At 37.3% G+C, this 56,801-nt stretch carries 62 protein-coding genes (2 of these 62 only partly in view); 31 read left to right on the top strand and 31 right to left on the bottom strand.

The annotated features are described in order from the left end of the window. On the top strand, positions 1-1,376 hold the final stretch of the coding sequence (locus tag ACMA47_RS08495) for an RHS repeat domain-containing protein (RefSeq protein WP_413929451.1). 2,200 nt of this gene lie to the left of the window's left edge; the window shows 1,376 of its 3,576 coding nt (coding positions 2,201-3,576); its start codon lies off the left edge, out of view; its stop codon occupies positions 1,374-1,376. A 1-nt stretch (position 1,377) separates the two neighbouring features. Then, positions 1,378-2,055 (top strand): hypothetical protein, encoded by a 678-nt coding sequence (locus tag ACMA47_RS08490; RefSeq protein WP_413929450.1) that lies wholly within the window; start codon positions 1,378-1,380, stop codon positions 2,053-2,055. Positions 2,056-2,414: 359 nt separating this feature from the next. Here ACMA47_RS08490 and ACMA47_RS08485 read toward each other — a convergent pair whose 3' ends face one another. Then, positions 2,415-2,642, bottom strand: a complete 228-nt coding sequence (locus tag ACMA47_RS08485; protein ID WP_413929449.1) for a hypothetical protein — start codon at positions 2,640-2,642, stop codon at positions 2,415-2,417. 457 nt (positions 2,643-3,099) lie between these two features. Here ACMA47_RS08485 and ACMA47_RS08480 point away from each other — a divergent pair, with 457 nt between their 5' ends. Next, positions 3,100-4,242 (top strand): 1-acyl-sn-glycerol-3-phosphate acyltransferase, encoded by a 1,143-nt coding sequence (locus ACMA47_RS08480; protein WP_413929448.1) that lies wholly within the window; start codon positions 3,100-3,102, stop codon positions 4,240-4,242. Between the two features lie 69 nt (positions 4,243-4,311). Here ACMA47_RS08480 and ACMA47_RS08475 read toward each other — a convergent pair whose 3' ends face one another. Beyond that, positions 4,312-5,361 carry an alpha/beta fold hydrolase gene (locus ACMA47_RS08475; protein WP_413929447.1) on the bottom strand — a complete coding sequence of 350 codons (1,050 nt, stop codon included), beginning with the start codon at positions 5,359-5,361 and terminating at the stop codon, positions 4,312-4,314. 323 nt (positions 5,362-5,684) lie between these two features. On the opposite strand from ACMA47_RS08475, the gene ACMA47_RS08470 reads away from it, so the two are divergent. The 5 genes from ACMA47_RS08470 to ACMA47_RS08450 all read left to right on the top strand — a co-directional run bounded on the left by ACMA47_RS08470 (position 5,685) and on the right by ACMA47_RS08450 (position 11,031). Continuing rightward, positions 5,685-6,668, top strand: a complete 984-nt coding sequence (locus tag ACMA47_RS08470) for an L-histidine N(alpha)-methyltransferase (RefSeq protein WP_413929446.1) — start codon at positions 5,685-5,687, stop codon at positions 6,666-6,668. A gap of 89 nt (positions 6,669-6,757) precedes the next feature. Next, positions 6,758-7,930: an ergothioneine biosynthesis protein EgtB gene (egtB, locus tag ACMA47_RS08465; protein ID WP_413929445.1), complete on the top strand. Its 1,173-nt coding sequence runs from the start codon at positions 6,758-6,760 to the stop codon at positions 7,928-7,930. Between the two features lie 10 nt (positions 7,931-7,940). Beyond that, positions 7,941-8,861, top strand: coding sequence for an ABC transporter ATP-binding protein (locus ACMA47_RS08460; protein ID WP_413929444.1), 921 nt, complete (start codon positions 7,941-7,943; stop codon positions 8,859-8,861). Beyond that, entirely contained in the window at positions 8,858-10,423 is a 1,566-nt protein-coding gene (locus tag ACMA47_RS08455) for an ABC transporter permease/substrate-binding protein (protein ID WP_413929443.1), read from the top strand. The genes ACMA47_RS08460 and ACMA47_RS08455 overlap by 4 nt, the downstream gene beginning before the upstream one ends. Positions 10,424-10,485: 62 nt before the next feature. Beyond that, positions 10,486-11,031: a hypothetical protein gene (locus ACMA47_RS08450; protein WP_413929442.1), complete on the top strand. Its 546-nt coding sequence runs from the start codon at positions 10,486-10,488 to the stop codon at positions 11,029-11,031. Positions 11,032-11,048: 17 nt separating this feature from the next. Here the strand turns inward: ACMA47_RS08450 and ACMA47_RS08445 are convergent, their stop codons facing one another. The 3 genes from ACMA47_RS08445 to ACMA47_RS08435 all read right to left on the bottom strand — a co-directional run bounded on the left by ACMA47_RS08445 (position 11,049) and on the right by ACMA47_RS08435 (position 13,717). Beyond that, on the bottom strand, positions 11,049-11,480 hold the full coding sequence (locus ACMA47_RS08445) for a DUF3592 domain-containing protein (protein WP_413929441.1): 432 nt from the start codon (positions 11,478-11,480) through the stop codon (positions 11,049-11,051). Positions 11,481-11,569: 89 nt separating this feature from the next. Continuing rightward, on the bottom strand, positions 11,570-13,057 hold the full coding sequence (locus tag ACMA47_RS08440; RefSeq protein ID WP_413929440.1) for a serine hydrolase: 1,488 nt from the start codon (positions 13,055-13,057) through the stop codon (positions 11,570-11,572). 87 nt (positions 13,058-13,144) lie between these two features. Continuing rightward, on the bottom strand, positions 13,145-13,717 hold the full coding sequence (locus ACMA47_RS08435) for a helix-turn-helix domain-containing protein (protein ID WP_413929439.1): 573 nt from the start codon (positions 13,715-13,717) through the stop codon (positions 13,145-13,147). A gap of 175 nt (positions 13,718-13,892) precedes the next feature. Here ACMA47_RS08435 and ACMA47_RS08430 point away from each other — a divergent pair, with 175 nt between their 5' ends. Further along, positions 13,893-14,774, top strand: coding sequence for a CPBP family intramembrane glutamic endopeptidase (locus ACMA47_RS08430; protein ID WP_413929438.1), 882 nt, complete (start codon positions 13,893-13,895; stop codon positions 14,772-14,774). 70 nt (positions 14,775-14,844) lie between these two features. Here the strand turns inward: ACMA47_RS08430 and ACMA47_RS08425 are convergent, their stop codons facing one another. Next, positions 14,845-15,915: a hypothetical protein gene (locus ACMA47_RS08425; protein ID WP_413929437.1), complete on the bottom strand. Its 1,071-nt coding sequence runs from the start codon at positions 15,913-15,915 to the stop codon at positions 14,845-14,847. Between the two features lie 360 nt (positions 15,916-16,275). Here ACMA47_RS08425 and ACMA47_RS08420 point away from each other — a divergent pair, with 360 nt between their 5' ends. The 11 genes from ACMA47_RS08420 (at position 16,276) to ACMA47_RS08370 (ending at position 20,824) form a co-directional block, all read left to right on the top strand. Further along, positions 16,276-16,491 carry a RebB family R body protein gene (locus tag ACMA47_RS08420; RefSeq protein WP_034697211.1) on the top strand — a complete coding sequence of 72 codons (216 nt, stop codon included), beginning with the start codon at positions 16,276-16,278 and terminating at the stop codon, positions 16,489-16,491. Positions 16,492-16,508: 17 nt separating this feature from the next. Beyond that, positions 16,509-17,024 (top strand): hypothetical protein, encoded by a 516-nt coding sequence (locus tag ACMA47_RS08415; RefSeq protein WP_413929436.1) that lies wholly within the window; start codon positions 16,509-16,511, stop codon positions 17,022-17,024. A gap of 38 nt (positions 17,025-17,062) precedes the next feature. Next, on the top strand, positions 17,063-17,251 hold the full coding sequence (locus ACMA47_RS08410; protein ID WP_034697214.1) for a hypothetical protein: 189 nt from the start codon (positions 17,063-17,065) through the stop codon (positions 17,249-17,251). After that, entirely contained in the window at positions 17,248-18,078 is an 831-nt protein-coding gene (locus ACMA47_RS08405; RefSeq protein WP_413929435.1) for a hypothetical protein, read from the top strand. The genes ACMA47_RS08410 and ACMA47_RS08405 overlap by 4 nt, the downstream gene beginning before the upstream one ends. Before the next feature lie 35 nt (positions 18,079-18,113). Further along, positions 18,114-18,497, top strand: coding sequence for a hypothetical protein (locus ACMA47_RS08400; protein ID WP_413929434.1), 384 nt, complete (start codon positions 18,114-18,116; stop codon positions 18,495-18,497). 20 nt (positions 18,498-18,517) lie between these two features. After that, the gene (locus tag ACMA47_RS08395; RefSeq protein WP_413929433.1) at positions 18,518-18,745 is read left to right on the top strand and encodes a hypothetical protein; all 228 of its coding nucleotides are present in this window, start codon (positions 18,518-18,520) and stop codon (positions 18,743-18,745) included. Positions 18,746-19,206: 461 nt separating this feature from the next. Next, on the top strand, positions 19,207-19,464 hold the full coding sequence (locus ACMA47_RS08390) for a RebB family R body protein (RefSeq protein WP_034697220.1): 258 nt from the start codon (positions 19,207-19,209) through the stop codon (positions 19,462-19,464). 77 nt (positions 19,465-19,541) lie between these two features. Next, on the top strand, positions 19,542-19,799 hold the full coding sequence (locus tag ACMA47_RS08385) for a RebB family R body protein (RefSeq protein WP_034697223.1): 258 nt from the start codon (positions 19,542-19,544) through the stop codon (positions 19,797-19,799). Between the two features lie 76 nt (positions 19,800-19,875). Then, a complete protein-coding gene (locus ACMA47_RS08380) occupies positions 19,876-20,133 on the top strand; it encodes a RebB family R body protein (RefSeq protein ID WP_034697225.1) in 258 nt (85 codons plus the stop codon). Between the two features lie 84 nt (positions 20,134-20,217). Next, complete coding sequence (locus tag ACMA47_RS08375; protein ID WP_034697227.1) at positions 20,218-20,475, top strand: RebB family R body protein; 258 nt, start codon at positions 20,218-20,220, stop codon at positions 20,473-20,475. Between the two features lie 85 nt (positions 20,476-20,560). Continuing rightward, positions 20,561-20,824 (top strand): RebB family R body protein, encoded by a 264-nt coding sequence (locus ACMA47_RS08370; RefSeq protein WP_034697228.1) that lies wholly within the window; start codon positions 20,561-20,563, stop codon positions 20,822-20,824. A 64-nt stretch (positions 20,825-20,888) separates the two neighbouring features. Here the strand turns inward: ACMA47_RS08370 and ACMA47_RS08365 are convergent, their stop codons facing one another. From ACMA47_RS08365 to ACMA47_RS08350, 4 genes are read right to left on the bottom strand one after another with little or no spacing between them, the layout of a single operon-like run. Continuing rightward, positions 20,889-21,569 (bottom strand): response regulator, encoded by a 681-nt coding sequence (locus ACMA47_RS08365; RefSeq protein ID WP_413929432.1) that lies wholly within the window; start codon positions 21,567-21,569, stop codon positions 20,889-20,891. 9 nt (positions 21,570-21,578) lie between these two features. Further along, complete coding sequence (locus ACMA47_RS08360; protein ID WP_413929431.1) at positions 21,579-22,328, bottom strand: sensor histidine kinase; 750 nt, start codon at positions 22,326-22,328, stop codon at positions 21,579-21,581. After that, positions 22,298-22,903 (bottom strand): hypothetical protein, encoded by a 606-nt coding sequence (locus ACMA47_RS08355; RefSeq protein WP_413929430.1) that lies wholly within the window; start codon positions 22,901-22,903, stop codon positions 22,298-22,300. The genes ACMA47_RS08360 and ACMA47_RS08355 overlap by 31 nt, the downstream gene beginning before the upstream one ends. A 25-nt stretch (positions 22,904-22,928) precedes the next feature. Then, complete coding sequence (locus ACMA47_RS08350) at positions 22,929-23,642, bottom strand: hypothetical protein (protein WP_413929429.1); 714 nt, start codon at positions 23,640-23,642, stop codon at positions 22,929-22,931. A gap of 205 nt (positions 23,643-23,847) precedes the next feature. Between ACMA47_RS08350 and ACMA47_RS08345 the strand changes: the two genes are divergently transcribed. The 3 genes from ACMA47_RS08345 (at position 23,848) to ACMA47_RS08335 (ending at position 26,334) form a co-directional block, all read left to right on the top strand. Further along, the gene (locus ACMA47_RS08345) at positions 23,848-24,483 is read left to right on the top strand and encodes a LysE family translocator (protein ID WP_413929428.1); all 636 of its coding nucleotides are present in this window, start codon (positions 23,848-23,850) and stop codon (positions 24,481-24,483) included. A gap of 175 nt (positions 24,484-24,658) precedes the next feature. Continuing rightward, positions 24,659-25,522: a helix-turn-helix domain-containing protein gene (locus ACMA47_RS08340; RefSeq protein WP_413929427.1), complete on the top strand. Its 864-nt coding sequence runs from the start codon at positions 24,659-24,661 to the stop codon at positions 25,520-25,522. Between the two features lie 89 nt (positions 25,523-25,611). Beyond that, the gene (locus ACMA47_RS08335; protein WP_413929426.1) at positions 25,612-26,334 is read left to right on the top strand and encodes a siderophore-interacting protein; all 723 of its coding nucleotides are present in this window, start codon (positions 25,612-25,614) and stop codon (positions 26,332-26,334) included. A 294-nt stretch (positions 26,335-26,628) separates the two neighbouring features. Here the strand turns inward: ACMA47_RS08335 and ACMA47_RS08330 are convergent, their stop codons facing one another. From ACMA47_RS08330 to ACMA47_RS08315, 4 genes are all read right to left on the bottom strand, one after another. Then, positions 26,629-27,207 carry an NAD(P)H-dependent oxidoreductase gene (locus ACMA47_RS08330; protein WP_413929425.1) on the bottom strand — a complete coding sequence of 193 codons (579 nt, stop codon included), beginning with the start codon at positions 27,205-27,207 and terminating at the stop codon, positions 26,629-26,631. Next, positions 27,204-28,226, bottom strand: a complete 1,023-nt coding sequence (locus ACMA47_RS08325) for a saccharopine dehydrogenase (RefSeq protein ID WP_413929424.1) — start codon at positions 28,224-28,226, stop codon at positions 27,204-27,206. The genes ACMA47_RS08330 and ACMA47_RS08325 overlap by 4 nt, the downstream gene beginning before the upstream one ends. A 53-nt stretch (positions 28,227-28,279) precedes the next feature. After that, positions 28,280-28,846 (bottom strand): Crp/Fnr family transcriptional regulator, encoded by a 567-nt coding sequence (locus tag ACMA47_RS08320; RefSeq protein WP_413929423.1) that lies wholly within the window; start codon positions 28,844-28,846, stop codon positions 28,280-28,282. Between the two features lie 583 nt (positions 28,847-29,429). Beyond that, the gene (locus ACMA47_RS08315; RefSeq protein WP_413929422.1) at positions 29,430-31,199 is read right to left on the bottom strand and encodes an aminopeptidase P family protein; all 1,770 of its coding nucleotides are present in this window, start codon (positions 31,197-31,199) and stop codon (positions 29,430-29,432) included. A gap of 218 nt (positions 31,200-31,417) precedes the next feature. Between ACMA47_RS08315 and ACMA47_RS08310 the strand changes: the two genes are divergently transcribed. Continuing rightward, complete coding sequence (locus ACMA47_RS08310; RefSeq protein WP_413929421.1) at positions 31,418-31,855, top strand: DUF6526 family protein; 438 nt, start codon at positions 31,418-31,420, stop codon at positions 31,853-31,855. A 200-nt stretch (positions 31,856-32,055) separates the two neighbouring features. Then, positions 32,056-33,162, top strand: coding sequence for a DNA topoisomerase IB (locus tag ACMA47_RS08305; RefSeq protein ID WP_413929420.1), 1,107 nt, complete (start codon positions 32,056-32,058; stop codon positions 33,160-33,162). A gap of 128 nt (positions 33,163-33,290) precedes the next feature. Here ACMA47_RS08305 and ACMA47_RS08300 read toward each other — a convergent pair whose 3' ends face one another. The 13 genes from ACMA47_RS08300 to ACMA47_RS08240 form a co-directional block, all read right to left on the bottom strand. Next, on the bottom strand, positions 33,291-34,181 hold the full coding sequence (locus ACMA47_RS08300; RefSeq protein WP_411413974.1) for a helix-turn-helix domain-containing protein: 891 nt from the start codon (positions 34,179-34,181) through the stop codon (positions 33,291-33,293). A 192-nt stretch (positions 34,182-34,373) separates the two neighbouring features. Next, positions 34,374-36,620: a TonB-dependent receptor gene (locus ACMA47_RS08295; RefSeq protein ID WP_413929419.1), complete on the bottom strand. Its 2,247-nt coding sequence runs from the start codon at positions 36,618-36,620 to the stop codon at positions 34,374-34,376. Between the two features lie 193 nt (positions 36,621-36,813). Next, positions 36,814-37,701, bottom strand: coding sequence for an urea transporter (locus tag ACMA47_RS08290; RefSeq protein WP_413929418.1), 888 nt, complete (start codon positions 37,699-37,701; stop codon positions 36,814-36,816). 194 nt (positions 37,702-37,895) lie between these two features. Further along, positions 37,896-38,597, bottom strand: coding sequence for a hypothetical protein (locus tag ACMA47_RS08285; RefSeq protein WP_413929417.1), 702 nt, complete (start codon positions 38,595-38,597; stop codon positions 37,896-37,898). Positions 38,598-38,717: 120 nt separating this feature from the next. Then, on the bottom strand, positions 38,718-39,506 hold the full coding sequence (locus tag ACMA47_RS08280) for an urease accessory protein UreD (RefSeq protein ID WP_413929416.1): 789 nt from the start codon (positions 39,504-39,506) through the stop codon (positions 38,718-38,720). Continuing rightward, positions 39,507-40,145, bottom strand: a complete 639-nt coding sequence (ureG, locus tag ACMA47_RS08275) for an urease accessory protein UreG (protein WP_413929415.1) — start codon at positions 40,143-40,145, stop codon at positions 39,507-39,509. It abuts the gene before it with no gap. A gap of 272 nt (positions 40,146-40,417) precedes the next feature. Beyond that, complete coding sequence (locus tag ACMA47_RS08270; protein ID WP_413929414.1) at positions 40,418-41,110, bottom strand: urease accessory protein UreF; 693 nt, start codon at positions 41,108-41,110, stop codon at positions 40,418-40,420. After that, entirely contained in the window at positions 41,103-41,612 is a 510-nt protein-coding gene (gene ureE, locus ACMA47_RS08265; RefSeq protein ID WP_413929413.1) for an urease accessory protein UreE, read from the bottom strand. The genes ACMA47_RS08270 and ureE overlap by 8 nt, the downstream gene beginning before the upstream one ends. After that, positions 41,602-42,249, bottom strand: a complete 648-nt coding sequence (locus tag ACMA47_RS08260; RefSeq protein WP_413929412.1) for a hypothetical protein — start codon at positions 42,247-42,249, stop codon at positions 41,602-41,604. The genes ureE and ACMA47_RS08260 overlap by 11 nt, the downstream gene beginning before the upstream one ends. A gap of 109 nt (positions 42,250-42,358) precedes the next feature. Then, positions 42,359-44,080, bottom strand: coding sequence for an urease subunit alpha (gene ureC, locus ACMA47_RS08255; protein ID WP_413929411.1), 1,722 nt, complete (start codon positions 44,078-44,080; stop codon positions 42,359-42,361). Position 44,081: 1 nt separating this feature from the next. Further along, entirely contained in the window at positions 44,082-44,450 is a 369-nt protein-coding gene (ureB, locus tag ACMA47_RS08250) for an urease subunit beta (RefSeq protein ID WP_034697259.1), read from the bottom strand. Positions 44,451-44,461: 11 nt separating this feature from the next. Continuing rightward, positions 44,462-44,764, bottom strand: a complete 303-nt coding sequence (gene ureA / locus ACMA47_RS08245) for an urease subunit gamma (RefSeq protein WP_047387758.1) — start codon at positions 44,762-44,764, stop codon at positions 44,462-44,464. A 153-nt stretch (positions 44,765-44,917) separates the two neighbouring features. After that, positions 44,918-45,283 carry a hypothetical protein gene (locus ACMA47_RS08240; protein ID WP_413929410.1) on the bottom strand — a complete coding sequence of 122 codons (366 nt, stop codon included), beginning with the start codon at positions 45,281-45,283 and terminating at the stop codon, positions 44,918-44,920. 406 nt (positions 45,284-45,689) lie between these two features. Here ACMA47_RS08240 and pruA point away from each other — a divergent pair, with 406 nt between their 5' ends. From pruA to ACMA47_RS08225, 3 genes are all read left to right on the top strand, one after another. After that, entirely contained in the window at positions 45,690-47,315 is a 1,626-nt protein-coding gene (pruA, locus tag ACMA47_RS08235; RefSeq protein ID WP_413929409.1) for an L-glutamate gamma-semialdehyde dehydrogenase, read from the top strand. A gap of 464 nt (positions 47,316-47,779) precedes the next feature. Further along, on the top strand, positions 47,780-47,929 hold the full coding sequence (locus tag ACMA47_RS08230; RefSeq protein WP_253318144.1) for a hypothetical protein: 150 nt from the start codon (positions 47,780-47,782) through the stop codon (positions 47,927-47,929). Between the two features lie 305 nt (positions 47,930-48,234). Then, the gene (locus ACMA47_RS08225) at positions 48,235-48,444 is read left to right on the top strand and encodes a hypothetical protein (protein WP_413929408.1); all 210 of its coding nucleotides are present in this window, start codon (positions 48,235-48,237) and stop codon (positions 48,442-48,444) included. A gap of 316 nt (positions 48,445-48,760) precedes the next feature. On the opposite strand, the gene ACMA47_RS08220 is transcribed toward ACMA47_RS08225, so the two are convergent. Then, positions 48,761-50,389: a tetratricopeptide repeat protein gene (locus ACMA47_RS08220; protein WP_413929407.1), complete on the bottom strand. Its 1,629-nt coding sequence runs from the start codon at positions 50,387-50,389 to the stop codon at positions 48,761-48,763. Positions 50,390-50,690: 301 nt separating this feature from the next. Here ACMA47_RS08220 and ACMA47_RS08215 point away from each other — a divergent pair, with 301 nt between their 5' ends. Then, positions 50,691-51,851, top strand: coding sequence for a thioredoxin family protein (locus tag ACMA47_RS08215; protein ID WP_413929406.1), 1,161 nt, complete (start codon positions 50,691-50,693; stop codon positions 51,849-51,851). A gap of 69 nt (positions 51,852-51,920) precedes the next feature. Here the strand turns inward: ACMA47_RS08215 and ACMA47_RS08210 are convergent, their stop codons facing one another. The 3 genes from ACMA47_RS08210 to ACMA47_RS08200 all read right to left on the bottom strand — a co-directional run bounded on the left by ACMA47_RS08210 (position 51,921) and on the right by ACMA47_RS08200 (position 54,750). Further along, positions 51,921-52,616, bottom strand: coding sequence for a hypothetical protein (locus tag ACMA47_RS08210; RefSeq protein WP_413929405.1), 696 nt, complete (start codon positions 52,614-52,616; stop codon positions 51,921-51,923). A gap of 276 nt (positions 52,617-52,892) precedes the next feature. Then, a complete protein-coding gene (locus ACMA47_RS08205; protein WP_413929404.1) occupies positions 52,893-53,588 on the bottom strand; it encodes a hypothetical protein in 696 nt (231 codons plus the stop codon). A gap of 139 nt (positions 53,589-53,727) precedes the next feature. Continuing rightward, on the bottom strand, positions 53,728-54,750 hold the full coding sequence (locus ACMA47_RS08200; RefSeq protein WP_413929403.1) for a 3-oxoacyl-ACP synthase III family protein: 1,023 nt from the start codon (positions 54,748-54,750) through the stop codon (positions 53,728-53,730). Between the two features lie 73 nt (positions 54,751-54,823). Between ACMA47_RS08200 and ACMA47_RS08195 the strand changes: the two genes are divergently transcribed. Together ACMA47_RS08195 and ACMA47_RS08190 are read left to right on the top strand one after the other, a co-directional pair. Continuing rightward, a complete protein-coding gene (locus tag ACMA47_RS08195; RefSeq protein ID WP_034699967.1) occupies positions 54,824-55,723 on the top strand; it encodes a CorA family divalent cation transporter in 900 nt (299 codons plus the stop codon). 100 nt (positions 55,724-55,823) lie between these two features. Next, positions 55,824-56,801: the 5' portion of a patatin-like phospholipase family protein gene (locus ACMA47_RS08190; RefSeq protein ID WP_413929402.1), read on the top strand. 609 nt of this gene lie beyond the right edge of the window; the window shows 978 of its 1,587 coding nt (coding positions 1-978); its start codon is at positions 55,824-55,826; its stop codon lies beyond the right edge, outside the window.

Here is a 56,801-nt window from a genome sequence, read left to right as displayed (position 1 = left end):
CAGTTCTTTACAATGTCAACACGAGATATACCTACCGCGCAGATGGTACCAAAATAAGGAAAGTATATACGTATGGATCAGGAAGGGGGCAGTTTGAAGCTGCTAATATTGTAGATTATCTTGATGGGTTTCAGTATGAAGGAGATGATATCGTAAGCAGTTCTCTGCCGGCTATGACATTAAAATTTGTTCCTACTTCAGAAGGCTATTATAACTTTGAAAATAATAGGTATATTTACAGCTATACAGACCATTTGGGAAATGTACGCCTCAGCTATTTTAAAAATACCAATGGCAGCGCAGAAGCTCTTGAAGAAAACAACTATTATCCTTTTGGATTAAAACATTTAGGATATAATAATGTGGGAGGTAACCCATCATACAATTACCAGTATAACAGTAAAGAATTACAAAAGGAAACCGGATGGAATGATTACGGGGCAAGGATGTATATGGCTGATATCGGTAGATGGGGCGTTATTGATCCGTTGGCTGAAACATCAAGAAGGTTTACCCCCTACAACTATGCCTTAAATAACCCTGTCAACTTTATCGATCCAGATGGAAGAAAAGCTGTCCCTGTCCCTTACGAAGGAATGGAAAACCATCTGGTAGAAGGTTCGTATATGTGGCAGATGTTAGGAGGCAGCTTTAATCCTCACCAGAAGGTTCCTAATGGAAGCGGTGGTTCTTCTGCTGATTTTGGTGGGTTTGGGTATACCGACAGTGAACCATCCTCCGGAGGATTATCGTTTACAAGTCTGGAGGCAATTACCTTTGCCCAATCATATTTTGGTGGTGGAGGAAATATTGGAGCCTTGTTCTCTATGGTTGAGCAATTAAAAGCAGCAGGCTTTAAAGATCCTGCCAATATGAAAGCTAGTTTTAGTGATTGGTATAAGCTAGTTAATTCTGACAAAATACCTTCATTAAATGATTTATATAAAGTTACACTAGCTGAATTTATCGATAACACAGGTGGGAGTTGCCCCAATAAAACTGAATATCAAAGAATTTGGATTAATATGAATAATGTCGAAAATATATTAAAATTCGCTTTTACGCTTGGACATGAAATGAATCATTCATTTGCAGATCAGTTTTTTAAAGATCAATTTAGTGAAATAACCAGACAATCTAAAAATTCCATTCCTTTTCATGGTTCGTTTGGTTTTTTCCAGGAAGTAATGGGATTGTCATGGGAAATAAAATTTGGATCTGAAAGATATGGGGATCGTTCAGGGTTTGAAGCAGCTAAATTTTATTATGGTCCAAATGGTTTAGGTTACGGTCAAAGAAGTATTGATACTGTGAATCGATATTTATATGATCTGAAAAATGCCTGGGATCTTATTTATCAATCAAAATTAAAATAATATGAAAAATTTAATAATTCCATTTTTTTTATTTTATAGCTTTTGTAATTCTCAAATTAAAATTACATGGGAATATTCTAGAAACAATGGAACAGCAGAGGTTTACCTTTATAATGATAGTACTGAAAATATTATCTTACCATTAGATCCAAAATCTCTCAAACCCTATTTTGAGAATCAATGTTCTATGGATGATTATGAATTTCCTTACCCCATTTTAGGATTGACATTATTAATTGAAAATAAAAACGAGAAATTAGTTGGAAATATTCATAATATAGAAATTCCTAATGACCAAAGTTTTAATGAAATTATAAAAGAAAGGCAAAATATTAATAATAAATATTTGGCTTCTCTTAAAGAATGGAGTGATAAGAATGAATTTTCGGATTTAGATTATGCAAAAAAAAATTATTACTTATATAATAATTTAATGATTATAAAATCTAAGCAAAAGCTTAAGTTTAAAATTGATGTTAACTTTGAAAATATAACCAATCAAAAATACATTTATTATTATTATCCCATAGACTGGGCTGAAAAAAGCGAAGCAAGGCTTTCTATTTGTATTGATTCGAGTATTTATAATTATCTTACAAAAAAGCAAAAGCAAAAGTTAAAAAAATATAAATTCTTTACGGGTAATGTTGAGAGTAATGTTGTTGAATTAAAACCCTAGTCCCATAGTTTGCTTGTTCTAGTTTCTAGCTAGTTACGAATATAAATAAAAAAAATCTTGCATTTTGCAAGATTTTTTTATGTTGTAAAATGTAACTATAGATAAAAAATATGAAGTTCCTTACTACCGCACGAATCCCTTCGTGTGGAACTTATATATCTGTCATGTGTAATATTAATTCATAATAATAAAGAGCTTCTTTTAAAAATATAAGATCATTAAAAACAAAAGTTTTTAGGAATTCAATCTGATGCTCTGATCTATAGTTTTAAAATAAATTACACGAAAGGATTCGTGCGGTAGCAAGGGAATTCAGACATAGAAAGCTTTCTGATGATAAGTGATAATAATATAAGAGTTTAGATTCCTGCGGAATGACAAAGTGCACGCTTACTTGTGCGTGTATAGTCTCTTATTTGCTCCGGACATAATACAAACTGTTCACTTAGCCTATCCACACTGTTTGTCATTCCGTAGGAATCCAGTGCCAGAAAGCATTCTGATGATAAATGATGACAATCTAAGAGTCGAGATTCCTGCGGAATGACAAGGTGAGCGCTTATTTGTGCGTGTGTGTACGTGTACATAGTTACTTACTTCAGACATAGTACAAACTACTCGCTTTGTCTATCCGCAACGTTTGTCATTCCGTAGGAATCCAGGCACAGAAAGTTTGTGATAATGAATGAGGATAAAATAAGAACTTAGATTCCTTCGGAATGACAAAGTGGATGTTTCTATGTGCGTGCATAGCCTCTTACTTGCTCCAGACATACAAACTATTCACTTAGACCATCCACTCTGTTTGTCATTCCGCAGGAATCTCAATATAACACGTTTAAGTTCAGGCTAAAGCCAAAGGAATGTTTTCTTATTAAAATGGGCTAAAGCCCATTTCTATTGAATTTCTGCTACAGACTAAGATAGAAGAGTGCTGCCGAACCCAAACTCCTACGCCCTTCATAATACTTTAACACCCTTTATACCCTCTCCCCCAATAAATTTTCGTTCTTTTGCAAAAAGTTTTAATTTTTACCTAACCGCATGTCTAAGTTTGATGAAATCCGGTATTTCTATGATCAGGAAGTGAATGAGAGATTACAGAGCATAGCCCGTGATCCCATGATGAAAGCCTTTATGAATTTTACTTTTCCTGATACAGATGAGCAGGTTTGGCTGGAACAGTTTAAGAATGTTCATTCCATCAGTGATTTTCAGCATCAGTTTGTAGCCTTTGCCGTTCGCCAGATCCTTGCAAAAAGTTCTGACGGTTTAACGACTTCAGGCTTTGATAAGCTGGATAAAAACACCTCTTACCTTTTCATCTCTAACCACAGGGATATCGTTCTGGATACTTCACTGCTTAATCTGGTATTGCTGGAAGGCGGTTATGTAATGACAGCTTCAGCTATCGGTGATAATCTTGTGCGTAAGAATTTCTTAAACGTACTGGCTAAACTGAACCGTAACTTCCTGGTACAAAGAGGTCTGCCACTTCGTGAACAACTTACCAGTTCACAAACAATGTCTGAGTATATTAAAGAGTTACTTCTTCAGGAAAACCGCTCTGTATGGATTGCCCAGCGTGAAGGCCGTACCAAAAACGGTAACGATTCTACCCAGCAAGGTGTTTTGAAAATGCTTGCCATGGCAGCCGGAGATCAATCATTGATAGATTATTTTAAAACATTAAAGATTGTTCCGATCTCTATCTCCTATGAGTATGATCCTACAGATTCGTTAAAGATGCCTCAATTGCTGGCACAGCACAGGGATGAGGAATACATTAAAGGGAAAAATGAAGATTTCACCAACATTATCAGCGGAATTCTGGGCCAAAAGAAACGCATTCACCTTCATGCCGGTGATGTACTGGATAAAGAACTGGACGAAATTGCAGCCACTATTGATAATAAAAACAAACAGCTGCAGGCCATTGCACAGGTGATTGACCGTTCTATCATCAGTAATTATAAGCTTTGGCCAACCAAGTACATTGCTTACGATCTGCTTCATAATACGAATACGTACGCTTCCGAATATACGGAACAGGAAAAACAGTTATTTGCCCGCAGACTTGAAATGCGCATTGATCCTTCAGATCCTGTTTCCAGAGAGTATTTCTTAGCAATGTATGCTAATCCTTTGGTGAATAAACTGAAGGTTGAAGAAGAATCTAAAAACTAGTTTAGAATACTATAAAGATAAAAAACCACTGTTATTGAGCAGTGGTTTTGTTTTTATTCTTTCAGATTTTTATTTGGATTTCGACATGGAGTCTACTTCTATAATTGCATCTGTAAACGCTTTTGGAGCTTCCTGTGGTAAATTGTGTCCAATTCCTCCCGTTAAGGTATGGTGCACATATTGGCCTGTAAATCTAGATGCATAACTTTCCGGTGCAGGAAATGCGGCTCCGTTGGCATCACCTTCCAGAGTAACGGTTGGAACTGTAATCGATGGAGATTTTGCCAGTTGGGCTTCAAGCGCATCGTATTGTTTTTCTCCTTTAGCTAATCCCAGACGCCAGCGGTAATTGTGAATTACAATATCAACGTGGTCAGGATTATCAAATGCTTTCGCAGAACGCTCGTAGGTCTGGTCATCAAAAGTCCATTTTGGGGAAGCCGTTTTCCATATCAATTTGTTAAATGATGTAGTATTCGCTTTGTAACCTTTATACCCTCTTTCTGTTGAAAAATAATACTGATACCACCATAAAAATTCAGCATTGGGTGGCAAAGGTTTTTCGTTTGCCTTAGGGCTTCCTATTAAATATCCGCTTACAGCCACCAAACCTGTACAGCGTTCAGGCCACAGTGCTGCCATAATATCTGCTGTTCTTGCCCCCCAGTCAAAACCGCCAATGATTGCTTTATCAATTTTCAAGGCATCCATAAAAGCAATGATATCCAATGCAACAGCACTCTGCTGACCGTTTCGTTTGGTATCCGGTGAGACAAAGGTAGTGGTTCCATAGCCTCTTAAATAAGGGACTAATACACGGTAACCTTTTTCGGCAAGTATAGCGGAGGACTCTTCAAAACTATGGATATCATAAGGCCATCCATGAAGAAGGATCACAGGTTTTCCATTGGCCGGACCTACTTCTGCATATCCAACGTTCAACAGCCCGGCTTTGATTTGCTTTGTATTCTGGAAAGCGGAAGTAACAGCTGTATTTTCCAGATCTTTTTCACCAGTAGTATATTTCTGTGCTTTTAAAGACAAAAGCCCCATTCCCATCAAAATAAACAGGGATAAAATGGATTGTATTTTTTTACTGAAGTTCAATGTAGTATTCATAATAGTGATGTTTTGTGATGGTAAAATTATGATAAAGCATAAACCGAAATAAGAACAACTACTTTGAACAGGTCATATTGAATGGTAAATACTGATTTTCGGGCGGTAAACCGGACAGCTTCCCTACTCTTCTTCACTGGTTTTACTTTCAAAAGAAAGGATTCCTGATGAATAAAAAAGTACCACATCTGATAAAAACCTCATGATAATCATTCTATTAAGAGTAAAATTGCTTATATTTAATTAGATATATACAAAGAATTGTCATGTTGTAAAAGGCAGGATAATTGCAATAATCTACGAAATCACACAAAATAAGACTTATGAATGTACAGTTAGACCCACAATCTAAGACTGAAGAGAATGCTGTTGATCATTTCCGTTCAGATGTTTTGAACGGGCTCCAGAATACTCCTAAAAAATTATCTTCAAAATATTTTTATGATAAGATCGGTGATCATCTTTTTCAGCAAATCATGGCCATGCCTTCCTATTATCTGACCCGTTGTGAACTGGATATTTTCAAAAATAAAACAGATGAACTTATTGATCTGCTTATTCCCGGAAACGAACCTTTTGACCTGATTGAATTAGGGGCAGGAGACGCCATAAAATCGACCTACTTACTTGAACAGCTGATCAGGAAAGGCATTAACTTTACTTACATGCCGATTGATATCTCAGGAAATATTCTTTCCATACTCCACAAAAAACTAAGCAGTCAGCTTCCGGAAATGAAAATTGCCTGTCTGGAAGGAGATTATTTTGAAATGCTTCAAAAAGCCGCTTCCTTATCGGACCGGAGAAAAGTTGTTTTATTTTTAGGAAGTAATATCGGGAATATGACTCCTGAAGAAGCTGAAGACTTCTGTCTGCATCTGAATAGCAATCTATCCCCAAAAGATCGTGTATTGGTAGGATTTGACCTCAAGAAAAATCCGCATATTATTCTGGAGGCTTATAATGACAAAGAAGGAATTACCGCTTCTTTCAATCTTAATCTTCTTACCCGCATCAACAATGAACTGGGTGGTAATTTTGATGTGAAGCAATTTCAGCATTACCAGACTTATGATCCTGTTACCGGAGCCTGCAGAAGTTTTCTGATCAGCCTTATCAGCCAGGATGTGACGATTGACAATACAAAGATTTCTTTTGAAGAAAACGAACTTATCGACATGGAAATCTCCCAGAAATTCTCTCCTGAAAAGATCAGGGAATTGGGCGAAAAATCAGGTTTTACCATCACAGGAGAGATCAAAGATGCTAAAAAATGGTTTGTAGATAGCATCTGGCAGGTAAAATAAAAAGAGATGATACACGCAGCACATCTGCAAAAGTGAAAAAATAAAACATCCTTATTTCATTGAAATTCAATCATTAAAAACTAAAAAACATGACACCAGAGATCATCACAAAAGATATTACTAAAAAGTATCAGGACATCCGCAGACGTTCTGAAGAAATCTGTGCTCCGCTGGAAATCGAGGATTATGTAGTACAGCCGATTGTAGATGTAAGCCCTCCGAAATGGCATCTTGGTCATACCACCTGGTTTTTTGAGACTTTCATTCTTACCCCGCATTTTCCGGATTACAAGGTTTTTGATCCTCAGTATAATTTTGTTTTCAACAGCTACTATGAGACCATCGGAGCAAGGGTGATCCGGACCGATCGTGGAAACCTCAGCCGTCCTTCCGTTTCAGAGGTGTATCAATATCGAAAATATGTAGATGAGCATATGGAAGCTTTTCTTGAAAGTTCATTTCTAACAGAAGCTCTTGAACCGCTTTTGGAACTGGGGTTGAATCATGAGCAGCAGCACCAGGAATTATTAATCACAGACATTAAATATATTTTAGGACATAATCCGCTTTTCCCTGCCTATACAAAAGAAGAAAAACCCAGACAAAACAACTCTGACGATCTGGAAATTCTCAGGTTTTCCGAAGGAGTTTATGAAATTGGATATAAAGGAGATGGATTTTGCTTTGATAATGAATTAGGAAGGCATAAAGTATATCTTACAGACTTTGAAATTGCCAACCGTCTCGTCACCAATAGTGAATATTTAGAATTTATGAAAGCAGGCGGATATGAAGATTTCAGACACTGGCATGCGGAAGGATGGGACTGGGTGAAACAGAATGCTGCAAAATCTCCACTATACTGGCATTATATCGATAATAAATGGATGTATTATACCCTCAACGGATTACAGGAAATAGACCCTGATGCTCCATTGTGCCACATCAATTTTTATGAAGCCTCTGCTTTCGCCTCCTGGAAAGGAATGCGTCTGCCCACTGAAGAAGAATGGGAAACAGCTTCAGATTATTTTGAATGGGGAACACGCTGGGAATGGACGAATTCTGCTTATCTGCCTTATCCTCATTTTAAGAAGGAAGCAGGCGCTGTAGGTGAATACAACGGAAAATTCATGATCAATCAAATGGTTTTAAGAGGAGCTTCGGAAGCCACTCCGCCAGGGCACAGCAGAAATACCTACCGTAATTTTTTTCAGCCTAATTTAAAATGGCAGTTCACAGGAATCAGACTTGCTCAGTAATTTTTTACCGATGATCACAGTAGAATCAATTTCAAAGAGTTTTAACGGAAAAAAGGCAGTAGATCAAATTTCTTTTCAGGCACTTGATCAGGAGATTCTTGTTCTTTTAGGAACCAGCGGGTGCGGGAAAACGACCACGCTTAAAATGATCAACCGTCTCATAGAGGCAGATTCCGGAAATATTTTCATAGATGGCAAAAACATCCGTGATCAGAAAGCTGAGGAACTGAGAATGGGAATTGGTTTTGTTATGCAGCATTCAGGGTTATTTCCCCATTATACGATTCAGCAAAATATTGCGGTAGTTCCTGAGCTATTGAAATGGGACAAAAAGAAAACAGAAAGAAAAACGCATGAGCTTTTGGCCAAACTCCACCTTTCCGAAGAGGTACTTTCCCGATTTCCGCACGAGTTGAGCGGCGGACAACAGCAGCGGGTAGGTATTGCAAGAGCATTGATTGCTGATAACCCTGTTCTGCTGATGGATGAACCTTTCGGAGCGCTTGATAATATTACCAAGGCTGATATTCATTCGGAATTTAAATCTTTGGAAGAACTTAAAAATAAAACCATCATATTGGTTACTCACGATGTACAGGAAGCTTTTGAGCTGGGACATAGGATTTGTCTGATGGATCAGGGAAAAATTGTACAGACTGGTATTCCCAGGGAAATGCTTTACCATCCTGAAAATGACTTTGTGCATGATTTTTTTGCTAAAAACCGTCTTTTATTAGAGTATAAAGTAACATCGTTACATCACATCAGCCCGTTTCTTACACCAGAAAATGTATACTACAGACCAAACGGTATGGGTAGTACAAGTGTCTGGGATATTTTACAGCAATTGAGTTCTGATCACCAAAACGCCGGAGTATATGAGGAAGTGATCAGAGCGTTTAATCAGTATAGAAAATCACAGATGGTATGACGCAGCAACAGAGTCTCTGGCAATTTATTGCGGAACAGCACGAGAAGTTGACCACCCAGATCATTCAGCATCTTGGGCTTACCTTTTTGTCCCTGCTTCTGGCTATCATTGTTGGAGTACCTTTAGGAATACTGATTTCCAGAAAAAAGAAGCTTTCCAGCCCGGTGCTGGGTATCGCTGGTATTTTACAGACTATTCCGAGTATTGCATTGCTGGGATTTATGATTCCTGTTTTAGGTATTGGTCCGAAGCCTGCCATTGCCGCTTTATTGATTTATGCTCTTCTTCCCATTATCCGGAATACCTATACCGGAATTACAGGAGTAGATCCGGCAGTGATTGAGGCAGCGAAGGCCATGGGAATGAACAGAAGCCAGCTTCTTTTTAAAGTGAAACTTCCTTTGGCCATGCCGGTTATCATTGCTGGTATCAGAACCGCAGCTGTTATTAATGTTGGAGTGGCTACTCTGGCCTCTTTTGTGGCAGCAGGTGGTTTGGGAGAGTTTATCTTCGGAGGAATTTCGCTCAACAATACGAATATGATTCTGGCTGGAGCCATTCCGGCGGCATTATTGGCTGTTTTTCTGGATCAGGTTATTGCCATGATTCAGAAATCGGGTTACCGGTTCTTTCAAAAACTGAAATATATTCTTCCTGTTATCCTTATTATTCTGGGGATAGGATATCTTCTGATTTTTGGGTCACACCGGACGATTAAAGCGGGTTTTACACCGGAATTTATGGGAAGACAGGATGGTGATATCGGGCTTCGTTCTGTATACGGACTTAATGTGAATCCTCTTGTGGTAAGTGATGCGATTATGTATAAGGCTGCTTATGAGAATGAACTGGATCTGATCAGCGGATATTCTACAGACGGCAGAATCAAAGCTTATGATCTGTATGTACTGAATGATAATAAAAAAATATTTCCCCCTTATTATGCTGCTCCCATCATCAAAACCAAGACTCTGAAGAAATTTCCGGAATTGGAAAAAACCTTAAACCTACTGGCTGGAAAGTTCAGTGATTCTATCATGACGGATCTGAATTACAGAGCTGATCATCTCCATCAAACCCCGGAAAAGATTGCAAAGGAATTTCTCATCAGAAATAATCTGTATAAAAGCCCAGGAAAAAGAAATTCCGGGACTGTAAGAATTGGTTCAAAAATCTTTGGAGAACAATATATTCTCGCAGAAATGTATACCCTGCTTATTGAAGGATACACAGATTATAAAGTGGAAACGAAAACAGGTTTAGGAGGAACAAAAATATGTTTTGATGCCTTAATGAATGATGCCATAGATTTCTATCCTGAATATACGGGAACAGGGCTTCTGGTGCTTTTAAAGCCAACAGCAGAGACCATCAGAAATGTTTCCAAAAGTCCCGGTGCAACCTATCAGTATGTGAATGCAGCGTTTGAAAAACAATATGGGATTCAATGGCTGAAACCGTTGGGGTTTAACAATGCTTATGCTCTGATGATGCGGAGAAAACAGGCTGAAGAGCTTCATATCAAAAGTATATCTGATCTTTCCCATTATTTTGATCAATAGTCTTTTGAAAACAATCAGTTTTTTCAAAAATAGTATCTTCGTATCTTAAAAAATTTGACAAAATGAAGAAAATACTATTGCTGGCTTCGGTTGTATTTGTTCTCCAATCATGTGTAGTAAGAACGGCAACAAAAGTAGTATCAGGCGCAGTAAACTTAAGTTATAAAGCGGTAAAAGGAACTGTAAACGGAATCAGCTGGGCCGTAAGCAAAGCGAAAGGAAAAATTGATGAAGACCGTGTGGACGGTACATGGAAAGTCGTAGGTGTCTATCGTGGTTCTTTTGAGGATTTTTCAAAAGATCAGAATCCTGATGGTTCATTTACTTCTGAATGTACGGAAGGTTTTGATCAGATTATTTTCAAGGCTAAAAAATCTAAATTCAAGCCTGTACATTGCAGCACACAGGATGAAGATTGGGTAAAATATTCCATGGAATTTGGAAAAAATCCTTCAACGAAAGAAAAGGAAAACTATATTGAGTACAATTCCAACAATTATATTTCTGTAATCGATGTTACTAATAAAACTATGGTTCTGGAAGGCAATCTGATGCCCAAATTAGGATTTTCCGGAGCTAAATTATATCTCCTTGAGAAAGTAAAATAAAAATACAGAGGGTGAGGTTATTTCAAAAACTGCTCTGCAATAAAATAACCTCCTCCTACAACCAATAATGGCAGTGCTATTGAAATCAGGATTAAAGGCCAGGCAAAAATTCTGAAATAGGTATATAAACTTACTGAGGAAGGATCTTCAGGATCATAGATCACAGTCTCTGTTTCCCCAACGGCCAATGCTGAGGGATTGGTTCCTTCCGCCAGTTCAAAAGTATGTTCCATATTATTTCGGGCCTGGAAGGTAAAGAGAGGGCTGAATACTGTTCCATCCGAATCGTCGTATTCCCTCAATGAGGTAACGGTAGCTGTAGCCTTTTCAGCTTTGTTTAAGAATGAAAGAGTACTTCTGAAGCTCAGCAATGACGCCACAAACAGAATGATTCCTGCTCCCAGAATGATATAATATTGCCACATAGCTTTCGTTTTATTTCTGTTCATAATAGAGTATCCTGGAAACAAATACAGACCTATTGCATTTATTCCCAGATTGATACCCCGAATATACAAAGATTTTCATTGCATAAGGATTATCTGGTTTCTATCTCAACAATCTTCTTCCCGTCCTTTCCCAGATAATGATGAACTAATTTTTCATAGGCTTTATAACCGTCATCCACATTGGTAAATATCACAATTCCCTTTCCTGACTTGGGTAATATAATAGTAATGCACTGTGTCCCTTTATCAGCTCCGCTGTGCGATAAGGCATAATCACCATTTCCAAGGTCATATATTTCGAATCCCAATCCGAAATATTTATTCTCTTTTGTTTTAACCTGCTTTTTGATCATTTCCTGAAAAATTTCTGATTTCAGATTTTTCCCTTTCATAACACTGATCATAAAATTCCCGTAATCTTCTATCGTGGAATGAAGGTCATCCGCGGCATTGGCTGTATTACTTTTTTCGATGAGGTAAGCTTCCCCTTTTTCATTATATCCTGTTACAAATCTTGCTTCATCAGTCTTTTTATCCCAAATGTAACTGGTATCCTTCATTTTGAGAGGCTGGAAGATGAGTTCCTGTGCCAGCTGCTCCAACGTTTTTCCAAACTTCTTTTCCAGTGCTTTCCGAAGGTATTCAAACCCTTCTCCTGAATATTGGTATTGGGTGCCGGGATCAAACTGAAAATTAAGCTTCTTATCTGTATTCATCCATCTCCAGTTTGGGAAACCTGTCTGGTGACTCAGGATCATTCTGGTGGTTAATTTTTTATATCTCGGATCGTTGGCAATATCAGGATCTATCCAATAAGTATCAAGAGGTTCATCCAGTTTCCACTTGCCTGAACTTATCAGACGTAAGGCTACCATTGCTGTAACAGGTTTGGTGAGTGAGGCTACATTAAATAAGGCATTATGAGGTGCTGAAATTCCTTTCCTGATCTCGCCAAAAACTTTTACTTGCTGTAATTTTCCACCTTCGATAATTCCTAATCCCAGCGTTGGAATATTGTTTTCTCTCAACCAGCTTTGCATGGACTGATCGTTATCAAACATGGTTTCACTATCGGTAGTCTGCTTCGGATGATGATTAAAGCTCAATGAATTTTTAAGCTTCCACTCATTATTTTCCAGCATCCATAAATGGGTAAATTTTGCTTCTCCCACTAGTTTCTCGGCTTGGCTCCCCATCTTTTCATAAAACAAGTGATCTCCATTCTGAATGGCAGCATAGATCTTCCCGTCTTTATACATGGGATAAACTTCTGTGCTTTTATCAACCAGGACTCTTTTTATCTGATAAGTTTCCGGAGATTTGCACAATCCGTTTTTAAAATCAATGATAAAATTTTTCCTGTCCTCGAAACCTCCTTTATCGTGATAAAATTCAAAGTTGTCACTCAACAGATTTTCCATCTGCTGTATGTTGCAGGTATTGTAGCCCACAGAAAAAAACAGGCTGTCTTTCGACATAATGGTTTTATAAAGAGGATCTGTTTTTTCTGTTTGTGCCTGCATAACACTCATGAACAGCATAAAAAAAGGAAGGCTCAATCTTGAAAACTTTGTCATTGTTATTTTTTTGACAAAGATTCAATTTCCTTTCGTTTTTCTGCTAAAAATGAACCCGACAAAAACCCGACAAAGTCATGACAGGTTTTATATCATGCTGAATTTCAGTCTGAAATAGAGTTTTTTATTCTTATCTATTTCGGCGGCATTGCGAAGGATAATAAACACATTGGAAAGCACAATCAGGATCATCAGGATCAGGGTAAACTGTTTTCCGAACTTTAAAAAGATGCCGAGCATGAAGGTAATAGGTGCCATCACTGTCCAGATCATCTGAACCGAAATAATCTGTCTGGCCAGACTGTTTCTCTGCTTCATACTATGCATGAGAATAAGCGGAACAAAAATGTTCAGTGGCGGTAAAAGGGTAAAGATGAGTGAGGAAAGATTAATGATTTTAATGTATGAATAATTGACTGGAGCTTCCTCTTCTCTTGCTTCTATTTCAAACTCATCTATTTCTGAAATTGCTGTCGGCTGATCCTGCTGCAATTCAATCTCTTCTATTTCCAAAGCCTGTGCCAGTGCTCTTAACGTATGTCCTTTAGGTTCTGTTCCGGATTCTATCCTTTGAATGGTTCTTACGGAAATCTTGGATTGTTCTGACAGTTCTTCCTGGGTCAGATTTTTTTGTTCTCTTATGGCTTTTAGCTTGGACATCGTTTGGGATATTCTGAAAAAAATGTTTTGGCTAATTTACAGTTTTCCTTATTAAAATTTTTTCTTACCTCCGCTGATGTTTAAATTATTATTCATATAAAAAATAAGTGTATTTTTATTCAAAAATAACTTTCTATTTGTCAGTCATTTACAAACATTAACACCAGATCAGCTTATGGAAAATACAATATCCAAATCCGAAATCAGGAAGAATATTGCTACTTATCTGATTCTTACCCTGCTTTTCTGTCTTCCTGTCTATTATATGTGTATCCGTACAGGAAAACTTGGCGGCGGAATGATCTCTTATGCAACAATTGTCATGTGGTGTCCTGCTATTGCTGCATTTCTTACCTGTCGTATCCGGAATATCCCGATTTCTTCTCTGGGATGGAAATGGGGACTGACAAAGTACCAGATCATGGCCTATTGTATTCCTATTCTTTACAGTTTAGTTCCTTACCTCATCATCTGGATCAGTGGAGCTGGTGGTTTTTATAATCATGAATTTGTCGCAGAAATTGGCAAAGGAATGGGCTGGAATCTTTCAGATGGTCTCACAATCATTCTGTATGTTATTCTGATGAGCAGTTTTGGCATGGTACGTTCAGTAGGCTCTGCATTAGGGGAAGAAATAGGCTGGCGTGGTCTTCTGACTCCTCAGCTGGCCAAAATGAATTCTTATACCGCTACTTCTCTTTGGATGGGCGTGATATGGTCAATCTACCATTACCCTCTCCTGCTTTTTTCCAATTATAATACAGGTGGACCTAAATGGCTGGCTCTTCTATGTTTTACGGTTATGATATTTGCAGCCTGTTTTATTTTCACCTGGTTAAGGTTAAAATCCGGGAGTTTATGGACAGGTGTTATTTTGCATGCCAGTCATAACCTTTTTATACAGTCTATTTTTACTCCTCTTACTGTAGATACGGGAAATACGAATTATTATATTGATGAGTTTGGTATTGCGCTGCCTATTGCAACAGCTGTTGTGGCTTATTTCTTCTGGAGGAAGAGGAAAGAACTGGATCAGGATCGTCCACTTTCAGCATAACCTGTTTATCAAAAAGACAGCCTTTTATTGAAAGGGCTGTCTTTTTGATATCTTATTAATTTTGAAAAATCTATTCCGGAGCAATGACTTCAATAAGTCGTATTCTACTGAGTAAACCTTGAAATACATCCTGAGTATCCCTGCTCTCCCCTAACGAAATACTTAATCCCTCTCCTTCCTTATCTTCATTTTTAAGGCCTATTCTACCTGCTTTTTGGCCTTCACTGTTATTTATTTCTTCAAACGGTATTTCGTTATTCTCAAACCATGATTTAATTTTTGCTACCGCAGAATTACTATTCTTTGATGTTCTTTGTAAAACTAACTGCTCTGGCTTTTCAAAGAATTCTTTAACATTATTCTTCAATACAAACTGCACGAGAAATTTAAACTGATGCTTATCAGGTCTCGCATACCATCGGGCCTGACTGTATCCGCCCAAATGGTGACGAACGGGTATCTCATTCGGGATGTTATTGTTGGCAAATACCCTTGTATTCATTATTTCATGATGGAAAGTAAGATCAGTTTTAATATTTCTACCCTCTGCCCTATATTCAGCCCATTCACTTATTCCTTTAAACTCTGTTTCTCCCATTGTTCTGTAGAATGTCATCGTATCAGGACTGCCATCTGTTCCATTTCCCAATACACCAAGTCTTTGCCTCATAAATTCTTTACTTTTACTTCCGCTATCCCATCTTCTTTCATGAAATTTTTTGATAAAAAACAATTGCTGCAAATCCCGATATACAGAAGATGTAATCACCTGGGTATTCATAATGATATTAACTTCATGCCTTTCCTTTTCGCTGACATCCCCATACTTTTTTTTTCTTTCATTTTCATATTTGTCACTTTCCCACTGATCATGGTTAAATTTATAGTCTCCTTCAGATAGATAATCTGCATTATAAATGTCAAGTACCTGAATAATATCTTTTATATCTCCTCCCATCAGCTCCAGGGTTTCCAGCATCTTGCTTTCGTTTTTCCTGCTGTTTATAAAGTAGGTATTGAAGACCTCCTGCACAGTCATTGCTTTTATCTTTCCGTTTTTCAGCCTGATTCCTATCTTAGCTTTGTCATTTGTCCCTTTTGCACTGAAAAACAAATTGTTGTATTTTCCTACAATGCTCATAATAGTTTTATTTAAGGTTATTTATTTGATTTCTGGAGTTTACACCAATATTAATGACACAAATTTCTGCGGAAACATTCTGACTCGTTAAAGGGGAAAAACCCATTTTCAGAAATTCAGGGTTTACCCTTATTTACAGGTAATGTATTTGTTTATTTCATTCATTAAGTTCTCAGATATCATAAAGAGTTATTATTAAAATTTCACTCATAGGAGAATTCCCTTATTTTTTAAAATTCCGTTTTTTCCCTTAATGAAGATTTATTTTGTTTGATGAAATTTGTATCAGACAAAAGAGATCAACAATCTCATAGTCAACATTTAATTTTAAAAAAAATAGTAACCCATTAAAACCAGAATATGGCAGAAACAGTAAACACCCAGACTACAGATGCAGTAACGCAGACTAACGTTACGGTACTTGGTGAGTCTCCCGCACAGGCTATGAGTATGCTTTACCAGATGGCCACGCATGCCAGTGGAATTTCCATTCAGAATTCTGTGACAAACCAGCAGAACTTGAACCAGCTCAACCCTGCGATTGTTGCAGATGCCATTAAAATTTTAAAAGGATAATTTAAAACCTTACCATCATGAGTGAACACAACAGTGAAACCCAACAATCCCAGGCAGCCAATGCTACCACTCCGGCGGAGAAAGCTGTAGTATTTGTGAACAGTGAGGTATTGGCTCCGCCTAAAGCTTCTCCAATGACCGGAGTAACCAAAGTAATGATAGAACAGTCTACAGGAATGATGGTTCAGGATTTACAGTCATTCTTAAAAGGATTTGAGCAGGTAGGTTTGATTGCATTAAGCAGATTGGCCAATAATCTCCTGACCTACGGAACGACTTTCGGGCCGGCTCCGGGCAGTAAAGAGACCTCTGTTCAGATGGCTGAAAATATTCAAGGTCAGGATGCAGGAAAAGGCAATGAAATGATGAAAGACTTATTCAAAATGGTAAGTGATTATGCTGAAGTAAAGGCTAAGATTTCCAATACTATTTATAATGTCAATACGCTTCCTGTTTCAGAAGCCCTTCCTCCTCCCCCATCTTATACGGAAGTTTCTCCTGAAAATGACGAATCTGAAAAAAAAAACGAGTAGATCCGGTTCCGGAAGAAGTCTCATCAGAAAAAGAAAGTATGAGAAAAAGCTTTATAACGGCTGATCATGGGGGAAAATTAGTATTAAAGTCGGTTAAACTGACACAGCCACTCGTAAAACCAGAGATTAAAGAAGCGGTAATTTCTTCTATAGAAACGGAAGTTAATCCCAAGAAAAAAACAATAATAGCCCAACTCATTGAAAAAATTAAAATAAATAAGAGATGAATTACTCCTCAGCAACCAAACCTGCCAAGATTTTAAATCTGGAAAGTTTAAATGATTTGAATGAAAGACTTTATCTGACCAGAAGCAATGATATTCTTTATCCGAATCCCAAAAGTGCAGATACCAAAAAGAATGATCCTCATGCGGAACGTTTTATCTTTAATCTTCAGACATCGGATATTAATGTTCAGCCTTCCATAAGACTGGTGAACTGTGTCAACAGATTAGGGAAAAGATACAATCATTATCAGTGTTTTGTGGTAGAACCTAAGGATCAATCAACGGGAATAGCCGTGATTATGATCAAACTGGACGATCCGAAAGCTTTTTACTGCAATGTGAGAATTTTACCTCTTACCACCTTAAGTGAAATTGCTTCTCCGGAACTGGATTCCAAACTTCTGACCATCAATCTTGAAAAATCAAAATGTATACTCAAAACCGATATTACGATTACACCTTCTAATACAGGGGAAGCGCAGTATTCGGTGCATGATGTGGATGTATCAGCTATTTCGGAACTGGTAAGCCAGGATGAAATCATAGAATTAAAAAGAGAGCTGGAATTCCAGGCTTCCAAACTGATTGCCCATTATTTTCAGGAAATCCTGAGTATTATCGTACACGAAACTACTCCAAATAACGGTACACCACCCGTGATTCCTGATGATTATGTCCTGACTCTTCCTCCCAACCAGCTTAAAGAAATGTTGTCGGCCAGTGCCATTTCAGCCTGTATTGCCCTGGAGATTACCGGCTACAATGTAGTGAAAGAAATCAACCGTGACTGGAGATCTGCTGCTGCATTTATTAATTATCTGCTGTAGTAATTATCTATTCATACCTTATAAAAACAAGATGTATGCACAGAAAAAACCGTAAGAAAACTCCCGCTCCCAGGCCACCTGTGCCTGTGACAGAACCTGAAATGGTAGAAAAAGAAATCATGCCTTTTGTTTTAAGACATGAAGATGAAATCATCAGTTATATCAAGGACAAAGCCATCAAAGAGACTATGAAGTCACTGGCTCCTCTTCTTGAAAAACTGGAAGAAGCTGTAAAACAACATGAAGCAGCTCCTGTTCCTGTCGCCCCTCCACCACCACCTGAAACTCCTGTGATGAATTATGAAGAACAGCTGAAAAAACTACAGGAAGCCTCTACCGCAAAAGTAAAGGAGAAAGAACTTAAAATAATGGAACGGATGAATAAGCTGAATACAAGATTGGGTAATATCCAAACTTAGAACCACCAAAATCAATGAATATGAACGAAATTGATACAATCGTTACCGGAATGTCTACTGCTGTACCTCAGACTATTTCCGCACAGGTAAGCGCACACTCCACGGGACAGATGCAAATTAACTCTGCATTGAACCAGCAAAGGAATGCCATAACCGGCATCAGCCATTATGTAATGGGATTAAAAAAAATGAGTCCAAAAAATATAAAGCTCAAGCAAATGGAGGCCATTAAAAAAGAACGTTTTTAATCCAGCTCTCTGAAAACTACGGATGCGGTTTATTTCCCTGCAAAGATGAAATCCGGTGCCCTCAGCATAATACAATCAGGTCAACATTTATTTTCGCACCGCCTTTCAAATACTATCAATGCCCAAAAGCAATCATTCAGAATCCGTCTTTAGCCCAAAGGAATCCGGCATTGTCAGTATACCTGCAGCAGGAATTTATTTTTGAGACAGATATTAAAAATAAAGACCGCATCCTTTTATAAAAAATAGGGTTTAAACTCGCGCAGATTTTACAGATAAGGTTTCAACCATTGTATTCAGAGCCACCCTTCAGATCCAATATATTCATAACCTGTTAATACCAATGCTTTTGAAATATATTCATCTGCAGGATCTGTGGTGAGTTTAAAACTTAAACATAAAACTAGTTTACCTCAATAATTTATTAACCGAGATCAGATCTCAAAAAAACAATTACAATTATGCCAGTTAATGAACAAATCACAGACGCAGTAACACAATCGAACGTAAAAGTAGTAGGAGAATCTCCTGCAATGGCTTTGGCCAACGTGTATCAATCTGCAGCACATTCTACAGGAATCATGTTTGAAAATGCGGTAAATACGCAAAATCAACAGAATATTTTAGGCCAGGCAGCAACCACTCAGGGTATTCTGCAAATCTATAGCCTGGATACTGTAGCAGACGCAGTTTCTATTGCGAAGATCCTTAAGCCTTAATTTTTAAGCTATTTGATCCAAGTAATACCCTCAACCGGAAAGCCCGGTTGTTTTTAACCTAATAAACCTTACTCATTATGCCAGTTAATGAACAAATCACAGACGCGGTAACGCAGTCCAACGTAAAAGTAGTAGCAGAATCTCCTGCAATGGCGTTAAGTAATGTGTATCAATCTGCTGCACATTCTACAGGAATTATGTTTGAAAATGCAACGAACGCTCAGAATCAACATAATATTGTTACCCAGGCAGCCACTACTCAGGGTGTGACCCAAATCTACAGTAAAGATACCATCGCTGATGCGCTTTCTATTGCTAAAATTCTTAAACCTTAAACCCATTCTGCAGACCGCAGATAAATTAACCCGCCGGAAAACCCGGTTATTTTAACCCAAATAAACAATAATCATTATGCCAGTAAACGAAAAAATCACAGACGCAGTAACTCAATCCAACGTAAAAGTAGTAGCAGAATCTCCTGCAATGGCTCTAAGTAACGTGTATCAATCTGCAGCACATTCCACAGGAATTATGTTTGAAAATGCAATCAATACGCAAAACCAACAGAATATTGTTACTCAGGCAGCCACTACACAAGGAGTAACTCAAATCTACAGCCTGGATACGATAGCCGATGCGGTTTCTATTGCTAAAATCCTTACTCCGTAATCCCTTTTTGCCAACAGCTTATATCCTTATCCGAACATCCGGAAAATCCGGTTGTTTTTTAAACCAAAATAAACAATAATCATTATGCCAGTAAACGAACAAATCACAGACGCAGTAACGCAATCGAACGTAAAAGTAGTAGCAGAATCTCCTGCAATGGCTATGGCCAACGTATATCAATCAGCAGCACATTCTACAGGGATCCTGTTTGAAAATGCAGTGAACACTCAAAATCAGCAAAATATTGTTACACAAGCTGCAACGACACAAGGTATTGCACAGATCTACAGCCTTGATACGGTTGCTGATGCAGTTTCTATTGCTAAAATTCTTAATCCTTAATTCGTTTTTGCGAATAGCTTAAATACCATTATCCGAACAACCGGAAATTCCGGTTGTTTTTTAACCCAAATAAACAATAATCATTATGCCAGTAAACGAACAAATCACAGATGCAGTAACGCAATCGAACGTAAAAGTAGTGGGAGAATCTCCTGCAATGGCTCTTGCCAACGTATATCAATCTGCTGCCCATTCTACAGGAATTATGTTTGAAAATGCAGTGAATGCACAAAACCAACAGAACATCTTAGGTCAGGCAGCCACTACACAAGGTGTTATCCAGATCTACAGCCTGGATACTGTGGCAGATGCAGTTTCTATTGCTAAAATTTTACATCCTAAATTATAGTGTTTTTAGATTTCTTGTTATCAGGGAGTGCATTAATGTGCTCCCTGATTCTTTTTGGATCAAACTATTTATCAAACAATACAATCTCATCCGGATCTATCACCTTATTCTGTACGGCATAAATAACAAGTCCGGCCATATTTTTCACTCCGGTTTTGATCATCAAATTGGTCTTGTGAGTTTCTACCGTTTTGGGTGAAATAAACAATGAATCTGCAATTTCTTTGGTACTCAGTTGTTGACAAACCAATCTTAAAACATCGATTTCTCTTTCTGTGAGTTCATTTCTTGAAAACGCATGAAACTCCGGAAGCTTATTGGAAAGCTGGGTTCTCATGACATCAATCTGGTCATTGGAAAAATAATGTCCTGTATGATAAACGGTTTTGATAACCGACAACAATTCTTCGAGTTCAATTTCTTTGGGTAAAAAAGCATGAGCACCCATTTTCAGCATCTGCCCCATGAATGAACGACGGTAGAAACTGGAAAGAACAATGATTTTTGTTTCGGTTTCTTTTTTGGCAAGTTCCGCCATGACTTCAAGGCCATCTCCATTGGTCATCCTCAGATCCAGAATGAGAATATCAAAGGTTACAGAATCCTGTTCCGCGAGAAACTGATATCCATTTGTAGCGGTCAGAACCACCTGATAATCTCCTTTATTTTCAATATAATTTTTCAAAAGCTGTACAAACAGCAGGTCATCATCTACAATTCCGATTTTAATTTTTGAGTGTTCCATGTTTATTTTTTATTGTAATACCATACAGGCAATGAATTTTGTACCTTTTTCAGGCTGTGTCTTAAGTTTATAAATTGCTTTAATTTTTTGTGCTCTGGACTGAATATTCCTCAGTCCAATACCTCCTGATTGTTTTTCAATGGCGAATCCACGACCGTTATCTTCTATGGTTAGTATCAAATAGTTCAGAGAGATTCTTAAGGAGACATCCACTCTTGTGGCCTCAGCATGTTTTAAAATATTGGTGATCAGTTCCTGAATAATTCTGAAAAGGTTCAGTTTTACGGGATTACTGATGGTTGTCCTTATCGTCATATGGCGGAAAATAACCTCTATATTTTTATTGATCTGATCAAGATAATCTGCAATTAAATCTTCCAGCTCTATCTCATCGAGATCAGGCGGTGTAAGATTATGAGATAACTCCCTTATCAGCTGCATTGATCTTTTTAAATCATGATTAAGATCTTCCGGTTTTTTATCATTGAGATTCAAACGGATAAGATTCAATTGTGAAATAATATTATCATGAAGTTCTTCTGCCAGCCGTTCTCTGTCCTGTTCCTGCCAAAGCAGCATGTTGTCCCAATATTCATTTTTTGAATTCCGGACCAAACGGGAAACTTTCTGTTTATTTTTCCTTATGCTTTTTAAATAACTAATCACTAACAACGTAACGAATAATGTTGTTAAAGAAAACAATCCAATACCGATCCATATCCATAGAACTATCTGATCCTGATTTTCCCAACGCCACATCCCAGATTAATAAATGCTATATAAAAAGACAATAGTAAGATCCCTCTAAAAAGCCAGATAGGTGCTACCCAACTCAGATGATTGCTGATTAAAAAATTAAAGGTAGTGGATATGATACATTCTATAGAAAAAAACAGGAAAACAAGGATGTTCACAATAAACATATCCCTGTCTGCCCTGCCTTCCCTGATGATTTTCATAAAATAAGAGGCGGCATAGCTACAAATAATAATACTGGTGATAATATTGGAATAAAAAGTAATCCGTGTATCGTCTTGCACATATAACAGATTAGTAATCAGTGCCAATATAGCATAACAATAGATCATCCATCTTAATTTAAGGGAAAGCTGGATATAATAATGGTTATAAATCACCGTAAGAATCATCAAACCAAAAAACTGACTTAATGTATAATTGTAGATATTAAGTGTATTTAATTTCATCAGCCGGTCCGTTAAGTCCGTCAGCTCCAGCATCAACTCTCCTGAGAGGAGTATAATCACAGGAAGTTTTGTTTTGATCCCTTCTTTTATCAGTACAATCAATCCGGTACATAAGACCAGATTAATCATAATTTGTAAATACAGGGATAGGCTGTTATACGAAAACACTGGTGCTTTGCTTCAGAAGTTGATAATCATTAAGAGTATCAATAATCGTAAAAGGAGGCCTTGGTGTAGAATAATTTTCAGCAGTCTCGCTCATATGATTAATGGCCAGACTTTTCACGGTAATGATTTCGATATGATAAGGGAAGTCGGGATCTTTTTTTTCCAGATCATCTGTAAGTCCAAAGAAACTGGTACACGTCTGTCCTTCGGTAACTCCAATATTCTCATAATCTGAAAACGGTATGGAAATCAATTGAAAAATATCTTGTGTTTTCTGAGCCTGCAGCCAGGAAGTCCCAAACATATTCCATCTGAAGTTACGGTTAATGGCTGATTCAGCAGTAATGGGAGGAACATCTATCACAATATCATTGCTGCTTTCTATTTTTGATTCACTGAATTTTACTAAGAAATCTTTAACAAGAATGGTATTGAAATGAGCATCTTTGTCACTTTTAGAATCAATCAGGAAGAATTTCAGCTGACCTTCATGAATTCCCACATAAGCATGGATCATTTTGAAGTTATCAGTTCCAAAATTTTTCTCCCACAGTGCAATGTCTTCACCTGAAACGCTGAAGTGAGTTCCCTGATTCAAATAATTCAAAATTTCTGCTCCATTTGTATCAATTCCGTTTTTGTAGGAATCAATAAGATGTTTCCATTTTCTGATAGCTTCAAAGATGTTTTCAGTAGTCATGATAATATTTATTTGTGAATGATAATTATTTTATGAGTTGAAATTTACAAAAAAAACAGACTGCTCTATTTTTTAAATCACATTCAGGTGGAAAATAAAATATAATTTGAGAAAAATTTACGCTTTCTTCTTCTTTTCATAAAATCGAATCATGAACAGTGTGTATCTTTGCACAGGATAACAGTCTCTTCTTAATAAACTACCTATGATTCCATTTCAAGAGCTTCCGTTTTTTATGATTGCTGCGCTTATTTTAGCCATCAGCCCCGGTCCTAATATGATTTATCTGATTTCAAAATCCATCACGCAGGGAAAAAAATCGGGATTTATTTCATTAACGGGAGTCATCTGTGGCTTTATATTTCACATCATTATGGTATCGTTTGGTCTTACAGCAGTGCTTTTAGCCGTACCATTTGCTTATACCTTACTCAAAACTGCAGGAACCGTTTACCTTCTGTATCTGGCTTATCAGGCGGTTCGTCCCAACAGTAAAAATATTTTCGATGTGGATCAGAACATTAGCCATGACAGTCCCAAAAAACTCTTTACAGTAGGCTTCCTGACGAATGTACTCAATCCCAAAGTTGCCGTTTTCTATTTGTCCTTTTTCCCTCAGTTTATCAAACCCGAATATGGTTCCGTTTTTACTCAAAGTTTAGAACTTGGAATCGTCCAGGTTGTATTAAGCTTCAGCATCAACTTTATCATTGTATTAACAGCTGCAAGAGTTGCCTTATTCTTTTCTAATAATCCGGTCTGGATAAAAGTCCAGAAATGGTTTATGGCCAGTGTATTAACTTATTTAGCCATAAAAATGGCATTTTCAAAAGCAAAATAAAATCCGGAACAGGTTTCTTTCTGTTCCGAATTCCGGTGTATATTCATATAAAATCTGACTTGAAGAAAGCATCATGGTTATGCACCGCGAATTTGAGATTAATATTCCGGATGTAAAACCGTGAAAATACGTAATTTTGCTGTTCCGTATTACCCTCATCACAACAGGTTTAAAGATGAAACAGACGATTCCCACTTATGATTTAAACGGTATTACCCATCATCAATTCCATGTCAAAAGGATGGATAAACGTACTCAGGAAGCTGAGGATATTCTTCTGGACAAAGGAATCCATCGTGATAGTCATTATATTTTCACCTGCATGGAAAGCGGACATGTAAGAATGATGGTTGATTTTAAAACAGTTGAAGCCAAAGATTCCACTATTTTCTGTGTATTACCCGGGCAGGTACATCAGGGACTTTTAATGAAAAATGTCTGCGGATGGTTTGTGGCGGTAAAAGCAGGACTTGTTCCGGATTCGGTACGTTCTTTTTTTGATGAATCGTTGGGTGAAATACAACCGCTGCCTATGGATAAAAGTCTTGTCAAAAAGATCAATACAACAGCCAGTTTACTTCATGCATCTTATACGAACGAAATGCTTTCCACTAAAGAAGGATTTCTCATCGTTCAATCACTGCTTAATGCTTTTCTCGGAATGTTTGCTCTGATGTATTCCCGGAAGAATATTTCTCCGGTTTCGGATGAAAACCGTGCTTTACAGCTGTCAAGAGCCTTCAGGATTTTGGTTCGGAAAGATTTTAAAACCATGAAAAGTCCATCTGAATATGCTGCAACTTTACATATCACAAGAGGATATTTAACGGAAACGGTTCGTGAAGTCACAGGAAAGCCTGCACAACACTGGATTCATCAGGAAATTTTGATTGAAGCCAAAAGATTACTGGTCTTTACCAATCTGAGTATAAAAGAGGTGGCTTATGAACTGGGATACAGTGATCACACCTATTTCAGCCGTTTGTTTTCCAAACTGGAAGACCAATCTCCATCAGAATTCCGGAATCAACACCAATAGATATCTAACCACGAATAGTCCAATTAATTCCCCGAAACCGCTATCGGTATTTTCTGATTTTGCAACGTCCTTTGCAATAAAAATAATTTATGCCAAGCCTACCAAAATGGATCAATGACACCGTAGAAAATGTTTGGTCCTCCAAATTTAAAGAATGTACCGTTAGCCATATAGAACAGATTACCAATGATCTTCGACTGATACGCTTTGAAACTGAATTACAGGATGTACTTTATGAACCTGCCTATGCCATTGGAATAAGAATCAACGACAGGGATTTCAGGAATTATTCTCCTTTTAATTTCAACAAAGAAGCGGGAACTTTCGATGTTTTGTTTCATTTGCATGATATGTCTGCTGCCGGAAGTAATTTTGTAACCAGACTAACAAAAGGAGATTCTATCAAACTTTTAATGCCCAGAGGAAAACAATTCTTTGCTTCCAATGCCAAAATTCATTTTTCTGTAGGGGATGAAACTTCTTTGGGAAGTTCCCTTTCAATCAAGGAAGCCGTAGAGGAATGCGGTTCTTTATTCATTTGCCTTCATGAGCTGGATGAGTGTTCTGCTCTTGAAAAGCTGAATTTATATGGGTATCACTGTCCCAAAAATAATACCATGAGAATGATTGAATCTTTGAATGATTTCCTGAGAGAAGAAAAAGATTCAATTTCTGATGATGAAGTTGTGTTTTATCTTACAGGAAACGGAGAAAGAATGTCATTAATCAGAAAATTTCTTAAAGCCAGAGGCGTATCACCAAAATGTATCAAATCACAGGCGTATTGGATTGAGGGTAAAAAAGGGCTGTAAAAATGGGAACAAGAGTATTTACTTTAAACTTATTTAAACTTTTGTTTATTGAACCATTAAGATTGTATTAAGGCGTTGAGAGTATTAAGATAAGCTTCGCTTTAAGCTTAAAAATCAGAATGATTCATCTTAATTATACTTTATTTCTTAATCCTTCTTCATGGTTTTAATATATATCCTATATTTTTTGATAAGTTTAAATAATTTCTTTAAAAATGAAACTTTATCTGATAATAAAAGACATTATTACCGGATAAAGTTATCATTCTTCGTTACCTAAAAATAAGCTGCAAATTATTTATGTTTCTTTCCTAATTCCTTCACTTTCCTTAACCATTGAGACCGCTGCTCCTCTTTAGAATTTCTGATAATTCCAATATAAGTCACCTTCACCGGTTTTACCCCACAGTATTCAAGGATAGATTTTCTAAGCTGATTCACACTGGGCCTGCCAAAAAACAGGCGGTAATACCATCCCGGTTGGTCTAATGTTGTTATGATATGGGCTGTTTTACCTTTTAAAAGCTTGTCCCACCAGACAGAATTTTCACGGTATTTATAAGCCATCCCCGGCAAAAAAAGTCGGTCTATGAATCCTTTCATTAAGGCAGGAAATCCTCCCCACCAAACCGGATGTACCCAAACCAAATGATCTGCCCACTGAATAATTTCCCAGGCTTTCAGCAAATCCGGCTCAAGCTCCATTCTTTTCTGATATCCAAACTGTAAATTGGGATCGAACTGTAAATCTTTTATGACAATTTCTTTCACTTCTGCTCCTGCTTCTATTGCTCCCAATCTGTAAGTTTCTGCTACCCCAAAATTAAAGGAATCTTTATTGGGATGTCCGTTGATAATGGCTATTTTTTTCATGATTTCACATAAATATTAATTGTATCATAGGCATTAAGTTGTGCCATTAATGATAAGGGCTCATGCAGCTGATGGCTGAAATACACCTTGTTTTCATGAGGATTTCTCAATAGCTCTTCGGTGTGCAGAACAGCAGATAAAGCGGTTAATTCCGCCTGTCCTTTTTCGCTCTGCAAACTCAGTTTCTTTTGTCCTGACTGATCATCAACTACAATTTCAAAGACCGCCTGATCTCCGTTACCACTGGATCCAAAAATCATTTTCCGTTCTTTTAAAGACAAAATATTGTAGATTCTGAGGTATTGAAATACTCCCAGCAGCCAGGTAATAAATTTTGAATTGTAGGTCATCTTCACACTCACATCAGAAATCCTTTCCACTTTGTTGAGAATATACAGATCCGGAACATCAAAATTATAGGCACTTCTCGGCCCGATTCCATAAGAAAAACTGAAGGTTTCCGTATCAAGAAAATGCCGTATAGAAACCGGTTTATCGTTCTTATAATGCACAAAAGGAACGGCTACATTTTCTGCCATAAAGTGAGCTGAACTCTTGCCTGCAAGATCCTTTACGGAATAATAGACAAAGAGTTTTACTTCATTAATATCTCCTGAGTCTGAAAGGATATTAGCCAATCCAGGGACAATCCCGCCCATCCATCCTGAACTGAAGACAATTCTGCTGTTGATGTCTGATTTCCCTGCAATATCGTAAGCTTTCACCAAAGCCGGAGTAGGTTTTGTAATATCCAGATAATCTATTTGATGATCAATCGCAAAACGAAGTACATGGTCTTCTTTATCGTTTACAGAAAGAATGATGAGGTGTATTTTCTTGTCGGAAATAATTTTAAAAGAGGAAGGGTCTGTAACATCAATCTTCAGGTCTTTATCTGTTTTTCCACCTTTTCTTCCCCCAATAAAAACAGTAACATGAGGATTTCTTGATTTCAGGATTCGGGAAATTGTTTTTCCCACCAATCCGTTTCCACCAATAATCAGAATATTTTGCTCCATAACTTTTTTTGACAAAAGTAGAGCGCTGCTGTTTCAATAAGCAGGACAAATGTCTAAAAAGAAATTTCCTTTCTGATACGGCTCAGGTGTCTTTGGGTAATGCCAAGATAGGAAGCGAGGTACTGCAATGGAATGTTTTGAATATAATCAGGATGATTCTTTACTAATGTTTCGTACCGTTGGGCTGCGCTGTTTCTCTGAAGCTGAAAAAACCGTGTTTCTAGTTCAAGATATTCCTGTTCTGCAATAATCTTTAAAAATTTCGTCCAGTTTATGCTATTCTTCACCAGTTCATCTACCGCTTCTTTTTTAAGGATAATCACCTCAGCATTGGTAATAGCCTGCATACTTTCTTTGCTGGGACATCCGGAAACAAATGAGGAATAGGCTGCGATCATATGATTGGGAAACCTGAAGCAATAGGTCATATCTTTTCCTTCATCAGAAGTATAAAAAGAACGGAAAATACCAGACTTCACCAATCCGACTTCCTTACAAAGCTCTCCTTCCTGTATGAAATAATCATTTTTACGGATAAGTCTGAACTCAGAAAACTTCAAAAATTCTTCAATTTCATCTTCTGAAAACAGATTAAAGCTTCGAAAATAGTCACGTTCCATGATATCAAATAAGTTTCAGCGAAAATAAATAAAAAGATGGAGGCAATGTTGTTTATAAACGCAAAGTTTTAATTTTTATAGAATTCTATTTTAAGAAAGCAAAGACGGAGACTGTCTCAAAAGTGAAATAATTTGGTCTATGTCATTGACTACGTCGAATCTTCGATTTCTGACGAAGGAAGAATCTCATTAATAACAAATACATGAGATTCTTCACTACATTCCATTTCGTTCAGAATGACACTTTTGAGACAACCTCTTTTTAAGCATAAGCATATTGATAAATTCCAATTGAAAACAAAAAAAAATCATCTCAGGACGAGATGATCTACCGTTTTGAATTTACTTGAGTTATTTATGAAGATATGAATGATGTTTTGTTGTAACAAAGATAGGTCACCTCTATTTTTTACGCGTCAGTGGAATCCCTAGAATTATATCCGTAAAAATACGGTTGTATAAAAAGAAAAGCCCTGAAGGAAATACCTTACAGGACTTTTGGATTATCTAACAATATTCAGTTTAATGTTTACCATTCAAGGTTTAAGGCTATGATTGTCATCTGCTTTCACCATTGATTGTATTAAAGTGGGCTTACCAATTGCAAGAACCACTCTTTAACTTCTCCTTCCAAGTGTGGAGCAAGCTTTTCTTCACATGTTTTATGGTAACCATTCAGCCATGCGATTTCGCTTTCTGAAAGAATCTCTTTTACTACTGTATCTTTGAAGAACGGGCAGAATGTTAATGTTTCAAATTCATAGAATGTTCCGTGAATTGTTTTTTCTGCTTCTTTTACAGCAATCAGGTTTTCGTGACGAATTCCATAGTGTCCTTCCAGATAGTAACCAGGTTCATTTGAACATACCATTCCCGGAAGAAGTTCCTGAGGGTTCAGCTCTTTTCTGATGCTTTGCGGCCCTTCGTGTACATTCATGAAGCTTCCTACTCCATGTCCTGTTCCGTGGTTGAAATCTTTACCTTCCATCCATAGAGGAAGTCTTGCAATAGCATCAAGATGTACTCCTTTTGTTCCTTTCGGGAATTTCACCATAGATAAGCGGATCAATCCCTGTAGTACCAATGTTGAATTTCTTTTAAACTCTTCCGAAGGGGTTCCTAAGGCAAAAGTTCTTGTAATATCTGTAGTTCCTTCAAGGTACTGACCTCCTGAATCTACCAGGATAGTTTCCTCATTGGTTACTTCTTTGCTTCCTTCTTTTTTAGCAGAATAGTGCATGATAGCACCATTGTCTTTATATCCTACGATAGATCCGAAACTTTCTCCTACAAAGTTTTCACCTTCTGCACGGAAACCTCTCAGTTTTTGTCCGATAGAATATTCATTCATGGCTTCTTTTCCTGCATTGTGCGTTAACCAATAAAGGAATTTCACCATTGCTACTCCGTCTCTTACCATTACTGTTCTGAAACCTTCCAGTTCAGTATCGTTTTTCTGAGCTTTCATCAGGTTACCGGGAACCGGAGCTTTGATAAACTGATTGTCTGATTTTAATGTTTCAAAAATCTGTTGGTTGCTGTTTGGCGAAACCAGTACTTTTTCGTTTTTGAAAGTTTTCAGATAATTGTAGAATTCTTCGTAAGGCATCATTTTTACAAAGGAATCATCCATTTGTTTTCTTGCAGCCACTTCCATTTTTTCTAATCCTGTGAACAGAACAGCATCATTTTTAGTAATCACAATATATCCTAAGAATACCGGATTGCTTTCTACATCACTTCCTCTCAAATTCACTGTCCATGCCACATCATCCAGACTTGATATAATGTGTACGGTAGCTTCCTGCTCTTCCATTTTCTGACGGATTGCAGAGATTTTATCGGATACAGATTTACCTGCTCTTTCTACCGGGTGAACAAAAATAGGATTAGCAGATGGAGTTCCTCTGTCTTTCCATACTTCTTTTAAAAGCGGAGCATCTGCCAGTGTAATATTTTTGGAGTTGAATTTTTGAGAAAGCAGTTCCCAGTTGGCATGAGAAGCTGCAACAGCATTTACTGCCACTTTACCACCAGCTGGAATTTCTGAAATAATCCAGTCGATATAATTGGGAGTTCCTTCCATTCCATCTTTGAAAAGATCGATTCCTGAACCCTCCAGTTCGATAGCAGCTTGTGTAAAGTATCTTCCGTCTGTCCAAAGTCCACCTTTATCTTTGGTAATCACCACAAAACCGGCAGAACCTAAGAAACCTGACAGCCAAGCTCTCTCCTGCCATTCTTCAGGAAGGTATTCGCTCATATGCGGATCTGCAGAATATACTATAAATGCATCAACATTATTTTTCTGCATTTCTTCACGAAGCGCAGCAACTTTTTCCTTTGAAGTCATTCTTTTTATTTTTAACCACCGAAAGTTACAAAAAATTTGATGTCGGAAAGGTAAATCTACCCGCTATTTTGCTTAATAATTCTTTATTATTAAAGAGGTTTTAAAAAAAAATCAAACTCCTAAACATATTTAATAAAATAAATCATTTTTAAGTAAAAAAAACTACCACATTATTAAAATAATAAATTTTTGGAAGGATTATTGCTGCATTCTACTTCATGAAACAGCAAAACTACAATAACCACAGGAAATTTTATCCGCCGCATCATTTTATTTATCTTCCATTGCTTATTATATTGGAGATTTTAGGAATTTATAAAATCTGGGACGACCCCGGAAATCAGCTGATCTGGATATTGTTTTCTGTCGTGATTTTTTTGCTTTTTTATCTGGCATTTATGACAAGGCAGCATTATGCACTGGGACTTCAAAACCGTATGGTAGTTCTGGAATTTAATCAGCGTTATTTTGAGATCTTCAATAAAAGGTCTGATGAAACTGCTGAGAAACTGAAATTCGATCAGATTGCTGCACTGAGATTTACCTATGATGATGAATTCAAAGAGCTTTTATACAGAGCGCTGCATGAAAACATCTCAGGAGACGAAATTAAAAGGTCTATCAAAAAATGGAGAGCTGACCGACTCCGAATCTAGTACACCCACAAAAATTGACACCTATGAAAAAATGGAGCTTTTACAGTATTACAATATTAATGTTGTTGACACTTACAAGTTGTGAAGCCGTAGAAACAATTTTTAAGGCAGGAATGTGGTGGGGAATAATCTTAGTCTGTGTGATAGTAGGAATTCTTTTACTGATTTTTTCGAAGGGTAAAAACTCTTAACCATGTTTTATGGAGAAGAATACAGATTTGGAGATGATTTCTCACCTTAAGCCTTCAAAAATTGTTAAAATAATGAAGGACCCGGAAGCTTCTGCAAAGGCGGTACATCTCGTATATACCACCGATGCAGAAACCGCCGGAATTATTCGTAAAAAAACAGGAAAGAAATATTCCTATTATAAAGATGGGGAGAAAATAAAGGATAAAGAAGAAATAACAAGGATCAATAAACTGGTCATTCCGCCTGCCTGGGAAAATGTATGGATCTGTGCTCTTGATAACGGCCACCTTCAGGCAACAGGCTTTGATGCCAAACAAAGAAAACAATACCGCTACCATCCTCTGTGGAGCGCTTTAAGAAATCATACAAAATTTTACAGAATGCTTCAGTTCGGGTATGCATTACCGGACATCCGGCTGCATGTAGAACAGGATCTTGCCTTGAGAAATTTTGAGAAACGAAAAATCCTGGCCTTAATTGTAAGCCTTATGCAAAGAACCAATATCCGTATTGGAAATAATGTGTATGAAAAGCTGTACGGTTCTTTTGGTCTTACCACGTTAAGGGATAAGCATGTAAAGATAAACGGCCAGAAAATCACTTTTTCTTTTAAAGGAAAAAAAGGTGTCATGCATCAAATTGACCTCAGGAGTAAAAGGCTGGCAAGACTTATTCAGAAATGTAAGGACATTCCCGGGAAAGAGCTTTTTCAGTATTTTGATGATGAAGGAAACCGTCATTCTGTAGATTCCGGGATGGTGAATGAGTATATCAAAGAGATCAGTGGTGAAGATTTTACGGCTAAGGATTTCAGAACATGGTCCGGAACGGTAAGTGCCTTGATTGCTTTTAAAGAAATAGGATATGCTGAAAATGATACTCAATACAAGAAAAAAGTAAAAGAAGCCTTAGACATCGTTGCAGAAAACCTGGGAAATACATCGGCTGTCTGCAGAAAATATTATGTTCATCCTTTAGTCATCAACCTTTACGAGAACAATACCATCAAAAAATATCTTGATGAACTGGAAGTTATAGAAGAAAATGACGGAAAAGCTGATCTGACAAAAGAAGAAAGACTGGTTCTGAAGATTCTGGAAAACGAGAGAATGTAGGGAGATGGGAGAATGGAAGCTGGAAGAGTGAAGTTCTGAAACTCTTAAAAACACCTTCTGAACTTTCAACTCATTTTGTTTAACCTGCTTCAATACCTCCAGCATCCAACATCCTGCTTCCAGCCTTACTACACTGAAATTCTGCTGTTATTCAAAAACTGGATTCTATATTCCTTTGGCGTAATTCCTGCAATTTTTTTGAAAAGCTGGGTAAAATGGGATGCGGTATGAAAATTCAGTTCGTAGGCAATCTCTGCGATATCTTTACTGGAGTGAAGTAATGCTTTGCTGTAATTGATATCAATCTCATTGATCCACTGTTTCGGAGATTTTTGAGTTACTCCTTTGACACACTTATTCAGATAACTTTCCGTAACGGACAGTTTATCAGCATAAAAAGCTACTCTTTTTTCTCCCACATGATATTTGAACAAAAGATCACGGAACTGAAGAGACAGTTCCATAGGGCGGGTTGCGGATTTGTGATGGGTATCAGAATCTGTGCTCAGCATTTTGATCAGAATCAAATGAAGCATCGTCACTACTACATCATTAACATTGAGGTTATTCAACCACAATTCCTGTTCCATGATCGGGAGAAGCTGTGTAATGGTTCCATATGTCAGGCTGTCCAGATTCAGGAAGGGAGTCATGAAGAAGATACTGCTTTTATGTTTTGGAAGTTCCTGTTCAGACAGAATATTATTTTCATAAGCAAGGAAGAAACCTTCAATATCGTCTGATAATTCTACCGTTGCAGTGATTGTGCCTTGTTTAATAAAGATGACTCCTCCTTTTTCCGCATGATATTCTTTATTTTCAAGATACTGTCTGATATGGCCATTGGTAACGAAAATAATAAAATTGAACGTGGTACGGTACGGAATCACCGGCATCAGAATGCCTTTAAGATAATTTTCTATCCGATACAGCTGTATATCAGCATTGTTAGCCAATATCTTGTCCGTAATATTCGGTAGAAAAAGCTTTTTATATTGAAAATTGGATAGTACTTCCATATCCTTGTTATGATTATTTAAAGTTATACAAAATATTTTAAAGCAAAGGAGGCAAGCAAAAGAGTGAAAAAGCTAAAGTGGAAATAGTAAAACCCCGAAACACGTATCCCGAAACCCATAATTTACTCTCTCCAACTCTTCTACTCTCAAACTCTCTCACCCTCTCACTCTACTACTCTCCCACTCTCCTGTTTAGAACTTATAATACACTCCTACTCTCACTCCAAAAGGACTTCCCGGTGTATAGGTAAGATCTGTAATAGGTTCTGCTTCTCCTTTTAATTGCGTTTCTGTGGCAAACTGTGCTTCGTTCCATTTTACATTGAAAAGATTGTTCAGCTGAACATTCGCTCCCCATTTCTGACGGTTATAGGAAAGCATCAAATCATTTACAAAATAGGCTTTCGTTCTGATGCTGTTATCCTCTACTGCAGGTCTTGCTCCCAGATATCTGTACTGAAGTCCTAAGGAAAAACCATTCAGGAAATCCCAGTTGACAGATCCTGTACTGGTCACTACCGGAGCCAGTGGAACGTAGTCCTGACCTTTTTCTTCTTCGGTAAATCTTGCGTGGGAATAATTGATATCTGCATTCAGATAAAAGTTTTCCAATGGCTGGAAACGAACGCCAAGATCTGCCCCGAAACGTCTTGATTTTCCGGAAGGCTCTACTACTGCATCATCTCCTACATACACAAATTCCTGCTGAAGATCCATATACCATAAGGCCGGAGTAATAATCAATGATTTGAACGGGTGCAATCTTACCCCGAAATCTGCTCCTATAGAATATGGAAGGGTATTTTCGTTTTTATTGGGAACAACCACCCTCAGGTCATTGGAGTGAAAGCCCATTCCTGTTTTCAGAAACCACATCACATTGTCATTCTGAGCATAGGAGAAATTCAATTTTGGACTCAGCCTTGTTGCTTCTTTCGACTGTCCAGATGGCAATTGCTCCACATCCAGCAGATTGTGCATGTTGAAAATAAAATGATCTACTCTCAAAGCCGGATTGATGGTCCATTTTCCTGTTTTCCAGATCAATCCTGAATAGGCATGAAGATTGGTTTCCGTACCTGTCACATCTGATAATCTGTCCAGCAGAAGATCCCTGTGATAAACGTGATTAAGCTGTAGAGTATTGATATCATCATTTCTTAATCCGATTCCTGAAGTCCAGTTTAAAGAACTGTTGGCCAAGGAGAAAGTCTTCGTATATTTCACTTCGGCTCCGTAAATATTCCTTCCGTCCGTCTGCTGAATTTCATCGCCATGATCTTTATCTTTTAAATTAAAGGTAAAATCGGAATACAGGTTGAAATTATATTTTGAATAAAAGGCCATCGCATCAATCTGCTCGGAAGGAGAAATGATGTGCTTGAAATTCATCTGAAGGTTTGTTCTGGAAGTTTTTCCGCCTTCTGTAGGGTCTATACTTCCCCATCTTCCAATGATTCCTTCGTCTACGGCACGTTCCGGAATCTGTCCGGAAGCATTCCATGAAGAATTAAATGTTGAAAACTGGATGTTGAAATAGTCTTTGTCAGTCAACCATTGATTGTATTTCCCGAAAATATTAACTCGGTTAAAATTCTGTTTTACATCAAAAGGTCCGTCTGTGTAGTTGTATTCTGCTGCTATATAGGCATTTTTTCTTCCCAGATCATCATGCAGAATATTGAACATTCCCAACACTCTTTTGGAATTGAAAGAACCTCCTTCCAGTTTAATCATACTGTTTTTCAATCCATTGTAGGTCTGAAAATCTACATATCCGGCTGTATTAAAGTCTCCACGATCCATGTAATAGGCTCCTTTTCCAAAGTCAATATTATTAACGGTTTCAGGAATCACAAAATGCAGATCAGAATATCCCTGACCGTGAGCATGAGAAACAATGTTCACAGGCATCCCGTCTACATTCACGCTTACATCAGTACCATGATCGGCATCAAATCCTCTTAAAAAAAGCTGCTCGGCCTTTCCTCCTCCGGCATGCTGTGCAATAAACAGTCCCGGAACTTTTCTGAGCAAATCCTGCGCTGAACTGACCGGAAATTTATTCAGATCAACCTTTGTAATGGCAGATAGAAATGAACTGTGATTGATGGCTACTTCAGAAATCTGAAAAGGCTTATGCTGTAAAAAAATAACTTTATTTTTATCATCATCATTGGTCACTACCCATTTTACCTCATCGTATCCCTGACGGCTGATCACAAGAGTATCAGGAAGAGATTTTACAGGAACGGCAAATGCACCGTCTGTTGCGGTATGGGTATGGCTGTTTCCGTGATCATATTTTACCAAAACATCCGCAATGGGAAATTTGTCATCGGCATCTTTAATCAGCAACTGTTTTTCCGCTTCCTGCGCCATCATTTTTCCACTGAATGCCATAGCCAGAAATACGGCTGCTATTTTTGTTATTTTCATTTTTTAGTTTAATTATATTTAAATTTTAGAAGTTAGTAGTTAGAAACTAGAAGTTAGAGGAATATCAATAGTGAATTTTGCTTCGCAAGTGAATTGTTAATCATCATGAAAAACCTTAAACCTTGAACTTTAAACTTTGAACTGCCTCACTCTCAATCCCTCAAACCCTCCAACTCTAAGACTCTCTAATTCTTTATTTTTTTGTTTTAAGAAATATTTTTTGAATCAAAAGTGTAATCCATGTTCCCACTACAAATGGGAAAGTAAATACTCCGCCCACAATATCCAGACAATGATTGTCTATTAAAAGATCATCAATAACTATAGTGATGAGAACCGCAATCAGCACCCATAAACCATCTGTTTTTTTGACTCCTGAAAAAACAATGGCAGAAAGCACCGCATTAAAACCAAATAATCCCATATGAATTTCTTTGATAGGTTCACCATTCAATTGTGATAATCCTGCCCCTAAAATAGAGGCTGCCAGTCCATACAAAGCGGCTACCGGAGAGCTAATAAAAACAGCCAGAAAGAAAATAATTCCTGAAAGTACACCTCCCTGAAATATCACTTCGCCAAAACCATTGGTACACGTAAGAAAATCATCATATTCTGTAGGAACTACTTCACTGCTCAGCATTTCAGAAGGCGGAATATGGGTAAAATGGTGCAGTGCAAATACCAACACCCACGAAATAATGATGAAAGGAAAAGTAAACACCGGAATTTTCTTCCGAATAAAGAAATGCTGAATCACAGCGGCCAACGCTCCACCCAATACAATAAGAACCCAGATCAATACTGTTGTCTGAAACAGAAATGCCAATGCTACCCCTACAAGAGCTGCACTGAAACCATAAAGACCGGCATTGATTTCAGATTTGTCGTAATTAAGCTTCATTGCAGCAAAAGTTCCTGCTGCTGTTGAAAGCAATACGGCCACTCCACACTGCCAGCTTCCCATAAAGATTCCTATCAGAAACAGAAGTCCGGTCCATCTGTTTTCCTGGAGCATAATCTGCCCGATTCCTTTTAAAACATTGTCTATAAAGGGGATTTTTTTGAAAAATTCGTCCATAGTTTTTTTTATTAATGATGTAAGGTGAAATGTTGTATTTAATGCGAGATTCGGGGTTCGGGGTTCGGGGTTCGGAATGTGAGGTACGAGGATTACATTAAAATAAAAAGATACAAGATTGAAAATCATCATTTTTCAGCTTCATTTTCAACTCTCAAACCCTCTTACTCTCAAACTCTACCACTCAAATCCCACTACCATCCAAGAAAAACCATTCCGACACCACAAACGGTTACTACCGCTCCACTTACCACACCCATATATCTTTCCAGTTTTTCGGTATTGAATAATGTTGAGTATCCATAACGTCCTAAAAGAACCATTCCAAGCATGGTCAACACAGTTGTCGCCGTGAAAGAAGTCACCAATATGGCAATTTCAGACATTGAATGTTTTACTCCTGAATAAAATAATAAAGGAATCAAAGGTTCACTTGGTCCCATTACGAAAATCATGAACAGAACAAGCGGTGTTACTTTTATTCTTTTTTGAGGCATTACGATTTCGCTGTGATTATGTTCGTATACATACACATCATCACCCATCACATCAAAATGTTTATGTGGTTTATTTCTGATCGCCTGGATGAGGCCGTATACCAGATACACTCCTCCAAAAATCAACAGTGCCCATCCTGAGAAATTCCCTCTGATATCCTGAAACCAGGAGATTTTATTCAACTGCCATCCCAGAAAAACTCCGATAAAACCTAAGATCAGAGAACTGAACACATGTCCAAATCCGCAGACAACGGTTAAGATGGCTGTTTTCATTCCGCTCCATTTCTTGGATTTGGAGATGACAATGAAAGGCAGATAATGATCTGGCCCTGAAGCGGTATGTATAAAACTTATTGAAACAGCACTTAAAAGAAGTGCCCAAACTGTACTATCCATTTTCTATTTATCTATTGTTTTTCTCTATTAAGTTTTGGCTAAAGCCAATGGAAGATTAATTTTTATTTCGCGGGCTAAAGCCCGCGTCTATTGAATATGTCATTCGTAGATTATCTTCTTTTACTTGAGTGACCAAAGGATTTCCTGAATATACAGGAAGAAGTTGTACATCATTTCACCTCCGTGTCCCAGAGCTCTCACTACAAAACCATTGTCTTCCATAGCAGAAACTCCTACTTCCATTTCTTCGTGATGTTGCGCAGCGGCTTCAACGATCTCCTCTATCAATCCGTTTTTATCTACATTTTCTTTTGTACTGTAGAAAATCAGTGTTCCCTGATGGGTATATTGTTCCAGATTTCCGATACTGCTGATCGGGATCATATCAGGTTGAATCAGAACATTATCTTTTACCACAAGCTTATTATTGTGATAGATTTCCATCACATTCTGAAAACGTTTCAGTTTAAAAACTTCTCCATAATGTTTTCTCCCACAGGTAATGATCTCGCTGATAATGATCTGACTGTTTTTCCCGATATGAATATTGGCTTTACTCTTAAAGTTGGAATCTTCGTGAGGAACTATTGGATGAGGTACATAAGCAAAAGAAGTTTCATCTTCCATAGAAACGTTGAGTTCCTGAAGCGCTTTGTCCTGCATGTTGAAAAGCCTTTGGTAGGATTGTGACTGCAACTGCAGCGCTGCTCCTTTTTCAAGGGTAACCTCCAAATGATAGTGATCTCCATCCAGAATTCCCGGAGAAGAGCTCATCACCATCTGATAGAGCTTTTTGTCACTTTTTCGCTGTCCTACAGAAACTACTCTGAAAGGAAGTGAGACATAAAGGTCTTTCACATAGGATTCTCCTCCCTTGAATCCTGCAATAATTTTTAAATGACTATCCATTTATCTTACCAAATTCGGTTCTTCAACTTCTTCTAAAAGGGCATATTTTTTAATCCAACCTATTACTTTATCCAGTCCTTCATCTGTTTTCAGGTTGGTGAACACGAAAGGATTTCCTTTTCTCATTCTTCGGGCATCATTCTCCATCACTTCAAGGCTGGCACCTACGTGAGGGGCAAGGTCAATTTTATTGATGATCAATAAGTCTGATCGTGTAATACCAGGTCCACCTTTTCTAGGAATTTTTTCTCCTTCTGCCACGTCAATGATGAAAATAGTGACATCTGCAAGATCGGGGCTGAATGTCGCTGAAAGGTTATCTCCACCACTTTCAATCAAAACCAGTTCGATTTCCGGGAAACGTGCTGCCAGCTCATCTACTGCTTCAAGGTTCATACTTGCATCTTCACGGATTGCGGTGTGAGGGCAACCTCCTGTTTCTACTCCGATAATTCTGTCGTGAGGAAGAAGGCTGTTTTTAGCCATAAATTCAGCGTCTTCTTTGGTATAAATATCATTCGTGATGACTCCCAGATCATAAGTCCCGAATAATTTTCTGCTTAAACGTTCCAGTAATGCTGTTTTTCCTGAACCTACAGGTCCTGCCACTCCTACTTTTATATATTTTCTATTTTCCATTTTCTTTAAATTTTATTTTTTTAACGCTATGGGCGCTAAGTTTTTTTTGATTGTGAATATTTTTTGATCGCAAGGACGTTTCACTCAGCAAAGAGCACCTTGTTTCACGTATATTTTTTATTAATTGAGAATACTATAAAGGGCGCAAAGGCATTTCATTCAGCTAAAAAACACTCCTATTCATTTAATCCTAAGTTTCTTCATTTTCTTAGCTTTCCAATCTTCCTTTTATCATTTTGCCTTTACTTCCTTTTGTCTTTTATTTTTACTTTTTACGACATATAAAGTCTTGAATACAGTCTTTCGTGCTGCATACATCTGATATCAAAAGCGGTATTACAAAGTCCCACCATATCCCTGTCCATCTCCATGGTTTCCCAGACAGTCTTTTCCATTACGGGATAGAGTGAGAATAAAATATCCTGTCCGTCCAATTGCCCAAGAGGAACTAATTTGACAGCATTGGTAATCATTCCCGCAACCGAAGTGTAATAGAACCCTAAAAGGGCTTCATACAAAGGAATTTTCATCAGATAAGCATACACTCCGAACACAATACAGTAATGAGAATTGGCTTCTTTATGCTGAACAGCTTTCTCAAAAGCTTCCATAAAAGGAAAACTTTCTCTTCTTTTGAAGATTTTAATCAGTCTGAGGCCCAGTTTCTGGCTCGCCTGGCGGATTTCCTTTGGACATTTTATCGCATTACATTCATTGTCGAGAAGCAATAATGTTTCTAAATCACTTTTTTCTGCCGCTTCATAAGCCAGTTTTACAAAAGCTCCATCATTGAATTTCAGGTTGTACTGAAGCATATTCTGTACAAATTCTTTCGCGGTTGCCAGATCATGTACAATTCTTTCCTGCACATACGTTTCAAGTCCGTTGGAATGGGTATATCCTCCGATGGGAAGTGTAGGATCTGCAAGATGAAGCAGTCCTGACAGGAAGTTTATATTATTCATCTTTCGGGGCCGCCATTTTTAAGATTTTTGTAAAGATTGTGGAGCCCAGACTTCCGTGTCCATGAGGTTCTACATTAGATTTAAGAAGATTAAGCAGTTTCACAGATTGTTTTTCCGGTTTGAAACCGCTTGCTTCCAGCCATCTGAACATCGGCATTTCAAAAGGAAGCAATACTTTATCTTCCTGAATGAAAAGCGGAATATGTTTATTTCCGATCTCATAACATACAGTTCCCATTTCCAGCAATGAAGCGGGTGACATCACAATAGCATCTGTTTCCAGAACATTGATTGCAATTATTTTTTCGGCATCCTCAAAAAGAATATCTCCTTCACGTAATCGTTGTCCTTCTCTGAGAAATTTGATGGCAACATCAATTCCCTGTCTGGTTTTTTTACGCTGGATTCTTTTGGTGGTTTCAAACCATTCCAGATCAAGATAGTCTATGGTTTTCTCCGAAGGATTTTCAGCAAGATTGCCTATGATTTGATTAATTATCATTTTTGGATTTTTTTCTGAAGTCTAAGTTTTTGGAGATTCCCACCCCGAATGTTGAACCACTGATTCCTGCTACATAGCTTTTCGTCCAGCCTTCTTCTTTTGTTTTGGTCTGAAGCATTGAAAGTTCTGCAAATTTGAATTTCAGTGCCCAGCCTCCTCCTAATACGATTCCGATCAAAGGGTAAGCACGAAGGCGGAATCCATTAAAATTCTGCATCGCATCTGCTGCTGTTGAAAGCTGTTGTCCCCAAACATAGTGAGCATCCACCTGACCGATCAACACAAAATATTTTCCAAGCATTACTGACGGACTATACCAGATACCTGCTTCATTTTGTTTGTATACTACATTGTGGTCCACCGTATTTTGTGAGTAAGCATAATTAACTCCGATAAGGTCATTATTATTGATGAAGTATCCCACGCCAAGCGGTGCACTGGAAACAGTACTGCTGCTGCTTGAAGGTGTCGTAATTTTAGAATAGTCTAATGAACCGTACACCATAAACTGTCCCTTTGGTCCGTCTTCATCACTTTTCAATCTGTGTCCACCCAGAAACTGAGCATTCAGATTCCCTGAAAGCATAGACATACCGGCTATGGCAAGAGAAAAAACTGTTTTATTTAAATATTTCATTCTACCCTTAGTTCTATAATTGTTTTACATTGAATTGGATAAACTTTGATTAAACCTTATAGGTTTTAAAAACCTATAAGGTTTGTACCTGTCATTGTTTAAATTGATTTTAGAACAAATAATACAACTGTGTTAAAGGAAGTGTTTCTGCCGGTTCACAAGTAATGTATTCACCGTCTACTGTTACTTTATAGTTTTCAGGATTCACTTCAATTAAAGGCGTCTTATCATTATGGATAAGGTCTTTTTTACCAATATTTCTACAGTTTTTCACCGGAAGAATCATTTTTTCCAGTTTGTAAGAAGCTATTGTTCCATTGTCGATAGAAATCTGAGAAACGAAGTTCGCGCAAATACCAAACTTAGCTTTCCCGTGAGCTCCGAACATATTTCTGTAAATAATTGGCTGAGGGGTTGGAATAGAGGCGTTAGGATCTCCCATTTTAGCAGCAATGACAAATCCTCCTTTTACAATCATTTCCGGTTTTACGCCAAATAAGGCAGGTTTCCAGATCACCAAATCCGCTAATTTTCCTTCCTCAATGGATCCTACATATTCTGAAATACCATGTGCTATAGCCGGGTTGATGGTATACTTCGCTACATATCTTTTTGCACGGTAATTATCATTTCCACTGTCTTTATCTTCAGTAAGATCACCTCTCTGCTCTTTCATTTTGCTCGCAGTCTGCCATGTTCTGGTGATTACTTCTCCAGGTCTTCCCATCGCCTGAGAATCTGAACTCATGATGCTGAAAACGCCCATATCATGAAGAATATCTTCAGCGGCAATGGTTTCAGGACGAATACGGGAATCTGCAAACGCTACGTCTTCAGGAATGTTTTTGCTCAAGTGGTGGCAAACCATCAGCATGTCTAAATGTTCGTCAATTGTATTGATGGTATAAGGACGTGTAGGATTGGTAGAAGCCGGCAATACATTCGGATACATAGCAGCTTTAATAATGTCCGGTGCGTGACCTCCACCAGCTCCTTCTGTGTGGAAAGTATGGATTACCCTTCCGTTGATGGCTCTCATGGTATCTTCCAGAAACCCTCCTTCATTCAATGTATCCGTGTGGATGGCCACCTGAACGTCATATTTATCAGCTACTTTCAATGCAGCATCAATGGTTGCAGGAGTTGCTCCCCAGTCTTCGTGAATTTTTACTCCCAAAGCACCTGCTTCCACCTGTTCCTCAATAGGTTCTTCAGCTGAACAGTTTCCTTTTCCGAAGAAACCAAGATTCATAGGATATTCTTCTGCTGCTTCAAGCATTTTCTGCATGTTGAATCTTCCGGGAGTTACTGTAGTAGCATTGGTTCCGTCATTTGGACCTGTACCACCACCAATCATTGTGGTGATTCCGCTGTAAAGAGATGTTTCAATCTGTTGAGGACAGATGTAGTGAATGTGAGTGTCAATTCCTCCGGCCGTTACGATATAACCTTTTCCTCCGTGAACTTCCGTTGAAGCCCCAATGATCATATTAGGTGTTACCCCGTCCATCGTATCAGGATTTCCTGCTTTTCCGATTCCTACAATCTTTCCGTCTTTGATTCCAATATCTCCTTTTACAATTCCCCAGTGGTCAATGATTACGGCTCCTGTGATACAAAGATCCAAAACACCTTCGTCTCTTTTAGCAGTAACATTTTGTCCCATCCCGTCACGCACGGTTTTTCCTCCTCCGAAAACGGCTTCGTCACCATAATGAGTAAAATCTTTTTCGATTTCAATGATAATTTCAGTGTCTCCCAGTCTGATTTTGTCTCCTGCTGTAGGACCTAATATATTGGCGTATTGTTTTCTGTCTACGTGTAAGCTCATCTTAATGATTTTTAAAGTTTAACTCTTCAACTTTTGCAAGGCTTACTTTTTTCTGTTCTTCAGAATCTACCTGTCCATCGACAAGATTATTGAAGCCCATTGCTTTTTTGGTCCCTCCTATTTCTACCAATTCCACTTCTTTTTCTTCACCCGGCTCGAAACGTACTGCAGTACTTGCTACAATATTCAGTCTCTTTCCGAAAGCTTTTTCACGGTCAAAACTCATCGCTTTATTAACTTCGAAAAAGTGAAAGTGTGAACCTACCTGAATAGGTCTATCTCCGGTATTGGTTACTTTTATTTTTACAGTTTCTCTGCCTTCATTGCAGATAATTGTACCTTCTTTTACAAAAATTTCTCCTGGTATCATAATCAGTAGTATTAGCGGATTGGATTGTGTACGGTTACCAGCTTAGTTCCATCAGGGAAAGTGGCTTCAATCTGAACATCATGGATCATTTCTGATACACCTGGCATTACATCATCTTTGGTAAGAAGGTTGGCTCCTTCCTGCATCAGTTCCGCTACTTTTTTTCCATCTCTTGCTCCTTCAAGCAGAAAGTGGCTGATCAGAGCTATGGATTCAGGATAGTTTAATTTAAGGCCTCTTGCCTTTCTTTTCAGAGCGAGTTCGCCTGCCAGAAATAGCATAAGCTTCTCCGTTTCTCTCGGTGTTAAGTGCATAATATTTTTATTTAAAATTGGACAAACGATATCCTATTCACCTCTCCGTAAAGGCAAACAGACATGTTCAAAAATGTAAATTGGGAATGATTTTTATGAGTCTGTACTCATGAGAATACAAACCATAGCGAATCATTAAAAATTAAAAAAGAATTAGCAGCCCGCTATCTGCAGGGAATGATACAGAATGTATCTTGGTGCGGTAATGTAAATACGGTTTTGAACGGCCGCAACCCGTGTGTTGTAAGTATAATCTGCAAAGAAATAGTGTAACCACTGCTGTGCAAGTATTGAGTAATCAAATTTTACTTTCTCCCAGTCATTGGAATCCTGCACATCCTGTGCATCTGAAAAACTATAGATTTCAGGTTGGGTCTGCTGATCAGATTTCTGTTGTAAAAGATGAATTCTTGAAAGGACATCAGAGTATGGTTGAGTTTTCCCCTTATGCGCAAAAAGACCTGCACACAACGCTGAGAAAAATATCACAAAAGAGAAAAATAAGACTCTTTTTTTCATACCTGTTAATAATGGTGTAAAATTAGAACAATCTTATCCCTCCGGCTATCAAAAAAATTATTTAAAATGTTCAAAATCGCAACAAAAGTGAATTTATATAATTTTAACATTCCACTATAAATCCCTTATTTACAGCAATTAATAGCTGTTTTTAAACTATGACAAATATTTTATTGTCCTAATTCCTATAATTATAACAAAATGATGCATTTTTTTCCAAAAGCTAAAGAATTATCAAAACATATCAGGATTTAATAAAATCTATCACCAAAAAAAGCTTAAATATCACCAGAAAACTCATTTTATATTTTATTTGACAAAAACAGATGGTATTTTTTCTTTCTTTATAATTATTGTAAATTTGTATACACATCTTATTTAATTTAATAAAATAATAAAACGTAATATGTCAAAAGCAATTTCGCAAGTACCATTAGCGGTAAACGAGCCTGTAAACTCATACGAACCGGGATCTCCGGAAGTTAAAAGCCTTATCGACACGTATAAAAAAATGTGGGCTGAAAAGGTAGAAATCCCAATGATCATCAACGGAAAAGAAGTAAAAACTGAAACAAAAGTACAGCTTCAGTCTCCACAGGATCATGCTCATGATTTCGGGTTCTACTATCAGGGTGGTATGCAGCATGTGGATGACGCTATCAACGCGGCATTGGCAGCTAAACAGGAATGGAATGAGCTAGGCTGGGAACAGCGTGCAGCAATTTTCTTAAAGGCAGCTGATCTTTTGGCTGGTCCTTACAGAGATGTAATTAATGCAGCAACAATGATCGGACAGTCTAAAAATGTACACCAGGCTGAAATTGATTCTGCTTGTGAGTTCATTGACTTCTTAAGATTCAATGTAGAGTTCATGACAGAAATGTATGCTGAGCAGCCGGTTTCTGACAATGGAATCTGGAACCGTGTTGAATACAGACCATTAGAAGGATTCTGCTTTGCGGTAACTCCATTCAACTTTACAGCGATTTCAGGAAACCTTCCTACTTGTATGGCTATGTTAGGAAACGTTGTGGTTTGGAAGCCATCTGACAAGCAGGTATATTCTGCAAAAGTAATCATGGATGTATTAATTGAAGCGGGTCTTCCTGCTGGGGTTATCAACATGATCTTTACTGATGGTAAAGAAACTGCTGAAAAAGTATTAGCGCACAGAGATTTCGCAGGTCTTCACTTCACTGGTTCTACAAAAGTATTCCAGGGAATGTGGAAAATGATCGGTGATAACATCCACAACTACAGAACATATCCAAGAATCGTTGGAGAAACTGGTGGTAAAGACTTTGTTATTGCTCACCCGTCTGCTAACGTAGAAGCTGTAGCAACTGCATTGGTAAGAGGTGCTTTCGAATATCAGGGACAGAAATGTTCTGCTGCTTCAAGAGCTTATGTACCTAAGTCTCTTTGGGCTGATGTGAAAAAAGTAATGGAAGCTCAGATGAGCACCATCAAAATTGGTTCTCCGGAAGATACTTCTAACTTCGTCAACGCTGTAATCGATAAGAATTCTTTCGAAAAATGTAAAGGATATATCGACAGAGCAAACGCTTCAGGTGAAGCTACTGTAGCTATCGGTGGAAAAGTAGATGATTCTAAAGGATGGTTCGTACACCCAACAGTAATTGAAACTACAAATCCTCAATATGAAAGTATGGTAGAAGAAATCTTCGGCCCAATCCTTTCTGTATTTGTATATGAAGATCAAGACTGGAAAGAAACCCTTAAGTTAGTAGATTCTTCTTCTCCATATTCATTGACTGGTTCTGTATTCTCACAAGATCGTTACGCCATCAACGAAGCTTACAAAGCTTTAGAAAATGCATCCGGTAACTTCTACATCAATGATAAACCAACAGGTGCCGTAGTAGGACAGCAGCCTTTCGGTGGTGGTAGAGCTTCAGGAACCAACGATAAAGCAGGTTCTAAAATGAATCTTCTAAGATGGACATCTGTAAGAAGCGTAAAAGAAACTTTTGTTTCTCCAAAAAACTACAAATATCCATACCTAGGGTAATTAATAAATAACAAGTAATAGGCAATGAGTAATTGTTGTCTGTTCTTTGAATACAGCCTCGGAATTTCGGTTTCGGGGCTTTTTTGTGAGGTTTCGGGGTGCGAGATACGGGGTGCGGGATTCGAGGTTTGAGAGTTTGAGGGTTTGAGGGTTTGAGAATATTAGAGTATGAGAGTATTTTTGGTAATAAAGTATTTTTTGGAGTACAAATCAACCTTAAACTTTAAACTCGAATCTCGCATATCCCGTATCTCGAAACACGCATCCCGAAACTCAATCCCCCTACAACCTAACATCTTTTAACAAACTTTACCGATATTTTACGATTCTTCAGGCCCTGTTAGGAATAATTGTTGATTTTTTCATTACTCAACACCACAAAATAGAAGAATATGAAAAAGTTATTGCTAACAGCCGTTGGAATAGGAATATTTGCAGTGAGCTGTGGAACCAAAGAATCGACAATGTCAACCAGTAGCCGGGATTCAGCGGCAGTAGGTAATACGCAAAAAAGTATGACGCCTGCCACTACTGATACAATGACTACAAAAATGACGAATCCTGATACTACCAAGATAAAAAGGGATTCTATGGCAACGTCTCCTGTCAAGTAGTAATGATAACATTCAATCTAAAATGGAAAATCTGCAGATGAAAGCTCTGCAGATTTTTTTGTTGAAAAGATTAGAATCTAAAATGTGAAAGCGATAATTAAGTTTTGTTTTGAAAGATGTTTATTTTTAGGTTTTGGCTAAAGCCAATGGATGAATGATTTATAATTAGCCGGGTTAAAACCCGGCTCTATTGAATTTTAATAAAAACATCTTTTATCTTTTATCTTTTATCTTTTATCTTTTATCTTTTATCTTTTAATTAAATCATTATATTTGATTAAAACCAAACATTAAAATTGACTATTATGAAAAAACTATGGATAGGAGCAGTTCTTGGAATTCTTTTTCTTGGAAGCTGTGCTCAAAACAAAGAAAAAAGAGAAGAATTTAAAGATGCCCATAACAAGGATTCATTGTTGAACAAAATGGGAGATTCTGCGGTAGCAAATTCTGAATCAGCACCGGTTGTCTCTGATACTTTAAAAACCAAAACAGACAGTACAAAGGTTAAATAAAATCACAAATCCACAGAAATTCTGTGGATTTGCACTTAAAAAAACTTGACTGAAAAAAAACCGGGCAATCAACCCCGATTATAGCATATGGTGGATATTCTGATCAGAATATTTCCTTAAAAAAATAAAAATGGGAATGCAGTTTCTCTTATAATGATCTTAGTTCAGAAATGAAATAAAAGTGATAAGCTGTAACAGAATTGTCTTGTGCACTGCGAAACTGGCGCAAAGATATGATAGCGAGGGTTTCCTTTAAAATAATAGGTTGTTCATTTTCGTGAAAATGGCAAGATAGAATAAAACAAAATCCTTCTTTTTAATCATTTTCGGGAAAATGAACATTTTTATCGGATGGGTTTTCAGTATCCAGATATTTGATATAGGCTGATGGAGAGAAGTCTGTAACCGCTTTAAAGACAGCAGCAAATTTACTGTGCGAAGAAAATCCGCACTCGTCAGCAAGGATGCTTATTTTATATTGCCTGTATTTCTCATCATTGATCAGCTTATCTACAATATAATTGATTCTTAAACGATTGACATAGGTTTTGAAATCTGCATTTTTATGCTGATTGATTACATAAGACAGATATTTTGTATTGGTATTCAACTCACCTGCAAGAAAAGACAGAGACATCCCTTTATTGTTATAAAGATCACCTTTTTCAAAATCTTCAAGCAGTTCAAGTAATTTCGATTCTGTCTCGGAAGTCATCAGGGAATCATTCCTTCTTCGGTCTTCTTCAGAATCTTTTTCATCAATTTCTTCCACAAATATGTTCGAAAATTCAGCATCGTCAGATTGAGCTAAAGGATAATGAGCCCTGTTACTGACCATATTTAACTGAGTTCTTATAATATTTCTGAATTTTGAACGCTGTTTTCTCTGCTTTGTCCTGAAGAAAACAAGTAAGCCGACTAACGAAGTAAGCAGAATGATAATGGCTGCATTTTTCACCAGATTCATATGCCCTCCTTTTTTATTACTCTTCCCTTTCAGAGTCTCAGCACCCTTTGGTGTAAAACTTTGATTACGGGCCGCAATACTGTCATAGGCACGGATATATTTCACAGCATATAATGAAGCTTTAAAATTGTCCCCAATTCCTTCATAATAATCATTAATATTGGAATAAACAGCTTTTTTAAGCTTAAGGCTTCTGGATGTATCTGCAATCTTTTCTGCTTTTTTGAGATATAACTCAGCATCTTTCCAGTTTTTCTGCTTCAGACGGATTCCTCCTAAGCCATTATATACCAATCCCAGTGTACAGCTTCCATTTTTCAGCAGGCTTTCTGCTTTTCGATAATAGTCTTCGGAAACAGCATAATCATTAAGCTTGAAATAGACATCTCCCAGCAGCTGATAAGAAGCTGCGGCTGTTCTGTTCTCGTTTTGGCTGTTTATTTTTTCAAAATATTTCAGAGAGGATTCAATATTACGGATTGCATTGGGAAAATTTCCCATCTCCATTTCATAGAAGGCCATTTCCTGATTCAGCAGTCCTGCAGCTTCACTACTTTTCTGAAAATCAACAATCTGACCTGAAGCCTGAAGTCCTTTTACAATGTATTTTTTTGATCTTTCGTATAACCCTACCTGTCTATATTGTCTCGCAAGTAATCTGGTTACTACAGCCATCCATTCAGGATCATTGATCTGATTGATTACCGAGTGGGCATTTTCACTGTAACAGATTGCTTTTTTAAGTTCACCTGCATGATGGTATAATTCTGAAGAAAGCACAAGACACTTTATTTTCTCTGAAGGTTTTTGTGCCTTCATGTAGAGAGAATCTGCAGTTTTGATTGCTTTGGGTAAATCTTTATAAGCTGTAACAGAAGAGGTCTTCTCACAGATAAGGTCAAAGTTATTTTTTTTCTGGGCGAATATGGGAACTGCTGTTACCAGCAGAAATAAAAATGGCAAAAGACTTTTAGGCATAGAAAAATAAATTATTATTTTGATTTTATAATAATTCATCATTATTTTCACAGGGTGTCTTTTTGTTTTTTACAAAACTAGTGATATTTTATTTTTTATTAAAATATTATATTGAAATTTAATCATTTAACCCAAAACGGTAATTTACATTAATTTTAATAATAAGACTAAAATAATAGATGATTATCTTTAATACAAGCTGATGCCTGTTTTAAAACCAAAGTTCCTGTATAATTATTTTCAATATGAACGGCTCATGTGTCATCATATTTATTACATTTGCATGGAATAAAAAGTTTTTATGAAAAAAATAGCAATACTTTCCTCAATCTTTATAGGAGCTCTTGCATGGGCGCAGGGAATTAAATTTGAAGAAGGCAATTTTGCCTCTATTCTGGCCAAAGCAAAAAAAGAAAAAAAACTGGTCTTTATTGATGCATATGCCTCATGGTGTGGACCTTGCAAACTGATGGTTAAAAATATTTTCCCACTTCAGTCTGTAGGAGAATATTACAATTCTCACTTTATCAATGCTAAAATTGATATGGAAAAAGGAGAAGGAATTGAGCTGGCAAAAAAATATAATGTAAAAGCATTCCCTACTTACCTGTTTATTGATGGAAATGGTGAAGCTGTACACAGAACTTTAGGATATGTGGAAGAAAAAGACTTTATCCAGTTTGCAAAAGACGCAGAAGATCCAAACAAAAGACTTACTTCTCTGAAGCAACAGTTTGAAAAAGGAGAAAAAGATCCTGAGTTTTTAAAGAATCTTGCGGGCCTTACCATGTATAATGACGCTGAGTTTGCCGGGAAAGTTCTTAACCGTTACTTTCAGCAGAAAACAAGCTTAGATCAGGAAGACATCCAAATGCTTCTTTCAGGAGTACAAACTACAGACAGCCCTTTGTACAAAATTTTCAAGGATAAAAAAGCTGATATCATTAAATTCTTCCCGGAAGATAAATATGAAAAGTTTGATAAAAATATTAAACTGAATACTGTTTCTAAAAAAGCTTATAATCCGGATACAAAGAAATGGGATGACAACTATTTCATGGCTGAAACCCAAAAATTCCTAAGCAAAGAGGAAGCGGACAAGATCTTAAAAAGAATGAAAGCCAACAGAGCTTTGAAGAATAAAGATATTCCTGAATATGAAAAATTAATTCTTGACCTTTATAAAGATTATTCTGCAGCGGGTTCTGAAGAACTGAATTCTCTTGCCTGGAACTTTTTTGAAAATGTAAGCAATAAAACTTCTCTGGAAAAAGCCATTACATGGGCACAGGAATCTGTAAAGAAAGATCAGAACTTTGCCAATACAGATACTTTGGCGAATCTTTACAATAAAGTTGGTGATAAGAAAAATGCTAAAATGTGGGCTGAAAAGTCTATTGAACTGGCAAAAAGTACCGGACAGGATTCTTCTGACACGGAAAAACTTTTGAAGAGCCTTTAATAGATAATCTAATAAAAAACAAAAACCGCAGCACTAAAGTTCTGCGGTTTTTTTATTAAAAAAAAACATTTAATTATTATATACCAAGACCTGCATCTTAGTAAGCATTGCTTCTGTATCACCATTATATCCTGCATAACCAGAAGGAACAAAATTAACTGTAGCACTACCAAACCAAGCCACATATTGTACTTTAAAAGTATAAGTTCCCGCCGGGAGAGTTACTGATTTCAAAAATGTTACCGGAACAGGCATACTTTGTAAAGTAGCTACTCCAGGAAAGTTTCCTGCTTTAGAAGCAAAGGCTGACGAAATTTTCGTTCCATTTTGTAAAAGGGCAAAAACACCTTGACTAGAACTACCATCCGTTAAGGTTGCATATCCCAGAATGGTAAACAAAAAAGTTTGTGTACGTCCCGCGGGCACTGTTAAGGTAATTGTTGCTCCAGGCACATCAATTGTGGTTCCCTGAACAGCAGTAGCAGCAGTAGTTCCCTGGACATAATAAGCATTGTTAATAGTTCCGCTTATTGTATTCAATGTTTGCCATGAAGGAGCAGTTGCAGCTCCATTGGAAGTCAAAATCTGGCCGGAGGTTCCTGCTGAGCCAGCAGTTGTGGCATTTCCTCCTACATTTAGTTCATTTACCACTTGTAATGAACCATTAATGTGCAAGGTTTTCTGAGGAGTAGCAGTCTGAATCCCCACCTGCGCACAGAAGAATAAGGGAACTAAAAAAGCTCCAAGTAATAAATAGTTTTTCATGTTTTTGTTTTTAGAATTTTTAACAAAATAAAATTACAACAAAAAACAATCGAAAAATTTACACAATAATGAATATTTTCAATCAAAAACAACAAATTATATTACAAATTCTATAATTCAAAACAACAGTTTCAAAATTAACAAAAAGCTTCATGATTTTTCATATTCAACAACTCCAATCAATTATTAAGGTTAACATAAAAAGGGGTTAAAAGCCTTTATAAAGCAAAAACCATAAACTAAAGCTTATGGTTTTTGTTTTATTTTATTTTGATCTTAATTATTATATACCAAGATTTGCATCTTAGTAAGCATCGCTTCTGTATCACCATTGTAACCAGCATAAGCAGAAGGAACAAAGTTTACTGTTGCTGATCCAGACCATGCAGAATATTGTACTTTAAAAGTATAAGTTCCTTCCGTAAGGATTATTGACTTCAAAAAGGTCACCGGAACCGGCATACTTTGCAAGGTGGCTCCCCCAGGAAAATTTCCCGCTTTAGAAGCAAAGGCTGAAGAAATTTTTGTTCCATTTTGTAAAAGAGCAAAAACCCCTTGGCTAGAATTACCATCTGTTAAGGTTGCGTATCCCAGAACGGTAAACAAAAAAGTTTGTGTACGTCCTGTAGGCACTGTGAGGGTAATTGTCGCTCCAGGCACATCGATTGTTGTTCCCTGACCTGCCGTAGCAGAAGTTGTACCCTGTACATAATAAGCACTGTTAATAGTTCCGCTTATTGTATTCAGCGTTTGCCATACTGGAGCAACACCACTTCCCTGAGAAGTTAAAATTTGCCCTGTTGTACCCGCAGAACCAGATGTAGTGGCATTTCCTCCTACGTTTATTTCATTTACTACCTGTAAAGAACCATTGACATGTAAGCTTTTTTGAGGGGTTGCAGTTCTAATACCTACTTGAGCATATAGGGACAAGGAAAATAATAGAGTCCCAAAAAATAAGTGTTTTTTCATTCGTTGTGTTTTTATAAGATTACCAGGACAAAGGTATATTAAAAAATATAATATCTGTAACAATTAACAAAAAACACAACGATTAATCGAAAAAAATCTATAAAATCAACTCAATTAATTTATAATATGTTCAAAAAAATTAAAATTCAAACAACACACTTCCCCATGTGAATCCACTTCCGAAAGCTGAAAGAAGTACCAGATCTCCTCTCTTGATTTTCCCTTGCTCAATTGCTTCACTTAAAGCAATGGGAATAGAAGCTGCTGTCGTATTTCCGTATTTCTGAATATTGTTGAATATTTTTTCGTTCGGCAATCCGAATTTTTCCTGTACAAACTGAGCAATTCTCAGGTTCGCCTGATGTGGAATGAACATATCAAGATCTTCAACTGTTTTTCCTGCTTTGTTCAATGCTTCCATCATCGTTTCAGGAAATCTTGTTACCGCATGTTTGAATACAAAGTTTCCGTTCATGATCGGGTATACTTCTTTATTCGTTACATTTTCAGGATCTTTTCTCATTCTGTCACTCCATCCGTATTTTGAACCCGGGAACTGAGTACAAAGATCATCAGCATATTTTCCTTCAGAATGCATATTCATCGCTAAAATATCTCCTGCATTTTCATCTTCTGATGCAGAAAGAACAACCGCTCCTGCCCCATCTCCGAAAATAACAGATACTCCTCTTCCTTCGTCAGAAAAATCCAATCCGAAAGAGTGAACCTCTGCTCCTACCACAAGGATATTTTTATAAGTTCCTGATTTGATAAATGCATTCGCCACACTCATAGAATATACAAATCCTGAACACTGATTTCTTACATCCAATGCTCCGATGGTATCACATCCCAGCATATCCTGAAGCAATACTCCACATCCAGGAAAATAATAATCCGGTGAAAGCGTTGCAAAAACAATATAATCGATATCTTTTGAGGTAAGGCCGGCATTCTCGATCGCTTTTTCTGCGGCTTTAAAACCTAGATGAGCAGTGGTTTCCTGAGCGTCGTATCTGTTTTTTCTGTGTCTTCTTTCCTTGATCCCTGTTCTCTCCGTAATCCATTCGTCATTGGTAGTCATTAGTTTTGCTAAATCATCATTGGTAACAACGTTATCTGGAACATAAAATCCCACCCCTTTTATGGTACTTTTAATCATATAGTTTTTTAATTTTGGCAAAGATAAAACTTATTTAACACATAGTTTTTCAAAATATTAGTATTTTTACTTTATGCCAATTGATACGATATACAGAACCTCCCAGTGCGAATGGGTAGATGTAGAGGCTCCTACTTTAGAAGACCTGAAATTTCTTCATGAACGATATGAAATCAACAATCTTCTTCTGGAAGATACAATGGATCCTAATCACCTTCCGAAATATGAAGAAGACGGGAATGTGAAATTCTTTTTACTCCGTGAAAGCACAGAGCTGGAAAGAAAGAATCTCAATACCATCAGTGATATCAGCACCAAAATTGGAATCTTTCTGGTGGAAAATACCATTATTACCATCCACAGGATGAAAACCAGAAGTATTTCCGAGACCAAGAAAAAAGTGTCTTTGATTCAGGAAGACCTTAAACCTCAGCAAATCATGCTGATGATTGCTATATTGATCATGAAAAGTTTTGATGATGAATCTTTAAGTCTGTTTGAAACAATGGACAATATTGAGAATGAGATTTTCCTTAAAAACACCAATCATACCAGCCAGATCCGTCGTCTTTACAAGCTGAAACGAAAATCCGGATTGAACTCCCGTGTACTGGTAATTTCTACAGATGCTATTGATAAATTTAAACTGCTGAATTTACAAGACTCAGAAATTGTGGATTTAAAAGATAAACATAAAGACGTAGTTGCTGATTTTGATCATTTGAATATTCAGATTACCAACCTTATTTCCATGTTCCTTGCACTTTCAGATCAAAAGGCCAATCAGGTGATGAAAGTCCTGGCTATTTATTCGGTTTACTTTTTACCAATCACCTTTATTGCCGGGGTTTATGGGATGAATTTCGATAATATGCCTGAGCTTCATCATAAGTATGGATATTTTATCACATTGGGAGCAATGGCAACCGTTGTGATCAGTACGTTTATTTATGTGAGACGAAGACAATGGTAATTAATTTTTAATAAACGCAAAGGCACGAAGTTTTTACTTTCAATAAAATATAACTTGGTGATTACCTTTTGTCTTTAAAACACCATCAAAACAAAATACCATGACTCCTGAAAACCTCAACAAAATTCTGGAAGATCCTTCTCTATCGCAGGCATCCAAAGATAAATTGCTTGCTTTACACGAGAATATCTCTTCCAAAGAATTCTCTGATCTCCTGGATCAGTCCGGGAATCAGTATGTAGAGTTTGTACAGGAAGGTGGTGGTGTCTGGGGAAGCGCGCTGGTAGGCTATCTTTATGGACTGGAAATATTTGGAATCCGTTTTCTGAAAGTGGCTGGAACGAGTGCCGGAGCGATTAACACCATGCTGATTGCAGCCTGTAAGACCAAAGAAGAAGCTAAAAGTGAACTGATCAAGGATATTCTTTTCAGCTGGAATTTTGCAGATTTTATGGATGGGAAAACGTATGTAAAAACTACTCTCCATGCCATGCTGAACAACAAGGATTTCTTTAAAATTAATACAATTATTGCGGTTATCCTCTTCATTATTCTTCTGAGTATTCCCTTTCTCGCTCCTCCCACAACAATACTGAATGCCAAGCTGATGTTTTTAATCCCTCTGATTCCGGCTGTCATCCTCTTTTTCTGCATCCAAAAGCTGTACAATAATTTCAGGAAAGAAAACAGCGGACTGAATCCCGGAAATGTTTTTCAGAATACCATGCAAAATGCGCTGGATCAATTTGGCATAAAAACGGTTGCCCATCTCAATGAAAAATTCATTCAGAAAGAAAAGGATCTTAATCTCAACTACCGCTATGGAAACGGGCAGGAATATTATCTGATGGCTTTGCAAAGCATTGAAAAGATTAAAATCAAAAACCAGGAACATATCGACCAAACCCGATACAGAATTTTCTACGAAAGCGCTGTGAATAATGATTATTATAAAAACAATCCCTTCTACCTTCTGAAGTCTGAATATGTAATTATTACCACTGATATCAATGCTAAAATTAAGGTAGAACTTCCTACAATGGCCAATCTCTACTGGTCTGAAGAGGAACTGAAACAC

Source organism: Chryseobacterium sp. T20, from assembly GCF_047345655.1.
Lineage (GTDB): Bacteria > Bacteroidota > Bacteroidia > Flavobacteriales > Weeksellaceae > Chryseobacterium.
This window is presented reverse-complemented; position numbering and strand designations above follow the sequence as displayed.

Coding starts and splice junctions, on each gene's coding strand:
- ACMA47_RS08400 (WP_413929434.1), top strand. CDS start 18,114: ATGCACAGAAAAAACCGTAAGAAAACTCCCGCTCCCAGGCCACCTGTG.
- ACMA47_RS08380 (WP_034697225.1), top strand. CDS start 19,876: ATGCCAGTAAACGAAAAAATCACAGACGCAGTAACTCAATCCAACGTA.
- pruA (WP_413929409.1), top strand. CDS start 45,690: ATGTCAAAAGCAATTTCGCAAGTACCATTAGCGGTAAACGAGCCTGTA.
- ACMA47_RS08455 (WP_413929443.1), top strand. CDS start 8,858: ATGACGCAGCAACAGAGTCTCTGGCAATTTATTGCGGAACAGCACGAG.
- ACMA47_RS08365 (WP_413929432.1), bottom strand. CDS start 21,569: ATGGAACACTCAAAAATTAAAATCGGAATTGTAGATGATGACCTGCTG.
- ACMA47_RS08485 (WP_413929449.1), bottom strand. CDS start 2,642: ATGTACACGTACACACACGCACAAATAAGCGCTCACCTTGTCATTCCG.
- ACMA47_RS08305 (WP_413929420.1), top strand. CDS start 32,056: ATGGAGAAGAATACAGATTTGGAGATGATTTCTCACCTTAAGCCTTCA.
- ureA (WP_047387758.1), bottom strand. CDS start 44,764: ATGCACTTAACACCGAGAGAAACGGAGAAGCTTATGCTATTTCTGGCA.
- ureG (WP_413929415.1), bottom strand. CDS start 40,145: ATGGAAAATAGAAAATATATAAAAGTAGGAGTGGCAGGACCTGTAGGT.
- ACMA47_RS08240 (WP_413929410.1), bottom strand. CDS start 45,283: ATGAAAAAAAGAGTCTTATTTTTCTCTTTTGTGATATTTTTCTCAGCG.
- ACMA47_RS08475 (WP_413929447.1), bottom strand. CDS start 5,361: ATGAATACTACATTGAACTTCAGTAAAAAAATACAATCCATTTTATCC.
- ACMA47_RS08280 (WP_413929416.1), bottom strand. CDS start 39,506: ATGGATAGTCATTTAAAAATTATTGCAGGATTCAAGGGAGGAGAATCC.
- ACMA47_RS08210 (WP_413929405.1), bottom strand. CDS start 52,616: ATGAAAAACTATTTATTACTTGGAGCTTTTTTAGTTCCCTTATTCTTC.
- ACMA47_RS08230 (WP_253318144.1), top strand. CDS start 47,780: ATGTCAACCAGTAGCCGGGATTCAGCGGCAGTAGGTAATACGCAAAAA.
- ureC (WP_413929411.1), bottom strand. CDS start 44,080: ATGAGCTTACACGTAGACAGAAAACAATACGCCAATATATTAGGTCCT.
- ACMA47_RS08195 (WP_034699967.1), top strand. CDS start 54,824: ATGCCAATTGATACGATATACAGAACCTCCCAGTGCGAATGGGTAGAT.
- ACMA47_RS08385 (WP_034697223.1), top strand. CDS start 19,542: ATGCCAGTTAATGAACAAATCACAGACGCGGTAACGCAGTCCAACGTA.
- ACMA47_RS08395 (WP_413929433.1), top strand. CDS start 18,518: ATGAACGAAATTGATACAATCGTTACCGGAATGTCTACTGCTGTACCT.
- ACMA47_RS08405 (WP_413929435.1), top strand. CDS start 17,248: ATGAATTACTCCTCAGCAACCAAACCTGCCAAGATTTTAAATCTGGAA.
- ACMA47_RS08315 (WP_413929422.1), bottom strand. CDS start 31,199: ATGACTTCAAAGGAAAAAGTTGCTGCGCTTCGTGAAGAAATGCAGAAA.
- egtB (WP_413929445.1), top strand. CDS start 6,758: ATGACACCAGAGATCATCACAAAAGATATTACTAAAAAGTATCAGGAC.
- ACMA47_RS08460 (WP_413929444.1), top strand. CDS start 7,941: ATGATCACAGTAGAATCAATTTCAAAGAGTTTTAACGGAAAAAAGGCA.
- ACMA47_RS08260 (WP_413929412.1), bottom strand. CDS start 42,249: ATGAAATATTTAAATAAAACAGTTTTTTCTCTTGCCATAGCCGGTATG.
- ACMA47_RS08390 (WP_034697220.1), top strand. CDS start 19,207: ATGCCAGTTAATGAACAAATCACAGACGCAGTAACACAATCGAACGTA.
- ACMA47_RS08450 (WP_413929442.1), top strand. CDS start 10,486: ATGAAGAAAATACTATTGCTGGCTTCGGTTGTATTTGTTCTCCAATCA.
- ACMA47_RS08225 (WP_413929408.1), top strand. CDS start 48,235: ATGAAAAAACTATGGATAGGAGCAGTTCTTGGAATTCTTTTTCTTGGA.
- ACMA47_RS08445 (WP_413929441.1), bottom strand. CDS start 11,480: ATGAACAGAAATAAAACGAAAGCTATGTGGCAATATTATATCATTCTG.
- ACMA47_RS08270 (WP_413929414.1), bottom strand. CDS start 41,110: ATGAATAATATAAACTTCCTGTCAGGACTGCTTCATCTTGCAGATCCT.
- ACMA47_RS08440 (WP_413929440.1), bottom strand. CDS start 13,057: ATGACAAAGTTTTCAAGATTGAGCCTTCCTTTTTTTATGCTGTTCATG.
- ACMA47_RS08350 (WP_413929429.1), bottom strand. CDS start 23,642: ATGACTACTGAAAACATCTTTGAAGCTATCAGAAAATGGAAACATCTT.
- ACMA47_RS08200 (WP_413929403.1), bottom strand. CDS start 54,750: ATGATTAAAAGTACCATAAAAGGGGTGGGATTTTATGTTCCAGATAAC.
- ACMA47_RS08215 (WP_413929406.1), top strand. CDS start 50,691: ATGAAAAAAATAGCAATACTTTCCTCAATCTTTATAGGAGCTCTTGCA.
- ACMA47_RS08435 (WP_413929439.1), bottom strand. CDS start 13,717: ATGTCCAAGCTAAAAGCCATAAGAGAACAAAAAAATCTGACCCAGGAA.
- ACMA47_RS08340 (WP_413929427.1), top strand. CDS start 24,659: ATGAAACAGACGATTCCCACTTATGATTTAAACGGTATTACCCATCAT.
- ACMA47_RS08285 (WP_413929417.1), bottom strand. CDS start 38,597: ATGGATAGTACAGTTTGGGCACTTCTTTTAAGTGCTGTTTCAATAAGT.
- ACMA47_RS08370 (WP_034697228.1), top strand. CDS start 20,561: ATGCCAGTAAACGAACAAATCACAGATGCAGTAACGCAATCGAACGTA.
- ACMA47_RS08300 (WP_411413974.1), bottom strand. CDS start 34,181: ATGGAAGTACTATCCAATTTTCAATATAAAAAGCTTTTTCTACCGAAT.
- ACMA47_RS08490 (WP_413929450.1), top strand. CDS start 1,378: ATGAAAAATTTAATAATTCCATTTTTTTTATTTTATAGCTTTTGTAAT.
- ureE (WP_413929413.1), bottom strand. CDS start 41,612: ATGATAATTAATCAAATCATAGGCAATCTTGCTGAAAATCCTTCGGAG.
- ACMA47_RS08290 (WP_413929418.1), bottom strand. CDS start 37,701: ATGGACGAATTTTTCAAAAAAATCCCCTTTATAGACAATGTTTTAAAA.
- ACMA47_RS08355 (WP_413929430.1), bottom strand. CDS start 22,903: ATGATTAATCTGGTCTTATGTACCGGATTGATTGTACTGATAAAAGAA.
- ACMA47_RS08205 (WP_413929404.1), bottom strand. CDS start 53,588: ATGAAAAAACACTTATTTTTTGGGACTCTATTATTTTCCTTGTCCCTA.
- ACMA47_RS08335 (WP_413929426.1), top strand. CDS start 25,612: ATGCCAAGCCTACCAAAATGGATCAATGACACCGTAGAAAATGTTTGG.
- ACMA47_RS08310 (WP_413929421.1), top strand. CDS start 31,418: ATGAAACAGCAAAACTACAATAACCACAGGAAATTTTATCCGCCGCAT.
- ACMA47_RS08330 (WP_413929425.1), bottom strand. CDS start 27,207: ATGAAAAAAATAGCCATTATCAACGGACATCCCAATAAAGATTCCTTT.
- ACMA47_RS08345 (WP_413929428.1), top strand. CDS start 23,848: ATGATTCCATTTCAAGAGCTTCCGTTTTTTATGATTGCTGCGCTTATT.
- ACMA47_RS08470 (WP_413929446.1), top strand. CDS start 5,685: ATGAATGTACAGTTAGACCCACAATCTAAGACTGAAGAGAATGCTGTT.
- ACMA47_RS08220 (WP_413929407.1), bottom strand. CDS start 50,389: ATGCCTAAAAGTCTTTTGCCATTTTTATTTCTGCTGGTAACAGCAGTT.
- ACMA47_RS08325 (WP_413929424.1), bottom strand. CDS start 28,226: ATGGAGCAAAATATTCTGATTATTGGTGGAAACGGATTGGTGGGAAAA.
- ACMA47_RS08295 (WP_413929419.1), bottom strand. CDS start 36,620: ATGAAAATAACAAAAATAGCAGCCGTATTTCTGGCTATGGCATTCAGT.
- ACMA47_RS08425 (WP_413929437.1), bottom strand. CDS start 15,915: ATGAGCATTGTAGGAAAATACAACAATTTGTTTTTCAGTGCAAAAGGG.
- ureB (WP_034697259.1), bottom strand. CDS start 44,450: ATGATACCAGGAGAAATTTTTGTAAAAGAAGGTACAATTATCTGCAAT.
- ACMA47_RS08360 (WP_413929431.1), bottom strand. CDS start 22,328: ATGTGGCGTTGGGAAAATCAGGATCAGATAGTTCTATGGATATGGATC.
- ACMA47_RS08410 (WP_034697214.1), top strand. CDS start 17,063: ATGAGAAAAAGCTTTATAACGGCTGATCATGGGGGAAAATTAGTATTA.
- ACMA47_RS08320 (WP_413929423.1), bottom strand. CDS start 28,846: ATGGAACGTGACTATTTTCGAAGCTTTAATCTGTTTTCAGAAGATGAA.
- ACMA47_RS08430 (WP_413929438.1), top strand. CDS start 13,893: ATGGAAAATACAATATCCAAATCCGAAATCAGGAAGAATATTGCTACT.
- ACMA47_RS08375 (WP_034697227.1), top strand. CDS start 20,218: ATGCCAGTAAACGAACAAATCACAGACGCAGTAACGCAATCGAACGTA.
- ACMA47_RS08420 (WP_034697211.1), top strand. CDS start 16,276: ATGGCAGAAACAGTAAACACCCAGACTACAGATGCAGTAACGCAGACT.
- ACMA47_RS08415 (WP_413929436.1), top strand. CDS start 16,509: ATGAGTGAACACAACAGTGAAACCCAACAATCCCAGGCAGCCAATGCT.
- ACMA47_RS08480 (WP_413929448.1), top strand. CDS start 3,100: ATGTCTAAGTTTGATGAAATCCGGTATTTCTATGATCAGGAAGTGAAT.